The following is a 57671-nucleotide window of genomic DNA, read 5'->3' on the forward strand; positions in this document are numbered from 1 at the left end:
CTGCTTCTGCTTCTGCTTCTGCTTCTGCTTCTGCTTCTGCTTCTGCTTCTGCTTCTGCTTCTGCTTCTGCTTCTGCTTCTGCTTCTGCTTCTGCTGGCAATTGTGCCTCACACTCTATTTCCACTCAACCCTTATTTTCACTGATCCGCACTATCGCATCCTACCAGCAACGAATTAGTTTTTATTGTTATTTCACTTCTACTTCAATCTATTTCCCCTATTTCCTAATCCCGCTTCAAACCCTTCTGTCCTCATCTGTCCCAGTTCGTCTCCCTACTTACGCGGTGACACTTCACCACGTTCTTCCCGCTCCTTCATCTCCTTGCGTACCACAACTTCGAGCTTCTGGCGATTGGCAAGCAACCCGGGATCGTTGGGCAAATAATCACGGGCTTTGGTGTTATGCATGAGTGCCTGCTCCCAGTTGCCCAGATGGGCATAACAAAGGGATAAACGGGCATGTGGCAGCCATGTACGGCAAGCCATAGGCACCGGGCGCAGACCCGGATCGCGGCTGCTCACGTCCACCGCCTGCATATACCAGTAGATCGCCGAGACGGGTTCCTGCCGTTCATGAAAACAGGCCGCAATGGCACAGCAGAAATCGGCATGTGGCAGATCATACTGGAACGACTGCAGCAATGCTCCGAGCTTACGGCCCGGCTCACCCAGTCGTTCATAACATTCCGCTAACCGCGCGCAGGCAATCAGGCGATCCTCGCGGTAACCGCTTGGCTGCTCCAGCAGCTTCGCGTACCCGCGTGCCGCCGCCGCATAACGCTGGCGGTCATAACATTCGCCTGCATAATAAAACAGTAGGCGACCTTGGGCTACGCCCTCTTCGGCGATCCATTTGCGCAGAATGCGCACGTTTCGCGCCGAATGATGTCCCGCTTCGCGGCGATGCGTGACGGCAATGTCTGCCGTAATAACCTCGCCCCGCGGGAAGCTGAGCTGCTCGTGCAGCCGGCCATGCCAGCGGCACCCGGCATCCCGCTTGACCAGGCGAAGGCGTCGGTCCGTCACAAGTGGACTTCCCTCCGCTCCCTCGGCCAGCGTGTAGTTCAAGATCACAGCTTCCGTCTTCCCCCCGGACGGAAACTGCTGCTTCAACACCTCCAGCTTCGCCCGTTCCGCGGGCAGCAGCACATCATCCGCATCCAGCCACAGGATATACTCCTGCGTGGCCTTGGCGAATGACTCATTCCGCGCTGCGGCAAAGTCTTCCTTCCATTCATATGTGTAGACATGGTTGGTATACTGCGCAGCGATGTCCATCGTGCGATCCGATGAACCGGTATCCACAATGACGATCTCGTCCGCGATGCCGGCAACCGAGTCCAGACAGCGCGCCAGCGTGCGTTCCTCGTTCTTCACAATCATGCACAGACTGATGGTGATCACGTTTTGAGCCCCTTCCTGTCGTACGCGTATTGCGAAATGTCATAACGGGTTTGTTCTTTCATTGACCAGGTACTGGTACTAAGCCACTCCAATTTTCTCTTCAAACTTACGATTAACTTGTAAACCAAGAATCAGCGCTACCAGGCTGCTTTCACACTCATTCTCCCAAATCTCAAAGTTCAATAAAGAATTCATTTCATTTTCACTGTGGCTAACGAACTGAGGTGACGCTATTTGGTGTATTTCAGCCACTTGGAAAATGTAACGAATCTGAGACCCGCTATTCTCGCGTTATAGGCATCTTTTCGTCGTTTATCGCAGCTTTTAGATTAAATAGCGTCGCTGAGATTCGTTACATTTCTCATCTCTCCAAAATCATCTAAATAAGGCGTCTGCGATTCGTTAGAATCCCCCTGCCCTTTTCCCCGTCCCCACCTTCACTGCTACCCTTCCCCGCTCTCCTGACGGCGAAGCCGTTTCACCTGCTCCACGGCACTGTCCAGTGCCTTCTTGCGCTGTTTCATTACGCGGAGATGATTTTGTTCCACCTCGGCAAAATGGACATGATCCAGCTCCATCCACTCCAGCAGTTGATCCAAAGCCGGCGACATATGCAGTTGTGTACTCGGCCGTTTGCGGGCCACGCAACATAGATATTTATGATGAACTTCGAGTTTCAAGACTTCGAAATACGGCATTAGGCACATCGCCAGGCTTCCCGCATAGAACGTTTGCTTGTGATCATAAAACGGGTGATACCCATACGGCACGGTTACAACCAGCGTCCCATTTTCTTGCAACAGCCGATAAATCTGGATCAACAACTTCTCAGGATGAGCAAAATGCTCCAGCACTTCTCCAAGCAGCACAGTATCAAAGATAGTCCTTACTTTCCATTGCGTAATATCCAGCATCCGAAAATCCACATTGTTTCGAACCGGCCGGGATTCTTTCGCAAGCTCGCCTTGGGCATACCGGATACTCTCTTCCTCCAGATCAATGCCAGTGACACGAAATCCTTCACGTGCCAGCAGAATGGACGTAATGCCCTGACTGCACCCAACATCCAGGATGCGTTTGCCTGTCGCCTCACGGCACATCCAGTGGATACGCGTTCTCGTCGCTTCATGAGAATCTTCCGAATTAATCTCGCCGTAATAGCGTTCACTCACTCGATCATGATTCGCCATAGGTTTCTCCCGTTTTCACTCGGCGCATGGGCTGACCCAGTACCACAATATTTCCCCCGTGGCATCCGGCCGTTGCATTGCGTGTATCAAAAATCAGCTTTGCATGATCCGCCATGTCCTGATAATTGAATCCCGAATGATCCGTGGTGATGATCACCAGATCAGCTCCTGTCCACAATTCCGGCACAGCAGGCCGAGACTGGAGCATCGTACCGTCATCCTTACGGAAGACAGGCACCATTGGATCGGTGAAAACCACATCTGCGCCCGCTACGCTCAGCAGCCGAAAAACGTCCAGCGCTGGTGATTCACGCAGGTCATCAATGTCTTTTTTGTAAGCCATACCCGCGAGTACAACACGAGCTCCCCGCACAGATACACCCTTCTGCTCCAGCAGCTCCGCGGCACGCTTCACTACTCTCTCTGGCATTTGCCGATTGGTTGCATCCGCCAGCTGAATGAATTGCAGCTCCGATCCATGACGGTTTGCAGCCCAGGACAGATAGATCGGATCGATTGGGATACAGTGTCCACCGATGCCGGGACCGGGATAGAATGGCATATAACCAAACGGCTTGGTTGCCGCCGCATTCAGTACTTCCCAGATGTTTACCCCCATCTGTTCACAGGCCGGGGTCAGCTCATTCACAAGTGCAATGTTGACACTGCGAAATGTATTTTCGAACAGCTTTGCCGTCTCCGCTACCGTTGTTGAACTAACCGGAACAACTTCGTTGAGGAACGAGCCGTAGAACTGTTTACCATAATTCAGACAGGCGGGTGTGGAGCCGCCAATAATCTTCGGGGTATTTTTCACACCATAATGCACACTGCCCGGATCTACCCGCTCTGGAGAATAACAAACGTAGAACTGTTCTCCAGCTCGCCAGCCGTTTGCCGCTTCAATCGGTTGTTTTACGCGTTCCTCTGTTGTGCCCGGATAGGTCGTGCTTTCCAATATAACAAGACTGCCTTCCTGTAAATACGGAGTCATGCCATCCACCGCAGCCGAGATATACGAGATATCCGGTTGATGCTCGGCAGTCAGCGGAGTGGGCACACAGATCACAATGACATTAGAATGCGCAACTGCTGCATAATCAGTGCTTGACGTGAATAACCCAGCCTGCATAAGCGACTGCACAACATCATCTTCTATACCTATGACATACGAATTCCCGGCGTTCAGCTTGGCTACCTTGGAAGTATCGATGTCAATCCCGTGGACTTGATAACCTGCCTGTGCCATCTCTACGGCCATGGGTAAACCCACATAACCTAGACCAATGACAACAGCTTTCAGGGAGCGATCATTAATATGTTGTATTAGGCTACTTTGCTTTAACTCTTCATTTCCTTCGTGCTGCTCATGCTGATGATTCTCTTCCATTCCTTCCACCTCCAAACGCTCCGCCTCCCTTCGGTGGGCGTGTCTGTAAACTCCGAACGAGTTTTGAGACACACCCTAATCGATATAGCCGCCTGCACGCAAAAACCGGGCAATCGCTGGTTTGTTCATCATGGCACTGTCCGAGCGATACTCGGAGAAGTTTACACGAAGCAGACTGCTGTACTGATCCGTCAGGCTCTTGTCCTTGTGCTCCGGCAGGATCACATAATACTGCGCATCGTATTGGTACGTGCGCGGCGCTTCAAAGGGCGAGATTAATACTTCATGCAATTTCTCGCCTGGACGTATTCCCGTCACCTTATAATCGAAGGATGGACGACCTGCCTGCTCCAACATGACGGATGCAAGTTCCGTCATCTTGCAAGCTTTCATTTTCATCACAAAAGTCTCTCCGCCCACGGCCGCCTCAGCCGCCTTAAGCAGTAGATGTATGGCTTCGGTACGTGTCAGGAAAAAACGGGTCATGCCTTTGTCCGTAATGGTCGGGCTTTTGCCCTCATCGATCTGACGACGGAACAGGGGCACGACACTGCCGCTGGTTCCAAGCACATTGCCCCCACGGATACAGACAAACCGAGTACCTTCACTCAGCCAATTGGCACGAATCATCATTTTTTCACCCAAAGCCTTTGTCATGCCATATACGTTAATCGGATCTACCGCCTTATCCGTGGACACATCGATGACTTTGGCAACCTGCATGCGTATCGCAGCCCGAATAATATTCTGGGTACCGATCACATTGGTCTTGAACGCTTCATCAGGTTGGTCCTCGCAGACCGGAACGTGCTTCAGCGCAGCCAGATGGAAGAGCACATCCACACCTCTGCATGCATCTTCCACTGCCCGATAATCCCGGATATCCCCAATGATGAATCGCAGACGCGGATCATGGTTGAACTCTCGCTGCATCGCAATCTGGGCGTATTCATTACGTGACAGAAGGCGAATCTCAGCCGGGTCCTGCTCCAGCAGCACCTCAGTCAGCTTTTGACCCCAGGAGCCCGTTCCTCCGGTGATCAGAATCGTTTGTCCTTGAATCATGGATGAATCCCTCCCTGCTCAGATCATGAATTCGCGTAGTACCTGTGCCATCTCATCCCGGCTTAGCCGGTCTTTGGGCGGTACTTTTTTGACTGAAGTATTATTGGAGTGCACGATATTAACGTAATTGCGCGGAGCCAGCAGCTCATGCGGCAGATCAATGACATTGCCATGCGTACCTCGGCCCGGCAGCTTCACCCGGTATCCTGTTGCGTATTCGGCTGTCTTATATAAGTAGACATAGAATTGCGGAGAACGGTGAAACGCTGGGGCCATCTCGTTATTCACACTGTCCCACAGATATCCGTTCTGGTTAATCAGTGCCATCGTCTGCGGCTGTGGTTGTACGTCATATAGCTGCTGTACAAAGGTCCGGTGATACAGATCATCCGAATCCAGACGGGCAATATAGAGTTGCTCCGAACCATTGGCAAACGCCAAAATGGCACGCACACTCTCGATATTGGTTCCAAAACGAATATTGGAAGGAAGCGGCTCCTGATCTGCCAGAATCTCCTGCATTAATTCCCCGGATTCCTTGGACAACTTCACCACTGTGAGGAAATCCTGATTCGTCTGCGCCTTCAGGCAATGCAATGTGAACGTGCGGAAGATGCTCATCCGACGCTCCAGCCATTCCCGCGTTAATCGCTGCGGGTCCATCCCATAATTGTTAAAGTTAATCTCAATCACAACTTTCCTGGACATAACATTCCTCCTCATGAACGCTGCAAGTTCCGTTTGTCGGATACAGACTGTTTTCATAGTTTTGATGCCGTCTTCCTACCAAGACCAACTTCTATCTATCTGATCGCTTACAAGCCACATCTCGCTTGTGAATCCAGCACTCTATAACGTATGAAACGTTGATAGAAGCGGTACCGACAGATGTACTAACTTTCATATAAATAGATTGATATACAACCAAAGATGGCGCCCTTCGGGTCGAACGTACATATCGTTACGGTAGTCGCAACATAGAATAGAACAGTTCAATTTTCAAAGGAGGCCACCCATCGAATGAATTCGATCTATCTTGAAATGGAAGGTGTGCTTGATCAGCTCGAAGCGGCACTTCTGGAACACCGACCGCTGTCTCTTGTAAGAGTCGGTGATGGCGAGAATATCGTCATGTCTCAAGAAACCGTATGGCCCACGGAACAGGTCCTTCAGGAGCGTTGGGCCAAGAAAGCCAACTTAGGGCAAAAGGGACTTCGTCTGCCCAACCCGAAACTACGGGATGAAGTTGCCGCTTCCTTGCAACGTGCCGATATCGTCGGTATTCTTCCTCGTGGTGACAGCACCATTAATGCTCCGGATTATCTCAAAAGACCCCTGACCGACATGGTATTTGCACACTTTGGCATCTCTCCTCCACTGACTTGTCACGCCTGTGTCAATCGGGAACTGGCGCAGAACCCGCGTTTCTGGCAGATGCTTGCAGACAAGCGTGTGCTACTCGTTACCCGTGAGATTGAGGCTCTGCATGTCATGCTTGAACGTGAGCCGTACAATCTGAACATTGTGACTGCCCTGCCCTTCGACAGCTATGACCAAATGGATGAAACGCTACACTGGATTCAGAATAATCAAACTACCTTCGATGTCGCTCTCTTCTCCTGTGGCGTCAATGCGGTTATCCTTGCGGAGCGAACAGCTGCACTCGCAGGCAAAGTTGCCATCGACTTTGGCAAAGCCAACAACATCATTCTGAAAGGCCGTGCCAACTGATCTTGGACAGCTCCAAACTTTAGATTCGTGAGTTGTATTGAGATGTACAGATGCTTGTACGGCAAAAACCCCCGACTTCTTGAGCCGGGGGTTTCTTGCTGAGCGCTAGTCGAAACCTATCGCTGCAATGTCTTGTATTTCTGGGATATGAAGCGAAATCTGCCGTCAACAGAAGCGATGATGAAGCACTCTGCTTATTCACATTTACGTCCTTCATAACTAGCTGGTAGCTGCAATACCGTATAACATCTCCGGTCCGGTTCTTACTGCTGTGGACACGCCCGAGATGAACGAAGTATACACACTTTCCAATGCTGGTGGTGCAGACATATCCTGGGCAGTGAACGAATGAAATTCGGCACCGCCATTCTGTCCAATCGTACCTTCAGCACGGTAGATGACATAGAAAGGATCATATAGGAATCCCCGTACTAGCTCCACAACAAAGGTATCTCCCAGTTCTCCCGTAACACCTACTGTCCCGTTCAACGTAATAATAGGATTCGCCACACCCTGGGTCTGAAGACCAATTGCGCCGAATGCTTCCGGGGATGGACCTAGAGATAAACCAGGCTGTCCTACGGTTGCCGAGTTCATCGAAGTTCTCATATCGAGAAACACGCCCATGAGTAACACCTCCAATGCTATGGGATAACATATCCTATGAATCTCACAATTCATCGGATTGGATGTATAGCAGATTCCATGAACCTATTTTTATTTGTCGACTGTTAGTGGTATATTGAACTGCATAACGAAATGAACGGATCGTATGCACACTAGCGGTACAGGCTGTTCAGAAGGAGATTACTATTCATGAATAAACGCAAACGTCCAACAGGCAAAACATCGGCATCGGCCAAGGGAAAAACATACGCAGGTTCATCTACAGCACGTTCCGGCAAGTCTAACTTCTCATCTGCAAAATCATCAGGAGCTTCCGCATCACGCAATACGGAGGAGAATAAAAAACCACTAGCTGCCAAATCCTCGGCCGCACCGAAGAAAGCTGGAGGCAACAAACCCAAAAATGCCAGCGCATCCAAACGACCAGGCAATTCCTACTATCGCAAGCAGGAACCACCACGCCAGTACAAAGTAACTGAACCGGATGAACTGTTGAACTTCCTGTTGCAGCATTTGAAATCAGGACGGAACGCAGTGAAGTCCATTCTGGGTCGTGGACAGGTATCTGTGGATCAGAAGGTTGTAACTAAGTTTAATGAAGCGCTGACGCCAGGTCAGATTGTCTACATTCGAAAAGAAGGTGCAGTCGCTGCTCCATCCTTGACGGGTATTAACATTTTGCATGAAGACGATGATATCATTGTGATCCGCAAGGAAGCCGGACTATTGTCCATTGCCGCTGACAAGACAGATGACCTGACGGCTTATCGTCAACTGACAGAGCATGTGCGCCGCACCAATCCGCTCAACCGGATCTTTGTTGTACATCGTCTGGATCGGGATACGTCAGGTGTGATGATGTTTGCCAAAAGTGAAGAGGTACAGCAGAAGCTGCAAAACAACTGGAAAGAAAATGTGCAGGACCGCGTCTATGTTGCCCTTGTTGAAGGTTCGGTAGCCAAAGAAGAAGGCACCATCTCTTCCTGGCTGAAGGAAACCAAAACGCTGAAAATGTACTCCAGCTCTCGTCCGAATGATGGACAACATGCCATTACACATTACAAACGTCTGAAGTCGAACCGCGAGTTCTCCCTGCTGGAAGTGCGTCTGGAGACAGGGCGTAAAAATCAGATTCGTGTGCATATGGAAGATCTCGGACATCCGATTGCCGGTGACAGGAAATATGGCGCACGCACAAGAGACCTTGGCCGTCTCGGACTTCATGCACGTATACTCTCGTTTATCCATCCCACGACGGATGAGTTAATGTCATTCGAAACGGATATTCCGAAGCCATTCCTGTATCCGTTCCGTGCAGAAACTCCACCTGCGAAATAACTGCATCGTTATATAGAATCGACTGATCGATTGATCATGCCTGAAAGGAGGAACGGACACTGAAAAACCTGTTGATCACCGGTTACCGGGCACATGAATTGCAGATTTTTGGACAGAAACATGAAGGTATTCCTTTTATCAAAAAAGCCATCTCCTCCCGTCTCACTCCCCTTGTCGAGGATGGTCTGGAATGGGTGCTGACCCCGGGACAGTACGGTGTGGACCTGTGGGCCTGCGAAGTGGTGATTGATCTGAAGAAGACGTATCCACATCTGAAACTGTCGATCATCACCGCCTTTCAGAACCCGGAGGAGCAATGGAAAGAAGACAAGCAGGAGTATTACCGTTCCATCCTCTCGGGTGTGGACTATTACGGTGCGATTAGCAATCAACCTTATATCGGGCCGTGGCAGTTCACTGCACGGGATGACCTGTTGCTGCGTAAAAGCGACGGTCTTCTGCTCGTCTATGACGAAGATGCTGGAGAAGGCAGTCCCCGTTTTGTGAAGGAAAAAGCCGTGAAGAAACAGCAGAACGAGGACTATACAATCATCAGTGTCACTTCGGAGGATATCCAATCAGTAGCTGAGGATGAGCGCATGAATGATATTGCAGATTTCGACGATTCTTCATTCTGAAAAAATGTAGATCATCTGAAGTCCATTCATGCATAGCTGTCATCAGAGGGGAATCGTATTTTGAATGACGTACATATGTTTTTTTTCGAGGCAGGTTGGGTATAAGTAGTATTATAACTGCGATGATATGTCGTATGGGATAAGGGGAACTGCAGCCATGACAATTACGCCAGAGCAGCGCATTCAACTGCATGGATTCAACAACCTGACCAAGTCGCTCAGCTTTAATATGTACGATATCTGTTATACCAAAACCAAAGATGAACGCGAAGCTTACATTGAATATATTGATGAACAGTATAACGCCGACCGGTTGAGTAAAATTCTGAACAACGTCTCCGATATCATCGGAGCCCACGTTCTTAATGTTGCGCAGCAGGATTACGTGCCTCAAGGTGCGAGTGTGACGATGCTTGTCTCCGAAGGTCCAATCGTGGAGATCCCCGAAGAATCACTCGATGAATCTCCCGGCCCTCTGCCCGATAACGTTGTCATGCAGCTGGATAAAAGCCATATCACTGTGCACACCTACCCTGAATTTCATCCTAGTGAAGGTATCAGTACCTTCCGTGCGGACATTGATGTCTCCACCTGTGGTGAGATCTCACCGCTTAAGGCGCTGAATTATCTGATCCACTCATTTGATACGGACATTATGACGATGGATTACAGGGTGCGTGGTTTTACGCGGGATACGAGCGGACGCAAGCTGTTCATTGACCATGAGATTGGCTCGATTCAGAATTATATTCCGGATGAGATCAAGAGCAGCTTTGACATGATTGACGTGAACGTCTATCAGGAGAATATTTTTCACACCAAATGTAAACTGAGGGAATTTGATCTCGACAATTATCTGTTTGGGTACACCAAGGATAAGCTCAGCAAAAAGGAACAACAGGAGATTACGGAGTGGCTGAAGCTGGAGATGGACGAGATCTATTACGGCAAAAATATTAATCGTCCCTCTTAAAGAGGTTGTTCAACGCTGATCCATTAGGGCAAAATCTAAGACATGATTTCATGAAGGCAGGGTTCTTCTATTCAGGAGACCTCCGGCATGTGCTTGTCTTTTTCTTTGTTTTGTTGACAGTGTGCAACTTTATTTCTTATTATAGAAGTAACTGTACAATCTACAGTGAAGGAGACTGAGCCCGTGATCGAAACGAATACGACAAGACGTAACGAATCACTGTTACAAGCGCTTACTGCACAACACAATGCCATTACCAACAACATAGCCAATGCAGACACGCCCAACTACAAAAAGAAAACGGTAGAGTTTCAGGAAGAGTTGAGACGTATCGTTGAAAATGGCAAAACAGATCAGCTCACCATGAAGCGGACTCATGACAAACACTTTCCTATCAGTGATCCCAATTCTTCCATCGTACAGTACCGAATTGTCGAGAACAACGAAACAGCCATGAACAATAACAACAATAACGTTGACATTGACAAGGAAATGGCGAATCTTTCGGAGAATCAGCTCATGTATAACTACATGGTTGATCGGGTCAGTGGACATTACAAAAAAATGAAGAATTTATTGAATGATCTGAAATAATGAATGTACAAGCAGCCCGAAACGGCTGCTTTTTTTTATGATCTTTTTCCCTGAGTGTAGCTCGTTTGGTGCCATTTTTCGGTATCCTCTCCTGTTCGTAGTATAATGGGAAGAAACGAATGATTTCATATCGTATAAAAGAGGTGCAACATGTCTCCACGTCATTTAATTGGTTTTCTAGGTTCCAAAGTCAGATTAGCGGCCCCATGCCCGGAAGATTGCATGCGTCTCTCCCGCTTCACAGACGATTATGAATATTTACGCAACATGGATACCGATATCGCGATCCCGTTAACGCCGGATGAAACAGGGTCCTCCTCTGTCCGCCGAGACAACGGATTTGAATTTGCATTACGTACACTGGAGGGTAACCGATTCATTGGTTTCACAGCCCTCTACCGAATTGAATGGAACAATCGGTCTGCTCGTCTGGCTATTGGCATCGGCGAAGAGAATGATCGGGGTAAAGGATACGGCAGTGATGCCCTTACCCTGATCCTTCGGTATGGATTCCACGAATTGAACCTGAACCGGATTGCGCTCGAAGTCATCGAATACAATGAAGCTGCTAGACGCGCGTACCTAAAAGCCGGATTCCGGGAAGAGGGTCGCCAGCGTTCTGCAGTTTTGCGGGATGGCATGCATTATGACCTGATCTCAATGAGTATTCTTGCCGAAGAATGGTCGGCGCAGTCTGGGCTTCCATTGTCATTCCAATCTACTCACACTCCTCAATCTGGGGATATGGTAGCCGGTGGTTTTTCACAACGTAATGGGAACGAACAAGCTGCGCTGTCCCTGTCGGAATTAAGTTCTGTTCCAAAAGGTGAATCTGAAATTTCACCTCGCATCGGCGTAGGTGCGGTCATCCTGAATGAACGGGGCGAAGTGCTTCTCGCTTGGCGGAATCGTCAGCCTGAGCAGCACACTTGGAGTATTCCCGGCGGGAAAGTAGATCCCTATGAATCATTGGAAACTGCCGTCATCCGTGAAATCAAGGAGGAAGTGAATCTGGATATCGCTATCGACAGTCTGCTCTGCACGGCGGAGACGATCCAGCCACAACAGAAGGAACATTGGATATCCGTGCTCTATTCCACCAAGGTGATTGGCGGTCATGCTCGTAATCTGGAAGAAGGCGGAGCCATCGGTGAGATCGGCTGGTTCCCATTGAATGATCTGCCCTCTCCACTCGCCTGCTTTGCGGTACCGGGGCTGGAAGCTGTGAAGAAGATGTATAACCAGAATTAAGCTTGGAGGTGCTTGCAAGTGTTGGAGATTCCTCTTCCTCGACCTGTACCCTTCATTCTGCATGAATCGAGTTCTCAATTCGATTGGAAAGGCAGCGGCTCGCTATCACTGAAAACATTCCGTAACGGAAAAACGCTCTATGAAGCGGGACGCGGTCACTTCGCAGTCAATAATGAGAACTATCTGCTTCTGAATGAGGGCCAGGAATATAGTCTTCACATTGATTCACCTACTCCAGTTGAATCCTTCTGTATCTTCTTCCCTCCCGGTTATGTGGAAGAGATCGGTCGGAATCTAATTACCAGTGATCTTCGGCTACTTGATGAGCCGTATAGTTATTCACCCTCAAGCAAGATGGAATGGGTAGAACGTACATACGCGATGGATAATCGGCTTGGCGCAGCCCTGAATCATTTGCGTAATTTCTACAGTCAAGACAGGCTGGATTCCTGGGCAATAGCGGAGCAGCTTCATCAGCTTGCTGTTCACATGCTGGATCTACACCGTAACGTTCAGCAAGAGATCAACGAACTGGATATGATCAGACGTTCAACCCGAGAAGAGTTGTACCGAAGAGTCTATATCGGGCATGAGTATATCTCCGCCTATTATGATCAGCCGTTAACGCTAGAACAGACAGCATCGGCTGCACAACTATCCGTGAATCATTTTCTACGCAGTTATAAAAAGTTGTTTGGTACTTCACCCCATCGTTATCTGACTGAATGTAGACTATTGGCTGCGAAGCGGCTTTTGCTATATTCGGACAGGTCTGTCACCACTATCTGTTATGAAGTGGGCTTCGAAAGCCTCGGTTCGTTCAGTTCATTATTCACTAGACGCTTCCATAGCTCTCCTTCCCAGCTGCGGGCAAAAAGGTGATTATGAAGAAGAACCTCTGAAGAGGAACATCTATAATTACATTATCTCATCAGATGGAGGTATTCCTTTATGAATCATGCAGAACAGATTAATCAATTATTTCAGGCTGCACAGTCTGGAGATTTGGCCAACCTGCAATTATTGCTCGCTTCTCACCCGGAACTCACCAATACTGAAAATCAGGATGGGTTAACCCCGCTGGGATATGCCTCTCATTATGGACAAGCAGGAGCAGTTCGTCTTCTTCTGGAGCATGGAGCGGATATTAACGCCCTTTCTCATTCCAAGATTTCCTTTATCCCTTCCAATACTGCACTGCATGCCGCACTTGCCGGAGAACGTTCGTCAGAAGTTATCCAACTTTTACTCGAATATGGGGCATCCACAAGTATTCTGGACAGCGATGGACAATATGCGTTGCACTCCGCAGCATTTCATACGGATCAGATCGAACTTATCGAGATGTTACTTCAGCATGGAGCTGATCCAAACGTGCTAAATTCAGCGGGCCAGACCGCACTGGATATTTCACTTGAACGTGGTAACACGTCTACAGCTTCATGTCTGCGAGCAGCAGTTACAGCGCATCAGCAATAATGATTAGATAACGTGAGTAATACGCGAATAACCGTCAGGACTCTTTTTGGAGTACAAAGAGAAGGTCTGACGGTTATTTGTTGTCCTCTACGTTCTCGTATACATACGTAGTTCAACTATTATAGAAATCAGGTACATACATATTTTTCTAAGAAAATAAGAACCGTTTGACGCCTTACACGGTCTAATATTCAACATATCCATGAAAGGAGGAGCCATGTGACCCCTATTCAGCTCACCATCGCCGCACAAAAAGGGGATGCCGAGGCTTTTGCAGCCTTAATGGAATTACATCAGAGCCAACTGTACCGTATCGCCTATGCCTACCTGCATAACGAAGGTGATGCGCTCGAAGCGATTCAGGAATCAACGTTCAGGGCATTCCGTAAACTCAAAAAATTAAAAGAACCATCCTACTTCGGCACTTGGCTCATCCGCATTCTGCTCAACTACTGTGCGGACGAACGCAAACGCAAAAGTCGGTTCAGTCCCGTCACCGAGATTCATGAATCCAGCAGCTGGGATCGTCCTGCGGACCCCGATCTTGCCGCCGCTGTATCCACCCTTGACCGGGATTGCAAACAGATTATTATTCTGAGTTATTTCGAAGGTTTCTCCTTAACTGAAGTTGCCGATATTCTCGAAATCCCGACCGGAACCGTAAAATCCCGATTACATCGGGCACTCGGACAGCTCCGTGATCAACTTGAAACGAAGGGAGATGTATCCTCATGACGGATGAACAAAACTCATTCGACACATTGGAAGAACGTCTGAATGCTCGAAAGACGGAGTACGAAACAATGCCTGTGCCCGATTCCGCCGCCTATCAGGCTGTGCAGTCCGGAATCCGCCAGGCTGCCCGTAAGCGAAAGTCCCGGCTGCGCTGGTACATGAGTTCAATCTCGGCAGCGGCCCTCATCCTGCTGTTTACCGGATGTATCCGTGTCTCTCCCGCTTTTGCATCCTTCGTGGAGCAATTGCCCGGAATGGAAGGCATTGTGAGCATGATTCGCCAGGACAAAGGATTAATGATGGCGATTGATCAGTCCCTCTTACAGAAGGTCGGTGTCACCGACGAGCATGATGGTACTTCCTTGACCGTTGAAGGCATTATCACAGACGAGTCACGTATGGTCATTTTTTACACGATGAAAGGCATGAAAGATCCCGAGAAATTCAACTATGACATTGATCTGCTCGATGAGAACGGTAAAGATCTTCCAGTTGCGTTTACTCACGCTTATCCAACACCTTCACCAGACGAGAATGTGAATGAGAATATGATAGACGTGATCTTCACGGATGGAACCTCTCCTCCTGAAGAGCTGAGCGTCGTGTTTAAGGCCAGAGATACAACGCATGCAGAAAAGTGGAAAATAACGTTCCCGGTAGACAAGAATCTTACCAAAGGCATGAAAAAGGTCATTCCTGTGAATCAGACGTTAACGGTGGATGGACAGCGTATTGATGTGAAACAGGCTACTATGTATCCAACACGTCTTGTGCTTGATGTGAATTTTGATCCTAAAAATACCAAGAAGGTATTTGGCCTCAGCGATCTTCAACTGGTTGATGAGCAAGGCCGCGCGTGGAGAACAGATACCTCAACCGGTGAGGATGAACGTTCCATTTACTTCGAAAGCATGTACTTCTCCATACCGAAAAAGCTGACGTTACAGGGATCTGGCTTCTCCGGATTGGATAAAGATGAGTTGGATCTTACCCTTGATCTGAAGTCACACCGGATTACAGGTGGACCACCTGGATTGAAGATGGTAGGCAGCAAGGTCGAAGGCAAAGATCTAATTATTGACTTCTCCGTTGCTGGCAGGATGGACGGTGGGTTCGTTCTAACTTTCAGGAAAGTTACAGACAGTACAGGGAAGTCATATGAAGTCCCTGGCTCCAGTTGGAGTAGTGGAGAGGGAACGGATGACAGTCATACGATTGTTTCTTCTACTATTGGAAATGGAGCCAAGTTAAAAGGTGAAGTGAAGATGAACATCTCCACCTATCCGATGAAAATCAAGTCACCATTCTCATTGGAGATTCCTGTGAATCCTTAATCTAAACTCAACAAGCTTTCAATAATCGGATTAATCTATATAATGGAAATATTCATGAAGATGAGCAATGTTCACAGGAAAGGGTGTTTCCACAATGAATAATCGTTCTATCCGTTATCCGCAACCCCTCGCGCAAGGGGACATGATCGGTGTGGCAGCCCCCTCCAGCGGTGTAGGCGAATCCCTGTACCATTATCTTGAGGAGAGCAAACGTAATATGGAGCGCCTTGGTTTTGACGTGCTGGAAAGCCCATCGCTCCGCCACAATATCAAATGTGTGAGTGCCTCCAAAGAGGAACGCGCCGAAGAGATGAATGAGTTTTTCCGCAATCCAAATATTCAAGCCATTATCCCTCCATGGGGCGGGGAATTTCTGATGGATATCCTCCCCCTGTTGGATTGGGAAGCTTTGAAAACATTACCGCCCAAATGGGTCATGGGATATTCGGATATCAGTACGTTCCTCTTCGCCTATACCCTGATCACCGGAACAGCATCAGCACATGGCACCAACTATGTTGATCTAAGATCAAACGCCCTCGATCCCGTGACTGCGCGCTGGATTGATGTGTTACAGACCAAATACGGCGGACAGATCACACAATCGTCTTCCACACATTATCAATCGGCATGGAAACCGGAATCTCCTGGATTTAACCTGGATACACCTTCGCGCTGGAAACAGCTCGGCCACTCGGAAGATGCAGACACCGCTGTGTCGTTCTCCGGTCGGCTGATCGGTGGCTGTATGGATACGATCTCCAGTCTGATTGGTACGCCGTATGCACCCGTCCAATCGTATTTGGATCAGTACTGTGCAGACGAAGGAACGATCTGGTATCTGGAAAGCTGTGAGATGAATGCGGGGGATATCTACCGTCATCTGTGGCAGATGAAACAGGCTGGCTGGTTTGCAGGTGTGAAAGGCTTCATGTTCGGTCGACCTGCGGGTTATTCCGATACAGCGGATTTTAATTTCACCGATGCCCTATCCTCTGCACTTGGGGATTTGGATGTCCCTGTACTGTACGATGTGGATCTCGGCCATGTTCCACCCCAGCTCACCTTTGTGAATGGAGCATTGGGCAAAGTCGCCTATGAAAACGGACGCGGGAGCCTTGAGATGGCGTTTGTGTAATCACCTTTTATAGGCAGATGCATACCTTGAAGTAAGAACTTATTTTGAGGAAGGGTTGTGCATCATGTCTGAATCCACATCCACGCCATCCACGCGTGTCGTGTATCAAGCCAATCAACCGACGCTTCAATCCGTGCAAAGTGTGCGGAATATGCTTCATCATACAGCCCGGCAGCATGTAGGCAAGAAGGTACAAGTCCAGAATATCGATGGGCAAGTGTGGGAAGGTGTCATCATCAGTGCAGACCGGGGGATTTTGTATCTCCAGGTTACCCCGATGCATGGATATCCTGAACCGCGCGCTTTGTTTGGACCAACGATTTTGCCGCTTGTGCTGTATGAATTGTTGGTTATCACACTGTTGATGTAGTGGTATTGTACTGCTATATCCGAACCTGTTCCAAGAAGCTTCGCTCCTGAGATCTTCAAGTCTTGGGAACGAAGCTTTTTTTTATCGTCTTGGCGATGGTGCGGTATGATTCCTTGCGAGCGTGTGAAATATGATACAATGGTGTCGCACCATCCCATATCTCATATGAAACGGAGCTTGATCCGGTTGGATTACATACGTCATGATTCATCACCCGTATCACAAGCGGATACGGGTATGATTGGCAGCAACCCTACTGAACAATCCCGCGTGATTGCAATCTGTCTGCTCGCAGGCAAAATCATGCTGCAAAGCGGTGGTGAAACCTACCGTGTGGAAGATACAATGAAACGTATGGCGGCTGCGCTAGGTTTACCCCATTCGCACAGTTACGTTGTTCCGACAGGCATCTTCTTCTCTGTTGATGCAACCGAACCTGCCAAGCTGATTCGTATCTCCGAACGTACGACGGATCTGGACAAGGTGTCTGAGGTGAATGCGGTCTCCCGCCGCATCGGACAAGGTGAGCTATCCGCTCAGGAAGCCCATGATCTGTTGGTACAGATCGAAGGCAAGCCCTCCTCCTATTCAACGGCTGTGCAGCTTACGGCCGCAGCGTTATCCAGTGGTTGTTTTACCATTATGTTTGGCGGGGGCTGGAGCGACTTTCTTCCAGCGCTGATCTGCGGGGGAATAGGTTATGCAGCCGTTATTGCCTTTCACCGGTTGGTGCGGGTCAAATTCTTTGCCGAGCTTACGGCATCCTTCGTTATTGGCTTACTCGCTTTTCTCCTGATCTATATGGGAGTAGGTCATGAACGGGACAAAATCATCATTGGTTCGGTTATGCCGCTGGTTCCGGGGCTGCTGATTACCAATGCTGTACGCGACCTGATGGCCGGACATCTCGTATCCGGATTATCCAAGGGAGCCGAGGCATTTCTGACTGCTTTTGCTATAGGTACAGGCATTGCAGTTGTATTTTCACTTTTTATGTAAGACGGAGGAATGCAGGATATGCTCCATTTTATTGAACAAGCCTTGACCAGTTTTGTCGCCTCAGCCGCGTTTGGGATCATCTTCAACGCACCACGGCGCATGCTGCTCCACGGTGGATTTGTCGGCATGATCGGCTGGATTATCTATATCGTGCTTGAATATGCAGCGGATGCGGTTCCTGCTACACTTGCAGCGACCATAGCCGTAGGTGTGATCAGCCAGCTATTCTCTCGCATGTTTCGCGCACCCGTTATCATCTTTAGCGTCGCAGGCATCATCCCTCTGGTTCCTGGTGGACTGGCGTATAATGCGATGCGAAGTTTTGTGCAAAATGACTACAGTGCCGCTATGGAGATGGCCGCCAAGGCACTCATGTTATCCGGCGCTATTGCCGTAGGCCTGGTGTTATCCGAGGTATTAAACCAGATGATACGCCGAATTCCCACCTCACTGCGGACAAAATCATCATCGAAATGATTATTCTTTTCACATATTCAGCATACGTAAGGCCCGTTGGCATACAGGATAAAATCTTGTATGCCAACGGGCCTTACGTATCGCTTTTTATAGAGCACTATAGTGCAGTGAGACAATCAAAGAAGTCTATTTACTTCACAAACGTATTTTTCACACGTACCGACCTTAGGAAATACGGGATAAAGATACAACATGTCAGAAGCGATCGGATTGTTAAGTTAAATGCTGATGTTGGATCGAGCACATGTTGCTCTCTCGGAATCTCAATTCGTGCGATCATGATCCATGTCATGACTCCAATCAATACATTTGCAATGTAAAGAATAATCATCATGCGCGGAAATTGCCTTTTTTTCTTATACAAGAATACGAGATTCACGATAACAATTGTTAGTAAAATGACGCTGCTTATGACCCCGAACCAAAGGAGCGGGCGTATCCCTTCAGTATAAAGTTCCGGATCAACACCACGGACACCCTCCCATCTTACCGGATCCATAATGACATTTACCTGCGACATATCCGCGATCAGAAGCACCAGTGAGACCCATAGGCCAATCTGAATTAAAATAAGCCATCCGCCCAATCCGGAAATGCCAGGCCGTTCCGGTCTGATACCACTTTTAGGCTGCAGCGAGCTTGTATCCAGTTCCGAGTTCCTATATTTATAGTTCATTTCATCCTCCTTTTACGATAGATAAGACACATATTATACATTAGAAGCTATATTCTGTGTTATCCAAGAGAAGGAAAGAACCGTCTGGACTATGGTCTCTCTCTTGCATTCTATTGGGTAGCACTTCTCATAACTGTTGCAAACAACTCCGCTGCAACACCACTTCCCGACTTCATATAATGTTCGGCATCCGTATGATCAAATCCCATCCAAACCGCCGCAGTCCAGTTACTCGTATAGCCCACAAACCACAGATCCCGATTGGCCTCTCTACTCACACCAGGTATTGCAGCCTGTGTTGTTCCCGTTTTCCCTGCTACCTTGTGCTGACCTAACTGTGCACGGCTTCCTGTTCCCTGACTGACTACATTTTGCAGCATTCTGGTCATGGCATTCGCCGTGCTAGAGGAGATTACCTGCTTGTTTTCCGACTTATGAGCATATATTGTTCGTCCACGGGAATCTGTAATCTTGCGTATCAGATGGGCTGTATTCAATTTGCCATGATTCGCAAACACCGTGTAGGCCTGGGCCATCTTCATTGGCGATACCCCCTGATGCACACCGCCCAAGGCAATTGAGAGGTTTAGATCTTCTTTCCCCAGTTCAATACCGAGCCGTGCCGCAAATTGATGTGCATACTTCAGTCCGGTCTCATGAAGCAGCCATACGGCTGGGGCATTGATAGACTTTTGCAAGGCTTGGGACATGGCAATTGAACCACTGTAACGCCCACCGAGATTGGAAGGCTGATAGCTGCCATATTGCATGCGTTTATCCGGTAGTATACTCTCTGGCTTGAACTTCCCCGACTCCAACGCAGGACCATATGCAATAATCGGTTTAAAAGAAGAGCCTGGCTGCCGTGCATCCATAATCGCCCGGTTGATGCCCCCTTTTAAAGGATTACGTCCACCCATCATCGCTTTCACTTCACCGTTGTGCTGGTCGATAATAACCATACTTGCCTGGACCTGCTCGTCTTGGCGATCATCGGGGAATCGGGTAGCGTCTGCAAATGTTTCTGCCATCGCCAGTTGTGCCTGTTCGTCTAGCCCAGTTTGAATAACCCAACCTGCCGATTGAGTCTCTGCTTCACTTTTACCTGTGAGCCGAGAAGCCTCCTGAATCACAGCATCCACGGCAGATACATATGCGGGCTCGCTCAAGCCCGGTGTAGTTGTTGCATTCAATACGGTTTCAGGCGGCGTGTAATCGACGCCACGGGCTTGGAGCATTTGCTTTCGTGTAATGAGTCCCTGTTCATGCATTAGTCCAAGGATAACGGCACGTCTTTGTTTGGAAAGTTCAGGATGATCTACTGGATTGTATATGGATGGACCTTTGGGCATTCCAGCTAATGTAGCAATCTGCCATAGTTTCAATTGGTGCATATCCTTCATTCCGAAATACCGCCAGGCTGCAGCTTTTACACCATACTCCTGGCGTCCCATGTAGATCTGATTCAGATACATTTCCAGAATTTCATCCTTGCTATACTTCTTCTCCAGGGCCATCGCAATCGATATCTCATTCATCTTTCGACTCAACGTTTTATCCCCATTCAAATACAGATTTCTTGCCAGTTGCTGCGTAATGGAGCTTCCTCCCTGACTCAGATTCATATGTAAGATGTCTTGCATAATGGCTCTGCCAAGTCCGATGAAATCCAGTCCATCATGGTTGTAGAAACGTCGATCTTCTGTAGCCAAAAAAGCCATCTTTAATAAATCTGGCATAGCGTTCAGTTCAGCATATTCGGAATACCCTTTGGTCTGCGTATGCAACCTCGAAATTTCGGTCCCCTCTGCATTCGTAATAATGGTTGAAGAGGCCACCTGCATGGCCTCTGGACGATTGCGAAGCATTCCTTCGCCATAAGTAATTAGATAGAGATAGAAAAGGGTCAATATCAAAACTACAACCACTGCAACATCAAAAACGTAATACATCCATCGCTTGCTCCCGTGTTTCAACATTCAGGCTCCTTGTGTACCCGTTCAATTGAAACTTCGTGTTCCTGTCTATCTCGTTGTGTAATCTCCAGAGCATGATGAAGCAGCAATGTCTGTTCATACGCCAACTTGACCCAATGCTGAACTTCCACCTCGTCCTGGCACCGCCCTTGGATAATCTCATCCAGAGAAGATTGAATACCGTAGAGAGTAAGTTTTATCGGTAGGCCAACCTGTATAGAAATAGTTTGAGTATTCTCCTTGTCTTCTTCATTATGTTGCTGAAGGCCGGGTTGCTCATGCTGAATAGACGCTCCCTCTGCCTCTCTGCTCTCATGTTTCGGTTCTGATCTGCTCAGTCCTTCCTCATGCTGGAGAATAGCAATCCTATTCAGATTTGCAGCAATTTGTCGTAGTTCACCACCACTTAGAACATCAATTCTTCCAGGATTGTGGCCCAATGCAAGTTCGGCTGTTCCGCGTGCAAGTTGACTGAGATCTTCCGCAATCTTCTGGGATCGAATCCAGAAAAAGATAGCAAACACGGCTCCTCCAATGAAGATAAAGAGCGGCTTTGTTCCGATATGGTTGATTCCCCAGTTCATCATACGCGTTATCCATGCTGCATCTGGAAGGATGTGATTGTGGGCAAACCGTAGCACGTGATAAACGACAAAAAGGAGCGCTGCGCTCAGTAACGCGCTTGCTCCTCCAATGTATATGTATCTTAGTCTTACTGTACTAAATTGAGACTTCATATTCGGTATCCTCCTCTATACAATAATATGGTAATAGAGGTAGAATACCGAATATTTCTTAATGAGATAGTGGCTAACTTCTTACCAAATTCTTAATTTTTATTCCTCTGAGTAATTACTTGGTGAAGCAGCGGTTACAGGGAAACGGGTAACAAAATCCGTTCTGCCATTTTCACTGTAAGCAACGATACTTCCTCGATGTAATTCAATCATCGATTTGGCAATCGCCAGGCCGAGACCGGTACCTCCCGTATCGCGGGAACGGGATTTATCTACCCGATAGAATCGATCAAATAGATGTGGCAGATCTTGTGCCGGAATCGGATCACCATAATTACTGATGCGGACTACAGCCTCTTTACCTTCAAGGGCCAGCCCAATCTCCATTAGTTTACCTTGCGAACCATACCGAATGGCATTGCTGAACAGATTCTCATATGCTCTTACAAGCTCCCCCGGAGCAGCCTGTATCCATAGTGGGTCTTGCCCGCCGATGATCTTGTAGGTCATGCCAGCATCCTCCAGCATGGGAGCAAACTCTTCAGCCAGCTGCATCAGAAACGAATTCAGGTTCAACGCTTGCAGAGATAACGGAAGGCTCCCGCCACTCACACGCGTATATTCGAACAAGTCATCGATTAACTTACGAAGGGTCAAGGATTTCTCATAGGCAATGCTAACGTAATAGCGCATCTCAATCTCATCCTGGTAGCGATCCTTCTCGATGTACTCCAGAAATCCCAGAATAGAAGTGAGTGGTGTTCTCAGATCATGTGATATCCCCGTAATCAGATCGTTTTTGGCAGCAACTGCATTACGCTCTTCCTGAAGCGATAACTGCAATTGTTCAGCCATCTGATTAATGCTTGCAGCAACCACTCCGAATTCATCCGAGGTTTTCACTTCGATACGATGGGATAACTCTCCTTTGGCAACCTCCTGAATCCCCGCCGTAATTTCATCCAGGACCCGCATCACCTTGCGTGAGAACAGGAAAAAAAACAGCACAAAACCAAGCACGCCTACCACAATCATCAAAGGCACCGAACCGATATTATTCACCAACCACCTGATCCCTTGGGCTGGAATGGAATAATCCGGATACGCCTGAGCTTCCAGGATGGTCTGCCCCACCTTACTACCCCCGTACAAAATAACTGCAGTTAATATACCGCTCAGCAGAAATGCATAGATAAATTTCCATCGGACTGTATTAATCAACTTTGAATTCATAGTAGGAACTCCCTGAATGTGTTCATGTTACACGACATCCTGTGAATGTACATGTTTATTGCGGTTTGATCATCTTATAACCAACACCCCATACGGTCTGAATAAACTTGGGGTGTTTGCTGTCGAGTTCAATCTTCTCACGAATCTTGCGAATATGTACCATGACTGTATTATTCGACTCCATGAATTCTTCTTTCCAGACTTGACGATAGATCTGTTCCATACTAAGTACTGAACCTTGGTGACGAGCCAGTAATTCAAGAACAGCAAATTCACGCGGAGTCAGACGAACCGGCTGCTCATCCACCCAAACTTCATGTGTATCGGTATTAATGACCAGATCATCAATAACCCACTCGTGCTCTTTGTTCTCCCGACCTTCATTGAAGGTATGATACCTGCGCAGCTGGGATTTCGCCCGTGCGACAAGTTCAAGCGGGTTAAACGGCTTGGTCACATAATCATCGGCACCGATGCTTAACCCTGTGATTTTATCCATATCCATACTTTTGGCGGACAGCATAATAATCGGCATTTTCTGCTCTTCCCGAATTTTCATACAAGCTTCGATTCCGTCCATATTCGGCATCATGACATCCAGAATAATGAGATCGATCGACTCTTTTTTCAATTGTTCCAGCGCTTCAAGCCCATCATTCGCGGTGAGAATCCGATAACCCTCGTTGCCAAAATAGATTTCCATCAGTTTAATAATCTCCTGCTCATCATCCACAAGCAGAATGGTTGCTGGCTGTGCCACGGCATTATTCCTTTCCCTTCCATAATTCCTTACCTGTTCAAAGTATACCACCGAGGGATGAAACTGCGAAAATCATCGTGATCTTCACGGACACGCTCGATCTTGGCCATCATTTCAAGCGTCTCTTCCGGCTTCACCTGCCGGATCCACACCACACCCGAATCCTCCGTTATTTCACGTATAGCGTGTAGTATCGTCGGTCTATTCCTACTTTAACCCATGATGTTTCCTATAACATGCTTATATGTATTCTATCCGTTTCTATTTAAAAAGTACTGACTCGGGTTCTTTGCCCGTCAGGGTCAGCATCGTATACAATTGTCCTCTGTGATGGTATACATGCCCCATAATCTCAAGTAACCACTCCAGCCGACTATAGGAAGCACCCCAGTAAGAATCCGTCACATGCAGTAACTCTTCCGTGTTAAACTGCCTGTACCGTTGGTATAGATACATCTGGTTATCAATCAGAGCCTGCTTGATCTCACCGAGCGAATGCACCTGATTCTCTGCATAGAATTGAGCCATCTCTTCCTCCGAGGCACCTTCGGAAATATAAACATCCGCTCGGCAGATCACAGACAGATGGGCTAGTAATTCTCCAACAGGCCGTTTACCTTCAATTGGAGTCAAAGCCAAATCTTCTTCCGACAACTGATCACATATATCAATCAACGATGTTACGGCCACGTCAATATGTTTAAACGCAGATTGAATCAACAGGTACACTTCCTTTTTATCCCATTATACAGAACATATGATCTGTTATCAACCAAGATATCCCTCCTTAATATATACCCCAAATCTATATAAATTGAACAAAACATTTACACAAAACGGAGAAGACAGAAAGGACCTGAAGAAGCGGAGCGTTCGCCTTTATCCCCGGATTTCCCCTTTATAAAAGGAATCAAAAAAATCTGGGGATAACAGCGATCGGAAGGTTGTTCTGTCATCGGAGTGTGCAGTGTAAATATTCTTTAGTTCAATTTATATAACAATCTACGAACAAAAAAAGTCCTTCCTCCTTCTTATAGACGGGATTCAGGACATTTTGTTGCCTATATGAGTTCAAATCTTTGCTCAACTTGAGTATAACGAACAATACGTTTGCTCGAATCGTCCAGCCTCCAAGTCAGACTTGCGAATGAAAAATTGCAGTTCCCCGCAATCCCACCATTGGAAACCAATAGCATCATGCGTATCTATCTTCAACAGCAGCAGCGTATCGGATAGTTCCTGCCATGTCCGATCCTCATCACCGCCGTAATATTGGGTCAGTTTCTTCTCACACTCCTGCTCATTATAATCGTACCCTTCTCCCAGTGCGATCTGTAACAAGGCACGATGCTCGGCATCCGGATGCTGCCCGTCAGGATATCCAAACATACCACCCCAATTCAGCGTACTTGGATGATTCCAACTCGACTCGAATTCAAGGTAACGGTCATACAGACTCACGTCCGCTTCGGCCTCATCGTTCTCAAGCCTCGGCGGCGAGAGCTCATTCAGCGCGTTGGCGTCAATATATGCATATGTAGGAAACTCAAGATTAGGCAGCACGGTCACCGAATGTGCAACAAACGGGGCTCCATCCAGTGCGGTATCACCTTCAGGCTCTCGCCTTATCAGGTTATGAGAACTCGGCTCAAAGATCACACGATGTTCAATGGGACAAGCAGATTCATCCGTGCCAACGAAAAAGTATAACATTCCACGTTCAGGCAAAGTTCCGCGCCCATCATTCGGCGTATACGGCGACAAATCCACCAGGTTCAACTGGGCCAGGAAAGTCATCGGAACCCCTTCTTGTGTTACGGGCCATTCCATGCGACTTGGCAAATCCGGATGTCCACCCACACGTGAGTTTCCTGTTCTGCGATATTCGTCCAGTGTGGATACATCGAGGCGAATTCCCCAACGGCTTGAAGATAACAACAGATCTGCAGCAACTCCCAAACCATATTCCTCAAGTGTTTTGCGGGCTTTTCTGGTCAGACGTTCACATTGTTCTGGCTTAATCATATAGATCCTCCCCTTTTGACAATACACCTATGCTGAGACATATTCAGGTTCACACCTGTATATTCTTCCGCCCGGACGTCTTTCCCTGCTTCTATATAAATTGAACTTAAGAATATTTTACACTTACCACTCCGATGACAGAACAACCTTCCGATCGCTGTTATCCCCAGAATTTTTTAGATTCACCTTTGCAAAGGTAAAAATCCGGGGATAAAGGCGAAGTGTATGCTTCCGAAGTAGCTTTCTTGCAGAAAGCTTTAGCTTCGCTTCTTCAGGTTCTTTCTGTCCTCTACGTTCTCGTGTAAATATGTAGTTCAATTTATATAGAAAAAAGAGACTGACACTCCACTGTCAGTCTACTTCTTTATCCTATATTCCATTTAACGATTTGGATCAGAAGACTTTTCCTGGTAAGCACGCATATGCTCCTCACCGTCCAGGAATTCATGGGCCTGATGGGCTGCCATCACACCATGATAGCTGATATCCAGACCCAGATCTTCCTCTTCTTCTGTCGAACGTACAGGCACTATTTTGCCAATCAACTTTAACCCGATCCAGGTCATGGCGAATCCCCAGATGACCAGCGCTGTAAGGCCAAGTGCCTGAACACCCAGCAACCTCCAGCCGCCGCCCATGAATAGTCCACCATCCGTGGCAAACAGACCTACAGCAATCGTGCCCCACATCCCTGATGCGGCATGCACCGGGAAAGCACCAACTGGATCATCAATCTGCCGACGGTCCAGCCAGTTGGTGGCAGCCATCATCAACAAGCCGGATACTGCCCCAATGAATATTGCTGCTACATCGCCAACAAAAGCACAGCCTGCCGTAATACCGACCAGTCCAGCAAGCGAACCGTTAATGACCGATGGTGCATCTGAACGATTGAAGCGGAATAACGTATACAGCAACGTAACCGCACCACCCGAAGCCGCAGATAACATCGTGACAATCGCAATGTGACCAATTCTTACATCCGTCGCGCTGAGTGTACTCCCAGCATTGAAGCCAAACCAGCCGAACCATAACAGAAATGCACCTACAGATGCCAGTGGCAGATTGCTCGGGAGTGCAATGGCACTTACGCCAAGTGGCGTGTATTTGCCTTTACGCGGGCCAATGATAATCGCAGCCGCCAGTGCCGAGAATCCGCCGAGTGCATGGATGACAGCCGAACCGGCAAAGTCCTGCATCCCCAGCTGACTAAGCCAGCCGCCGCCCCATGCCCAGTGTCCACCAATTGGATAGATGATCGCCGTCATCAATATGATATACAGAAGATAAGCACGGAAGTTGATCCTCTCGGCTACCGCTCCTGAAACGATGGAAATAACGGCAATGGTAAAGGCAGCCTGGAACAACCAGAATGTCTCCAGGGATACCGGTACGTCCAGGTGAGACAAATCCCCATTCAGGAAAAATCCCGTTACTCCCACAAAACCGCCAACGTCCGAACCATACATCAGTCCAAAACCGATGGCATAGAACAGCAACGTCCCAATCGTAATGTCAGCAAAAACCTTCATAATAATGTTTACACTATTTTTATAACGCACAAAGCCAGCCTCGAGCAGGGCGAATCCACCCTCCATCAATAAAATCATCGCTGCACTCAGTACGACCCAGACCGTATCAATCCCGGTGCTTAACGTCTCCAAAGTCATGCTTGTACATCCTCCGTTTCACTAAGCTGTCTGAGCTCACGGATTGTATCGGGCGCAAGCTCAATCTCGTCCCGCTCAATGCTGTCCGGATGCTTAATTCGTTCTGCGATCTGATCCAATTCACGTATGCGCCTGCGAATCTGTTCCATCTTGCGAAAACGTTCCTTTACCTGAACCATATATTCCACCGCCTGATGATGGGATGCGGGGCGTCCCGCAAACCACTTGCGTACGGGCGACAACGATTGATAAGCAACCTCTTCCGCTCGACGCTTCTGTTCGAACTGTTCAATCTTCTTCTTGAGCGTTTCGATCTCGTTTTCTTTTTTGACCTTCAGCCGTTCGATAAGGTACAATAAATCGGACGATGATATTTGCAATGCTGTATGGTGATACACCTCGTCGATTACTAACATATCATGTCAGGACTCCTTACATATCAAGTTACTTGTACCGATTATAGTTTGCTGGGGTCTGCCCGTCAATCTTTTTTTGGACTTGGTATGGATGGAAATGAACCCGTTCACAGAGAACGGCTTTTTTTATTTGGCACAGATTACATCTAACAAGGCTAATCTTGCCTAGGATTCGCATTCAATCTTTCCATTCTTTATGCTTATAGAATAAGCATCCACATTTGGGGTAATGAACATACACAGGCTACCCGCATCACAGAACCCGTATATAAGGAGAGGATTACACGATGTTTACTCGTAATGACGATATACGCAACCAAATCTGGGAAACCGTCTCGGGACTCGAAGAAGAACAATTGAACCGAAAACCTTCACCCGAGCAATGGAGTATTATGCAAGTACTACGTCATCTGAATCTGATGGAAAATGTAATTGGAAAACAAGCCAGCCTGGCCCTCGAGAAGGAACAGACCGTGTCTGTGGACAAAAAACCATATGAATTATCGTTGGACCGCAGCCGCTCCGTCGAGGCACCACCCCATCTTCAGCCTCCAGCAGCGCCTGAAGCACTCGCAGACGTACGCAGTGATCTGGACGAATCTCACCAAGCGTTAAACAACTTTGCATTGGATCATGATCCTGACCTGCTGCGCAGCAAGTCCTTTCCTCATCCCGTATTCGGAGAGATGGATCTTACCCAATGGATTGACTTTGCAAGTTATCATGAGGAACGTCATCTGGGACAGATTCAAGATATTAAACATCAGCTTGGCGTATAAGCACAACTCCCACTTTCACATAGCAAAGAATATACATGTACGACAAAAAACCTCCAATCCTATTAATTTAGGTTGGAGGTTTTCAGTGTTCTTATGTTACGAACAAGAACGACACTTATATTTTTTTGCCCAAAATCGCCAGATCTCTATTCACACCATCCAACACGGCCACTTCAGGATAATATCCCCACTGTTCAAAACCATGCTTGCGTAATAACCCCAGACTCGGTTCGTTATGCCCAAAGACAAATCCAAGAATGGTCTTAATTCCAAGTGCAGGACATGCCGCAAATACCGTTTCGAGCAAACGTCCACCAGCCCCAATTCCGCGACATTGCTGATCCACGTATACACTGACTTCCACCGTTCCATTATACGCAGGGCGTCCATAGAACGAGCTGAGACTCGCCCAAGCTACCACCTGTCCTGCCTGCTTCATCACCCAAAGAGGACGATGATCCGGTGAATGTTCCTCGAACCACGGAACACGTTGCTCCACCGTCACTGGCTCCAAATCCGCTGTTGCCATACGGCCCTCAATGGTAGAATTATAAATTTCCACAATCCTCGGCAAGTCCTCCAGGCGCGCATATTCAATCTGCACATCTTCCAGTTTCATCCCTATTCCTCCATCATTTCAGATCGTTCTCTTATCATAGAGGATATTATAATGGAAAATAGAAGCCTTCGTCATCCCTAACATTGTGACAGAGAGTTACTCTGGAAGTCCCTGAATTGTGTTACCACGAGTTAACTGCTGACTCTGGTCTGCCCAACGAATGTTAATTGAGCGAGATGTGAACAGATCCTGGCCGTCCGATACCTGGAAATGCAGATGAGCTTCACTGGAGTTCCCCGAATTACCAAGCTCACCGATAGGGTCTCCCTGCTTGAGCTTATCTCCTTTTTTGACCGAAACACTGCCTTCCTTGATGTGTCCTGTGATGCTGTATTCACTGTTGCCATGGTCGATCACCACATAGTTACCGGCTGGTTCTTCCGGATTCATGACACCCGGTACATTGTCCGGAATATCATTTTTGATCTCGACAACGGTTCCATCCGCAGCTGCATAAAGTGGTTCACCAAAAGCATAGTAGTTTTCGTTTGCCGTTGCATCACCTTGATAACTGGATTGTTCTTTGGTCCGAACGATATCCAGTGCATAACGCTGCGTTTCGTGCTCATAATGATAGTTTGACAAGGCATCATTGCCTCCCCAGAATACGTACCATTCCCCCTTCATCGGCAATTGAAACTCCGTTTTGGTGAATTTGGCATCCGTGTCCTCATGAGCTTGCAGCGGTTGGATCGAGAGACCTTCAATTTGATTTTCTTCGGAAAAATAGGCTCGAATTCCTTTCGTCCCAGTCTGATCCTTCCAGGCCACCTCAGATATTTGATTCATTTTGGCGTCTACCACTTGCTCCCATGATTCAACACCCTCCAAAAAAGGATCGGCCGTCGTTTTGAACTGTTCAAGCGTTAACGTCCCCTTCAATTCGGGAGAGAATTGATTATAGATTGCATCCTTTGAACCGTTCATCAGCGTATCTATGAAATTGTCCGGTGTAACCACCGCGCTCACCCCTGAACTTGAGTTTTGCTCCTCATTGGAGTTCTCGTTCGCTTCATTATTGGACGCCTGTTCGGCTGACTGCTGCTCCGCCTGGTCGGAAGTAATGGAGTTACTGTTGCCGCAAGCAGACAATATCACGCAAGCTCCAAGGGTAATCGCAAGCACCTTCCAGCCTTTTCTATTCTGTGATTTCGAATGTGTATTTTGTTCTGATTTCAGATGACCTTCTCTGTTCATTCTCAACATCCCTTCAGTTAATCGTTATACTTTCCAGTTAAGTGTACAGAATGAGTCTTACCCTTCGTCTAACCCCATCTTACATGTAGTTAAACTTGCAACGCCCTCTAACGCTGCATAATTAAGATTCCGTTAAGATAGCTTGTAAGCTATACAGCCCTCTTGGATGGTATGATTAGCAATACACACAACGGAAGGATCAGGAGGTCATTTTTAAACTATGGATAACGTCTCATTACTGCTTGTGGATGATGAACAGGCTATTCTGCATATGCTCAAAACCGTTCTGCTCAAAGAGCAGTTTCTCGATATTGATACCGTTACAACAGGCGAAGCTGCCATTGAGGCATGCAACAACAAGACGTATCATTGCATCGTGCTCGACATCATGCTTCCTGGCAAAAGCGGACTGGAAATCTGTCCTTTTCTACGGCAGGTCACCGATGCGCCCATCCTGTTTCTGACGGCCAAAACAACCGATTACGACAAATTAACCGGATTCGCCGTCGGTGGCGACGATTATGTCGCCAAACCCTTTAATCCGCTGGAAGTCGTTGCTCGAATTAAATCATTACTCAAGCGTTATTTACCTTCTAAAACCGCAGCGATCTCGGATCACGTCCCATCTAACGTAAATACGTCATCTCCCAGCACATCGGAAGGCGTGTACGACTTTGGAAGGTTTCAAGTGCTGGAGTGGGCTGGTGAGCTTCGGGTTGAAGGAGAATCCGTATCCTGTCCGGCACTTGTGTTTCAACTGTTACTCTTTTTCTGCAAACATCCCAATCGAATCTTCACCAAATCAGATCTATATGAGCGAGTCTGGGGCTCTGAAGCCATTAGTGATGACAATACCGTGATGGTTCATATTCATCGCATTCGGGAGCGCATTGAAGCCGATCCTTCCAATCCGGTGTTTCTCGTCAACGTCCGGGGTCTGGGTTACAAACTGATTCAGCCGGAACATGTGTCACGCCCATGAGTATTCGTCGCAGGTTAATGACCCGGTTTATCGGGATGCTTGCCGGTGCAGTCGTTCTTATCATCCTGCTTGGGTCTGTAGCCACCTACTGGGTCGTGCAAAAGGTGAATGAAGTGAATCTGGTAGATGATTTTGCTGCCAACGGTCTGGACCAATTAATTAATACAGCAGAGATCATGCCGAATGATACGATCCGATATGACCCCGAATTGCTAAAGCAAGTGGATAAATATCAAGGCTGGCTCCAAGTTTTGGATGAACAAGGTTACGCCATTGATGAATACCACACACCCGCCGATGTTCCTACTCACTATAAACCGGGGGAATTGATTGCATACTGGGAAGGCCAGAAGCCTTTTCCTTATCAGATCGTCATGCTGATCCGGGAGAAAAACGGGAAGAACTTCACCTTGTTATATGGCGAGAGTAACCCGGCCAAGTCCTTAATGAATAACATTCGTTCAGACCTTGCTTTCACCAACGGGAAGCTTGATCTTCAGCCCGACCAACAGGAGGCCCTCCGTGCCGCCAATGCTTATCTTCAAGTATTGGACGCATCAGGAAGCGAACTCTCCTCCTATAACAAACCAGCCATAGGCGTACCAAGCGAATACACCATGCAAATTCGCTATCCGAGTCGATCAGGTATGTCTGTTGCAACGTGGTACGACGAACAGAATGAAACCACCTGGCTGATTAGTATACCTGGTGATCCATTGGCAACGGGAACTCAAAACCCCTACAGTTTTATTCTGGAACCGGCATTGGTTATATTGATCGTGTCTATCATCATGCTGCTCATTTTGCTTGCCTTCTGGTATGCCAACCGATTTGGCTCACCCATGCTGCATATGCTCCAATGGTTACAGCGTCTGGAGAGGGGGCACTACGAGGAACCTACTGGAGCCTTCGGAATCCCTCGCAGTCAGCGTCGTAACGGAAAGTGGAAGCGAAAATACAAGGTATATGCTGAAGTGCTTCACTCCATGCAGGCCCTGTCTCACACATTGAAGCAAGATGAAGAACTTCGGAAACAGACCGAGTCTCTACGGGAGGAATGGATCGCTGGCATAACACATGACCTGAAGACGCCCCTCTCCTCCATTCAGGGTTATGCGCATATGCTTGAGGCAGATAAATATAGCTGGACCACGGAGGAAGTCAGGGAATTCGCAGGCATAATGCTCGATAAGTCCATGTATATGGACAGGCTTGTCAACGACCTTGCCATGACCTATCGATTACGCAGTGGAGGATATCAACCTGTGGCGGAAGAGACTGACGTAAATACGTTACTTCGTGATCTGATCCAGCGCGCTGAACGGAACCCGGCATATGGGGAAGGACGCATCCTATTCCAACCTTCCGAAGTACCAGTGTATGGACTTGTCCATATTCCGTCGTTTGAACGAATTGTGGATAATCTGACTGCCAATGCCCTTCTTCATAATCCGCCCGAGTCCATCCTGGTTGTCAGTGTGCATTCTGGTGAACACGCAGATGCATTCAGCATTCAGTTTGCCGATAATGGACGCGGCATGGACTCCGAGACGGTATGGAAGTTATTTGAACGATACTATCGCGGTACAGATACAGGTACATCGGACGTTGGATCAGGGCTGGGCATGGCGGTAACCAAAGGTTTGATCGAAGCCATGAATGGTCGTATTGAGGTACAGTCCACCCCTGGTGAAGGAACGATCATTCGCTTAATATGGGATGGGCCGTCCGAAACCAATTAAAATGTTCCGCTTGACCTTTCCATTTTCAGTCTATATAATCGACACTCAATAACACCTGTTCCAATATATTAATATTAAATGCAACACATTTCAGAATAATTTGAATGAGTTGATCTAACATATTTGGCGATGACCAGAGACAAGATTTCGTTTGCGTGCTGCCCAGAGAGAGAGGGGATTGGTGAAACCTTCTTCAGCGAACGGACCGGAATTACCCCTCTGCAGCCGTGACCTCGAACCTCAGCATTTTGGACCTCCTTCGGATGTTCGACATGCTGCCAGTAGAGTTCACCGCCTGATCCCCGATAACGGATTCCAATGAGGGTTATGATGTTTTCTGTTCCGGCGGCTGGCCGAGAGCAGGGTGCACCATAACCAAAATTAGGGTGGAACCACGAGCCAAGCGCACTCGTCCCTTTTCCGGGACGGGTGTTTTTTGCGCTTTCATTTTAAGAAATGGAGAGTGGTTCACATGAGCAAACAAGAAAACAGTAACTTAGCAAGCAACAAAAAAGGTAACGAAATAAACAGCCAAGCAAATGATCTGCAACCATCTAGTCATTCCATTGAGGTCCGTCTGCAAGGTGGCTCGATACGTTCTTACGAAGCAGGCATCACTGTAGGTGCGGTTGCCTCATCTATCAGCACAAGTCTTGGGAAACAGGCTATCGGCGGTATTGTAGATGGTCAAAATGTCGATCTCGATTGGGTGCTCCAGCAAGATTGCGAACTTTTTATCGTTACTTTAGAAAGTGCGGAAGGTCTGTATCGTTATCGTCACAGCGCAGCACATGTGCTCGCACAAGCACTCAAACGCATCTACGGTGCAGAACAAGTGAAACTGGGTATCGGCCCAGTCATTGAAGATGGATTCTATTACGATGTTGATCTGGAGCATGCCTTGTCCATCAGTGATTTGGCTGCCATTGAACGGGAAATGAACAAAATTATTCAGGAAAATGAAAAGATCAGTCGGCGGGTCGTTAGCCGGGAAGAAGCCCTCCGTATCTTCGGAGAAATCCAGGACCCTTACAAGCTTGAACTCATTCAGGATTTGCCAGAGGACGCCGAGCTTTCGATCTATGATCAAGGAGAGTTCTTCGATCTGTGTCGCGGCCCCCATCTTCCATCCACTGGTCGGATCAAAGCGTTCAAGCTGTTGAATGTAGCTGGTGCGTACTGGCGGGGTAACTCGGATAATAAGATGCTGCAACGCATCTACGGTACTGCTTTCCCGAACAAAGCCCAACTGGATGAACATCTGCACATGCTCGAAGAAGCGAAGAAACGAGATCACCGTAAACTTGGCAAAGAGCTTGAACTGTTCATGTTCTCCGAAGAAGCTCCCGGCATGCCCTTCTATCTGCCCAAAGGCATGACTGTTCGCACTGAACTGGAGCAATTCTCCCGTGAGCTGCAATTACAGGAAGGTTATCAGGAAGTTCGGACTCCTCTCATGATGAACAACCGGCTGTGGGAGCAATCCGGCCACTGGGAGCATTACAAGGACAACATGTATTTCTCCGAAGTGGACGATGCCACTTTTGCACTGAAACCGATGAACTGTCCTGGGCACATGCTGATCTTCAAAAACACACTCCATTCCTATCGCGAATTACCGATTCGCATGATGGAATTTGGTCAGGTTCACCGTCATGAATTCTCAGGTGCCCTGAACGGCATGATGCGTGTGCGGACATTCTGCCAGGATGATGCCCATCTCTACGTCATGCCAGAGCAGATCGAGGACGAGATCAATCAGGCGATCTCACTGATCGGACGTATGTACGATATCTTTGGGTTCGAATATAAGATTGAATTGTCCACTCGTCCGGAAGATTCCATGGGATCGGAAGAGCTGTGGGATCAAGCGGAACGCGCATTGCAAAATGTACTAGATCGTCGGGGCGTGGAGTATCGCATTAACGAAGGGGACGGTGCCTTTTATGGACCGAAAATTGACTTTCATATCCTTGATGCGCTGAAGCGAAGCTGGCAGTGCGGAACAATCCAGCTTGATTTTCAAATGCCGGAGAAGTTCGACCTCACTTACATTGGCGAGGATAGCCTGAAACACCGTCCGGTCGTGATCCATCGTGCCATCTATGGTTCCATCGATCGTTTCATCGGCATCCTGACTGAGCACTATGCAGGAGCGTTCCCACTCTGGCTCGCACCTGTACAAGTGAAGCTCCTACCTGTATCAGATCATTACGCAGACTATGCACTCCAAGTACAGAGCGAGCTCCGAGCTGCGGGCATTCGGGTAGAAACAGATCTGCGCAGCGAGAAGCTCGGGTACAAGATCCGTGAAGCCCAGATGGAAAAAGTGCCTTATTCGCTCGTACTTGGTGAGAATGAGAAAAATGCCTCATCTGCCTCTGTCCGTGCATACGGTCAGGGAGATCAAGGCATTCAACGTATTGAAGCTGTTATTGAAATGATCCAACAAGCTGTAAAAGCAAAAGTATAAAAGATGTAACGACTCTATTCATGGGTCACTCATCAGCTTGTGCTGAATTACAACTTCTCGTCATCTCTTAGCCCCACCTGTTCTTCGCTCCACGTCCAGAAACGCTCAGCTGAAGCATCGTCAACGGCATGTGCCTTCAGCTGCTGCTCTTTCTGTTGATAGAAGTAACGACCGGTGAGCCCGACAACTTCAGGGCTTGTGGCCAGATAAACAGCCGTTCGCGCCCCTTCTTCAGGGGACAGAAAGAATGGAAGTTTACCTGCAAACGCCATAATACGTGTGCCAAATCCGGTATTACGATCTACGCCAATACTCGTTCCCACCGCACCAGGGTGTAGACAGTTCACTGTGACAGACGTACCTGACAGTTTGCTAGCCAGTGCACGAGTGAACAGCACGTTCGCCAGTTTGGATTGAGCATAACTTTTGATCGGATTATAACCTTTGTGCAGATGTGGATCTTCGAAGTGGATTTTGCCGGCCTTGTAGGCACCTGACGAAACGTTCACAACCCGTCCCTGCTTCGCAGCTTTCAGAGGTTCTATCAAAAGTAAGGTCAGCAGGAAATGTCCCAGATGGTTAATACCGATACTTTGTTCGAACCCGTCTGAGGTTTCCTTCCGCTTAACCATCACTACCCCCGCATTATTAACCAGAACGTCAAGGCGATCATGACGCTCGCGGAATGTGCGGGCAAACTGGCGTATACTTTCGAGTGAACCCAGGTCACACAGCATCAATTCAATCGCAGAAGAGCCGGACTGACGCACAGCTTCCTGAAGAGCCTCCTGTCCGCGCTTCTCACTGCGGCATGCCATGATTACGCGATATCCTTGTCTTGCAAGTTCAATGGTGGTTGCCAACCCCATACCTGAGTTAGCTCCTGTTACAATTGCTGTCTGATTGGACATGAGGTACTTCCCTTCTGAACCTGAGGTTCCGAAATTAGAGGCGCGACGACGGACAATATGAGATAATGATAGGATCACATCTCGGTTTCCATGGGAGGACAAGTATGCTGACCAAAGAAGATTTTAAAAAAGTTAAACGACAAGCCAAACTTGAAATCGCACTACTCGAACAGGAATATCAGGAAATCTTGCAGAACGTTGATTCTACGCTGTATGAAAAATACGGTATTTGGGATAAAGAAGAAACATGTGAGCTCACCCGAAAACGTAAAAACCGAAGATATGCTTCACTAGTCATCGAATTATGCGCCATTATTGAACAAATGTTACATCAACTGTACAGAGACGTATATCAGAAAAAGTTTAATTCGACCCAGCTGATGAAAACTCCTGCCTACCGTGCACGCTCCAATATGGAGATTATTCAGGCCGAACTCAGTAAAGAGTTCATTGCTCTGGAATCCGAAAAAGAACACTTTGCTGAAGCCCTTAGTCTGGTGTTTCAGACGAGGAACAAACTTGTTCATGAACACTTCTCGTTTGTCACCATCGTTAAGGACGGCAGTAATGAAGAAGAAACGTTCGAAGCACTGCTCCATACGGTAAAAAAATATAGAAAACACTTGAAATATAATCGCCCTGAATAACAACAATCATCGCTAAAAAATATAAGGAGGTGTACCGGACTACGGTCCGGATCATCATGAGCCATCCAACAACTTCGATTACTGTGCTAAATCTCCAGATTCCCACACCTTCCGGGAACAGCCCCATATTCCCCGTCATGCTTAGTGATGTAGATGGCGTTACCTTGGTGGATACAGGCATGATTGGACAATTCGCTGAACTTCAATCCGCATTGGAACAAGAGGGCGTACAGCTCTCGGACGTCAAACGTGTGATTATTACTCATCAGGACATCGATCATATCGGTAACGTGGGTGCTCTGCTGGATGCCATCCCTGATCTGGAAATCTGGGCACATGCCGATGAGATTCCATATCTAACCGGTGAGAAGCCTTTGATCAAATTCACACCTGAACGTCGTGCTCTGCTGCCCGCGCCCGTTTTGGCACTGGCAGATCAACTGCTCTTGCAGCTACCTGAAGTGAACATTAGCAGAACGCTGGCAGACGGGGACATATTACCCCTTCAAGGTGGTACACAGGTCATTCATACACCGGGACATACACCAGGTCATATCTGCCTGTATTTCGGGGAGCAACAGTTCCTGCTCGCTGCCGATGAACTTCGTGTGGTCGATGATGAACTGGTTGGCCCTGCACCACAAGCGACACCGGACATGCCTGAAGCGTTGCGAAGCCTGAAGAAACTGACCGACCTTAAGCTCAATAAGGTTCTCTGTTATCACGGTGGAGAGTACATGAATGATCCGGCTCAGCGTATTGCCACACTTGCGGAGAGCGCAGAGTAAGTAAAGAACGCGGACTTGTGAGTATTTTTGGAATGACACAAGCATCCTGTTAACGTTGTTTCTCTTCGTGCAGCATTGTGCGTTGTAGCTCATTCAAGATTAGGATGACACATACATTACAATCAAGGAGCTGTCCCATAAGTCATGAATTTGACGGGGACAGCTCCTTTAATTAATTAACAACGCACTTCTACTACTCTACTGCACTGGTGTTGACCGTATGGTAGCACCTATTGCGCACGCTATTCATACAGTATGCACGCAGTATCTTATATTGAACTACGACATGTGCACAGTATCTTTCCCCTGCCCGTTTGGCAAAACAATTCACCGGAAAACCGTAACGTAAGTGTCTACTTATTGACTGAGGTCCGTCTCTAACGAATTGGGCACAGTCTAAACGTTATACTTGTTTTGTAACGAGTCTCAGACACCCTATACGCAGTAATTTGAGTATCAAGATTTTCTAACGAACTCCAGACACCTTAGTTACTCATTTCGTTGGTTTTTCTGCAGGTTTCGAGTGAATTTTGGCTATATAAACGTGGCTGAGGTTCGTTAAATTCTACGAACGCCACCAAACCTCTATTTAAGGTGCGTCAGGTTCTTTAGAAAAATTTTATTTAGAGCGATTCAGATTCAGGGCACTTCAGGGCTTTGGCTTACGTTAAGCGGCAACCGTTCATTTTAAACTCACTCCATCCACTACCTTACGGGGAGACGAGTTCGGTTCGACGTTGTCCTACAACACTGATTTTCTTTCCCCTGACCCCGACTCAACTCTCCGGAGTAAGTACAATCAGCTTGTCATCCCCATCTCGTGGTGATCCCCGTCCATCCCGATTGTTCGTAAGCACATACAACTTCCCGTCCTCACCAGCACTCACATTGCGAATCCGGCCCCATTCATCTTCGAAGATGGGTTCCACCTTCTCCACCTGTGTGCCATCTTCCGAAAAAGTGACCTTCAGCAGCTGCTCTCCACGCAGATTTGCAGCAATCAGTGATCCAGCCCAAGGTCCTTCTTCTACAAAAGCTACACCAGACGGCGCCCATGTATCGTTCCCACTATGTGCAAGCGGAGCCTGATATGCGCCATTGTCATCGTCGTCTCCCTCCACCTCAGGCCAGCCATAATTCTCACCGGCCACAATCCGGTTAATCTCATCATGATTACGCTGACCATGTTCGGTAGAATAGAGGTAACCGTTGTCCGGATTCCATGCCAGTCCCTGTGCGTTGCGGTGTCCCATACTGTATACAGGTGAATTCGGCCATGGGTTGTCTGCCGGGATCGATCCGTCGAGACCTATCCGCAATATTTTACCTCCAAGGCTATCTTTGTTCTGTGACAGTTCCGGTTCATAACGCTCACCTGTCGTGATATAGAGCAACTTGTCCGGGCCAATTTTAATCCGCCCACCGTTATGATTCGTTCCGCCTGGAATGTTACCAAGCAACTCTTGATCTATGACCGCTTTACCATCATTCACCTTGAGACGTAACACTCGATTGGCAATGTCGTCGCCTTCCAGATAGGAGTGATATGCATACAAGTAACCGTTATCCTCGAAGTCCGGATCAGCTGCAAGACCCAACAGACCTCCTTCACCTTCTTCATTAAACGGGGCTGAGAATTCAATCAGTGGTTCAGGGGCTAGTTTTCCATCCTCAATGACCCGAATCGCACCAGGGCGTTCCGTTACAAACATCCGACCATCAGGCACACTCACAATCTCCCATGGTGCATTCAGTCCTTCAACCAGAACAGATGGCTGATACGGAATAACCGTCTCTCCCTGCGCTCCACTCTCATTTCCACTTGCACCGGTATTGCCTCCGTTGGCCGTCTGTCCCTGACCTGTTCCCTGTCCCTGAGACGTCTGCTCTGTTCCTCCCGTAGAAGGTTCGCCTGAAGAACATGACGTGGTTAACAGTGCCACACTTAATAATGAAGCATACAGCGGAACGGTTACTCGATTATTCATGATTACATCTCCCTTCGTATTTTGTTCTTCTGTATAAAATAAATAAGTCAAGCTTCAACGTATTATTAATGGATTGCTCTCTATTGTTGTGGTGTTATTATTCATCTGTTAAGCGGTTTCGCCCTGTATTACCCTTCATACCAGCCGCTTAAACCGAGAATTCAAGGTATTCCGAGGATATGAAATCACCGCAGTTTGGAATTCCATCATAATCTTTTATAATAGAAGGATAGTATGAATGGAAAGGTGGACAACTACACTTATGAATCAAAACCCTTTATCTCGTCTTGAAGCCGATCTGTCCGGGCAAGGATTGGACGCCATGCTGATCACAGATCCAAAACATATCTACTATTTAACTGGATTTGCGAGCAATCCGCATGAACGCTTCCTCGGTCTGGTTCTCGCACGTGGCGAAGAGCCCCTGTTGATTGTACCTGCGCTTGATGCTGAAGCTGCCGCAGCCGCTTCCTCGGTATCCAATATTGCCGCTCACACGGATACGGATAATCCATACGCTTTGTTTGATCGTTATCAGGGGCGCTTGGGCCGGGTTGGTCTCGAAAAAGAATACGTAACGGTCGCACGTTATGAACAACTGACGGCCGCTCTTGGTGCTACCAGCTTTGAAGATGTTGGCCCCCTGCTTCGCACATTACGTGTAAAAAAAACACCGGATGAGGTAGCCCGCATTCGCCACGCCATTTATCTGATTGAAGAAACATTGCGTCAAGGCCTCTCTCATGTTCGCACAGGTGTAACCGAGATCGAGCTTGTCGCCGAGATGGAGTATCAGATGAAAAAGCTGGGTGCCGATGGTCCTTCCTTTGACACCATGGTGCTCACGGGACCCAAAACAGGTCTGCCACACGGTACACCGGGTGAACGGAAACTGCAACATGGTGACCTGTTGATGTTTGACATGGGTGTGTATGCTGGAGGATATGCCTCGGATATCACACGTACATTCGCCTTTGGTGACATCTCTCCTGAACTCAAAACCATCTATAACACTGTGCTCGCAGCGAACGAAGCTGCTATCCAAATCGTGAAACCAGGCATTACCTGCGCCGAAGTGGATCGTGCAGCACGCCAGGTCACGGAAGAAGCGGGATACGGCGAGCGCTTTATGCATAGAGTAGGCCATGGATTGGGTATCGACGTACATGAGTATCCTTCTCTCCATGGAGAGAATATGGACATCCTGAATGAAGGTACCGTATTCACGATTGAACCGGGCATCTATACCGCAGCAGGCGGCGTCCGTATCGAAGATGATGTAATTGTGACCGAGACGGGTATCGAAGTTCTGACGACATATCCAAAAGAACTGCAAATCCTTAGCGACTAATTCAATTGGATCTATGTCAAAAATAGCCCAGATACATCAATGCTCAGCTGATATTATGCATCATGAACTTAACTGCACGAAACTGCGCTGAACTGTTTTCAAAATAATATACTCTTTTCGCGTACGCCTCAGGCCTGTATACAGAAAAAGTAGCAAGTACACACGCGAACGCAAAAATCCCGCAAATCCATGAATATCATGGGTTGCGGGATTTTAATTAATACAAAGCATATCCTAAATTACTCCGTCTGCATTCTACGTAATTTTATTCCTGCTCACTCATTTACCGTTAGTCAAACTCATGTGTGATATCCTGCCAAGACTCCAGCTGTGGCAGCTGTTGCTTCCCCCAGTAATCCAGAAACCATTGAATAATCCCAGTCGTATCTGTTGTGCTGCAGCTGTAATGCCGGAAACCGTCCTCGCCTTCCTGCAAACGAATCTCCGCCACCACCTGCCCTGGTTCCTCAAGCGCAGCAGCCTGCATATACATACTTCCCTCCACCAGCTCCGAAGGTACAAGTACTACGAATTCCTGCAATTCCAGATTGGAGATCAACTCCACCAATAACGAGGCATTAATGCTATCATTCTCGTAGGTTGTGCCATTGCTTTCCAGTGTATAACGCAGTGTAGAGTACATGTGCGATTCCCCTTTGTATGAAAATCATCGTTCCTAATGATACACGCTTATAACGACAGGTCGTTTATATTATAACTTTTTCATAAAAATGTAAAAAGGATTTTTCTTGTTTCGGGTCTTTTCTATGAAAAAAACCCTTGCAGAGTCCGAATTACAATTGACTGCGCAGAGGGGTTTTTTAAGTGATACTCTTTGAATATTGTCTAAGCCTCATCCTTAAACTTAAAGCTGCGTGCAGCATACAGAAACGGCGTTCCGACCGCAGTTAATACAAATTTGATAATATACGTCGTCAGGAAGATTTCCAGCCAAACATCCCAAGGGTAGATGAACGCAAACGCGATCGTACAGAACACCAGTGTATCCACAAATGAACTGATGATCGAACTACCGTTGGTGCGAATCCACAACTGATTGCGCCCTGGAGCCACCTTGCGTAGCCAAGAGTACAATCGAACATCCAGGAACTGACTGATGAAGTACGCCGTCAGACTTCCGAGAGCCAGGCGTGGCAGCAGACCAAACAGCTTCGCCATAGATTCCTGTGCAAAGTCCGTGGGTGCCGGGTCAAAGTACAACACCATCTGCATCAGAACCGTTGTCATGATGAGCGTGAAAAACCCGAACCATACGGCTTTGCGTGCCTCACCTGGTCCATACTTCTCATTGAGCAGATCACTGGTCAGGTACATGCTGACATACATCGTGTTGCCTAACGTCAGTACAATTCCCATAATATCTATCGTTTTGGTCACCTGAATGTTGGCTATAACCGTAGCCACACCAATCCAGGCATAGAGACCTTTTTTACCGAACAAGCGGTAACACAACAGGAAAAATCCATAAGTTACGAGAACAAAAACTGCTCCCCACCCTAAGTTAAACATAAATACATACACTGCCTTCCTAGTTTTGATTACGCGGGATGGTTACGAACCGCGGTTTGGCTCAGGGCCAAAACATGAATACTCTATCACATTTCTCGTTCCATGAACAGAACTAAATAACTCCAAGCGTGCCCGAGTGACTACGACCCCTTCTATATTCCTCCCGCTTCCCTCTCGACCATACTAGATTTTCCTACCTCTATTCCCCTTGCACCGTGTATAGAAAAAGAAGACTGCTTCACCACCGTGCACAGCATAGTTTGATTGCCGCAAAAAAACCGCCCTCCGGATTCCTCCGAAGGACGGCTTTTCTCACTTGATTTGTAGACGGCTCTAGCTATCTTAATGTGAGCTTCTATCTAATCCATTCTGTATTAAGCCTGAGCCGCAGAATCCAGCTCGCGGCTCTGATCGTTAAACGTGTCCCGATCGTTTTCCTTCAAAATTCTGCTCGTCACGAGTCCTGATGTCATCGACCCGTTCACGTTAAGCGCTGTACGACCCATGTCGATCAGCGGCTCCACGGAAATGAGCAGTCCAACCAGAGCCACAGGCAGATTCATGGTGGACAATACGATCAGGGAAGCGAAGGTTGCCCCGCCGCCAACGCCAGCCACACCAAACGAACTGATCATGACTACGAGGATCAAAGTCACAATGAAGTCCCAGCTCAGCGGGTCGATGCCGACCGTCGGAGCAATCATCACCGCCAGCATGGCCGGATAGATCCCGGCGCAGCCGTTTTGCCCAATCGTAGCCCCAAAGCTTGCAGACAGGTTCGCAATGCCGTCCGATACGCCGAGTTTCTTCGTCTGTGTCTCCACATTCAGCGGGATTGCCGCTGCACTTGAACGGGACGTAAAGGCAAATACCAGTGTTGGCAGCACCTTCTTCAAATACGTAACCGGGTTGAAGCCGGACAGAGAGATAATGATCAGATGAATAATAAACATGATCGCCAGCGCGATATAAGATGCAATCACGAATTTGATGAGCTTTAATATCTCTTCCGCATTGGTTGTCGCCGTTACCTTTGTAATCAGTGCTAGAATCCCGTAAGGCGTAAGCCTCAGCACCAGCGTAACAATTCGCATAACCACCGCATATACCGCATTAACCATACCGCGGAACGTCTCCGCCTGCTGAGGTTTTTTGCGATCCAGTCCAAGTACGGCTACACCGATGAACGCGGAGAAGATAACCACCGCCAGTGTGGATGTACGACGTTCTCCTGTCATATCTGCAAATGGATTCGAAGGAATGAATTCCAGCACTTGTTGCGGGATGGTCTGATCCTTCACATCAACAAGCCGTTCCTCCACCTTCTGAATCTGCGCATTCTCCCGGTCTCCTCCTTGTATCTCAATGGAAGTCAGGTTGAAGCCCAGACTGGTCACAATGCTGACCCCTGCGGCAATCGCTGTGGTGATCAACAGAATGGCAATAATGGAAACACTCATCTTGCCAAGATTTTGCTTGCCCTTCAGATTCATAATGGCCGAGATGATGGACACCATGATCAATGGGATCACGACCATTTGTAACAAACGAACATATCCTGAACCGACCAGATTGAACCAATCGACTGATTTCGTAACTACATCAGAACCTGATGTGTACACCAATTGGAGAATAACCCCGTAAACAACTCCCAGTCCCAGACCCGCAAATACGCGTTTTGTAAAGGAGATATGCTTTTTCTGCATCCAGTAGAGGATGCCAAGTAAGGCAAGCATGACCACTACATTCAATATGACTAGAAAAGTATCCATTTCTTTAAATCCTCCTCAGGCATGTGTGTAACCGGAAAATATCCGGTTTTCTCTTCTATCTTTTGTACTTCCGACAAAGACATTTTACAATATAACATATAACAAACTATTCTGGTAGGTATTAATTGATATTATGTAATATGCATGTAACAGATTCATCTATTTCTGAAAAAAATACACCAAATCGTGAAAATTGTTCTATTCAACCTCCGGTTAATTTTGTAATATAGGTATATCCGCTTATTCCCAACTTTTCTCAATGTTCAATTTAGGTCTTTCTTCATTGGTAGATAGGTCTTAGGATTACGGAAAAGCGACAATGTTAATGAACTTGACGTGAAAGGATGATCATATGTTTCGTAATCGCACCGTCGCCGGTAAAATCAGAGGCACCTTGTTCCTCGTTCTGCTGGTTGCTTCCCTGTTGTTCAGTATTAGTTTTTATGCCGTATCGATGAATATTATTCAAAGCTACGTGCTTCCGCAGTTTGACAAAGTCCTAAACACGTCCATTCAGGATATATACAAGAATACTTCAGCATCCAAAATCCTACAGGTACAGAGTGGCGGAGCCGGTTCTGAAGGTGCTGCCATGACCGTGGAATCGTACCTGGCAGATAAAGCAAAAGAACATAATTTGGATGCGGCTTACGTTGTTGCTATTCAAGATGGCTCAGCCAAAGTCGTTGTGGCCAACCCTTCTTCAAACATGAAAGCCCAGGATGAGATTAGTGTAGAACCCGCAATGAATGCAGCTATTGAGAACAAAGAAATGGTAATCAGCGAGGTCTACTCCGATTCCTTTGGTGTACATAAAGCAGCCTTCATCCCCATTGCAGGAAGTAACATGATTATGGCTGTGAGCATGGATGCCCAGTTTATTCAAGACAAGATTACCCAGATTTTCTGGTTGTGTCTTGGAATTACAGCATTAGTGTTTGTGCTCGGCTGGCTTATCTCCACTAGTATGATCAAAAGAGTGACCAAACCGATCATCAAGCTTGTCCAACATAGTAAACAAATTTCCCAAGGCGATCTGACCGCTGAGCTAGAGATCAAAGGCAAAGATGAAATTGCCCAGCTTGCCGCAAGCTTCCAGACGATGACGCATAACCTGAAAGAAATGATTAGCCGTGCCTTGTCTACATCCAATGAAGTTGTGTCAGGTTCCAATGACCTGCTTCAGCGAGTTGAATCGATGTCCGGTATGGTTCGAAACTCCAGCCGCTCCGCAGAAGATGCAGAAAAAGGTAGTATCAGCATTGCGTCAAGCGCATCCGAGAACGCGAGAGCTATGGAAGAAATTACGCAAGGTATCATGCATATTGCTTCTTCTTCCGCTGAAGTGTCTGACCAGATTGGTGAAGCAGCCAACGAGGCAGTTAACGGTAACCGACTGGCTCAGAATGCCATTGAGCAGATGGAGCGTGTAGGCCAGACAGCAAGCGAATCGTTGCGTTATGTCGAAACTATGAATGAACGTTCGGTAGCTATCGGCACCATTGTTGCTTCCATTTTTGAAATCACCAAACAGATTAACATGCTGTCACTCAACGCCTCCATTGAAGCAGCACGTGCCGGAGAACATGGCCGCGGATTCGCTGTTGTTGCTGGAGAAGTTCGCAAACTTGCCGAGCAATCCAAGACAGCCACCGAAGAAATTTCGGATTATCTGGGTACCATTCGTGAAGACGCTGAACGCTCGGTTGACGCCATGAACCGTGTAACCCAGGAGATTGGTTCAGGTACAACTGTTGTTCAACAAGCAGGCTCAGCCTTCCAGCAGCTGAATGAATTGATCCAGAACGTGAATCTGACCATTCAGACCGTCTCTGCTTCTACACAACAAGTATCTGCTGGTGCTGAAGAAGTGAGTGCGTCCGTTGAAGAAACGGCACAGATTACGACCAAATCCCGTGAAAGTATGCTACAGATTGCTTCAACAGCAGATCTTCAGCTCAGCGAGATGGATTCACATTCGAATACGGTTCGTCATCTGCATGAACAAGCTGTAGAGCTGCAATCCGCTATGAAGAATTTCAAAATAAACTAACAGGTTAACCATTAACCTATCATCACCTGTTTTAAACCTCATTTAATCATAGGATATACAATACCCCCATGCCGCTAACATTCCGTTTCTAGAGAACGGTTTGCCGGACATGGGGGTATTGTTGTTTCACTCAGGTGCCTGAACACCCATAATCTCGTACACACGCTTCATATCCAATGCCGAACGCAACGATTCAGCTACCCGATCGAACTCCATCTCCTTACGCTCATGCGTACTATATGTCTCCTGAAGTGGAGCCAGTCCCTTTCCTGCACGCAAGGCATTCAGCCAAGAACGTCGGAATTGATCACTTTCAAACAAACCATGCAGGTAGGTTCCCCACACCCTGCCATCTACTGAGCCCCAGCCTTCTTGGAAAGGTTGACCACCTGGATGCGAGATTTCAAACAACGCGGTTACACGTTCAGGCTCGTGGCACTCCGTAACGCCCATATGAATCTCATATCCGTTAATGGGTAATGAAGCATCTGCTACATCTTGCTCACCATACAGACGAAGCGGGTGATCAGGCTGCACCCGTCCGGAAGCTCTGACGGTCTGCTTTTCCTGAAGAAATGTTGTCGATAGCGGGAGCCAGCCAAGTCCTTTTGCTTCCTGGATCTGATTCGCCTCCACAGCAAACGGGTCCTTCAGATGACGTCCCAGCATCTGGTATCCGCCACATATTCCTACGAGCTGAACATGCTCACGCTCGGTCTGGCTCGCAATCGCCTGTTCTAGTCCAGACTCACGCAGAAATGCCAGGTCACCTATGGTATCCTTCGTACCCGGTAGAAGAATGGCATCCGGACTGCCCAATTCCTCTGGCGAGGTCACGTAACGCACATTCACATCCGGTTCACGGGAAAGTGCGTCAAAGTCTGTAAAGTTGGAAATTCGCGGATATCGGATCACCGCCAGATCCAGCTCTGTTTTGCCGGATTTACCATGACGCATGGAGTCCAGCACCACCGAATCCTCTGCTTCAATCTGAATATCTCTTATGTAAGGCAAAACACCTAATACTGGAATGCCTGTCCGTTCTTCGAGCCAGTCGAGTCCTGGTTGCAACAGGGACAGATCACCGCGGAACTTGTTGATAATGAACCCTTTGACTCGCGCCACCTCATGGGGTTCCAGCAGCTCCAGCGTACCTACAATGGAAGCAAACACTCCGCCCCGATCAATATCGGAGATCAGAATCACCGGCGCATCGGCCCAGCCTGCCAGATTCATGTTGACGATATCCCGATCCTTCAGATTGATCTCGGCCGGACTGCCCGCTCCTTCCATCAGCACAATATCATAGGTATCCCGTAGCCGATTCAACGCATCCATCACCGTCTGCTTTGCTTCAGGCAGGAAATGCTGACGGTAGTCCGATGCACTCATCTGGGCAAATGGTACACCATGTACCACGATCTGCGAATGCATGTCCCGCACCGGCTTGATCAGGATTGGATTCATGTCGGTTGTCGCCTCAATACCGCAGGCTTCAGCTTGTGCCCCCTGAGCCCGACCAATCTCCTTGCCATCTTCCGTCACATAGGAATTCAGTGCCATATTCTGTGACTTGAACGGAGCAGGCTTGAAGCCATCCTGCTTAAAAATCCGGCACAATGCCGTTGTGATGACACTTTTGCCTACATCGGAAGCCGTTCCTTGCAGCATCAGTACCGCCGCTGGTTGTGATGGCCTATCTTCCACGCTCTCTCCCCCTGTCTCCGTGTTATATCCAGATCACCTTGCTCCCAACCTCATGCGTAACACTTTCCATACTGCTTCTTACTTCAAAAGTTACAGCCAGAACAGTCCTTGAAGCGCGCTCAGCACGGTCAACAAAGCCGCCTCCAGCAGCTCATTCATGGCACCATACGTATCCCCGGTTAAACCACCGAGCCGTTCACTGATCCGGGCAGCCACGAATCGTCCGATATAATAACACGCCACAGGCAGTATAATAACTGCCGTCACCGGGTATAGCCACCATGGCAGTGTTCCCAGACCACTCACCATCGCATCTGCAATCCCCATATCCGGCTTGAAAAGCCACACCGCGGCAAACGTAATTGCCCCTGCGATTAAGGTCAGGCCCACAGCTGAACTTCGTGCACGCTGGACCTCCTTCCGCTCCCCGAGACCTTTAAACAATACAGCAAGTCCATCATCTTCGCGCGCATTCGGCCAGGCCGACATCGCATACACCATGAACCAGCGGCTCCAGATCATGGGCAGGATCAGCAACGCACCGTACACCCAGTGGCCCCGGGCAATAAAATCAGCGATCAGCGCAGCCTTCATCATCAGAAGCAACACGCAGGCGATCACGCCCATTGCCCCGACACGGCTGTCCTTCATAATCTCCAGCATCCGTTCACGGGTACGATAACTGAGCAAGCCATCCGCCGTATCCATCCATCCGTCAAGATGGAGCCCTCCGGTAAGCCATACCCATAACGTCAAGGTCAGGACGGCAGCCGGAAAGGCCGGAAGCACTGCACCGCTTAAGGCTCCCGCGAGCCAGACACACAGACCGATTGCAGCACCGACCAGCGGATAAAAGACAACACTTTCCCGCAGCAACGGCGGGACAAAATCGATTTGCATTTTGACAGGGAAACGGGACAAAAATTGAAAAGCGGCTGCCGCCGCATGTTTACGCTGAGGAGCAGGCGTGCCATCCTTCATAAGCGGTACTCCTTGCTTTTTAGTTCAATCGCAATGCCTACGGTCACCAGAAACACTTCACCGCATATCGCCGCAATACGCTGATTCAGTACACCGGCCAAATCCCGATATTTCCTGCCAAGGGCATATTCCGGTACGATCCCATCTCCCACTTCATTTGTAACCAGAACAAGCAAACCGGGATAGGTTCGAATCGCTTCAACCAACGCGTCCAAATGTCCCTGTAACACCTGTTTCTCGTCATGCTCATGTGCTAACAAAACATTTGTCAGCCACAGCGTCAGGCAATCCACCAGAATGGTGGGTGCAGAAGTCCCTGTATGCCCTTCACCCATGCGGCTTATCAAAGCAGGCAGATGTATCGGCTCTTCCATCGTGTGCCACAGATACCCTGATGCCTCGCGCTGATGCTGATGCATGGTGATACGCTCACGCATTTCATCATCGTACGCCTGAGCTGTCGCCACATACCAAGCCTCCGAGGAACGCTGCATGCAGAGACGCTCGGCAAAGGAGCTTTTGCCACTGCGTGCGCCACCTGTCACCAGTACGCTCATCGGGAACTCTCTCCTTGCACGGATGAATCACCCGACGGAGCGGAGTCCGAAGCAGGGCTTGTCCCGTCCGAGACACCTGCGCTTGCAAAGGTCGCCATCTCGTTCAGAATGAGACATGCTGCGTCAATCAGATGAAGACTAAGCACGCCGCCTGTGCCTTCACCCAGACGCATGTCCAGATCCAGCATCGCTTTCAGGTCCAGTTCACGCAACAGCGCTTCATGTCCATTTTCGTGTGAGGTATGAGAAGCGATCATATAAGCTGTACTCCGAGGTGCAAGTTGTCTCGCCACCAGCGCTGCGGCGGTAGAGATGAACCCGTCTACAACGACCGGGCAATGATGAGCAGCTGCTGCTAGGATAACCCCTGTGAGTCCGGCAATCTCCAGTCCACCCACCTTGCACAGAACATCCAGTGCATCTTCCGGGTTAGGTGCGTTTACGCTAAGCGCCCGGCTGACTACAGCAGCCTTGCGCTGCAAGCCTGCATCATCAATGCCGGTGCCTCGCCCCACGGCGGCAGCTGGTGCAACTCCGGTTAACGCGCTCATTACCGCAGCACTTGCGGTAGTGTTGCCAATTCCCATCTCCCCGGTGACAAACAGTTGTGTTCCCTTCGCCACCTCTGCCGATACAACTTCGGCTCCTGCAAGGATAGCGCTGACTGCCTCATCCCGGGTCATCGCTGCACCTCGGGCCATGTTGGCCGTGCCTTTGCGAATTTTACGGGAAAGCAGGTCCGGATGTTCAAGATCGGCATTCACACCGATATCCACACAGATCACACCAGCTCCGGCGTGCCGGGCAAGCACATTCACCGCAGCGCCTCCAGCGAGGAAATTCAGGACCATCTGCGGGGTCACTTCGGCAGGAAAAGCACTGATGCCTTCTTCCACTACGCCGTGATCCGCGGCCATGACAATGACCGACCTGTGATCAAAACGCGGACGTGCATTGCCCGTCATGCCTGCCAGGCGGATCACCAGCTCTTCCAATTTGCCCAAACTCCCCGGCGGCTTCGTCAACGAATCCACATGTGCAGAGGTTTCTGCCGCCACTTTCTGGTCAGGAGCGACAATCTTTTTCGTTAATTGCTCCAACACCTGTTCATTATTCATACAACCAGCACTTCCTTCATCAAAATATGGGTTGCCCCGCTTCATTTAATCGATGTCCCGCCGCAGCAGCAGTTGAGGTATGGCATGGTCGGGATGGGAGACAATCGCGGGTTTGACGCGGAATATATCCTGAATATTCTCATCGTTGATTAACGTATGAGGCGTGCCCTTTCGAACCGCCATGCCCTCACGCAGCGCGAGAATGTGATCGCAAAATAACGCGGCCAGATTCAGATCATGCAACACAGCCACAATTGTAATGTTAGTCCTCTGTCGCCATGCCGATAACAATTCCATGAATTGCAATTGATATTTAATATCCAGAAACGTGGTTGGTTCGTCCAGCAGCAGCAACCGCGGCTCCTGAGCCATAACTTTGGCTAGTGCGACCCGTTGCCGTTGCCCGCCGCTGAGTGCATCCAGCGGTCTGTCCGCCAGCTCTGTCAATCCCAGGTCTTCGAGCACCCTGTCCACTACAAGTGCCCCATCGCCCACTTCCCGCCCCAACCAGTTCTGGTATGGATATCGCCCCATCTCCACCACGTCTCGCACAGGATAGGAGATGGCTGGCAAGCCATCCTGCTGCAATACAGCGATCATGCGCGACAGGTCCTTACGGCTGTAAGAGCCGATGTCTCGACCATCGATACGAATCTGACCTTCGTTTAACTGTTCCGTTCCGGCAATAAGCTGGATCAGGGTGGACTTGCCACTGCCGTTTGGTCCGACAACTCCCCACCAGTCACCTTCGCCAACATGCCAGTCTACATTGTGCAGTGCCTGATGATTGCCATATGACTTCCCTGCTCCCTTAATGGAGATAAGTGAAGTCGAGTTGGAACGGGTACTGGAATTCATGGCATCATCCCCTTCTGCAACTTTTTGTTCCGGTTCAGCAGGTAAGCAAAGAACGGCGCACCAACAAAGGCGGTGACAACACCGAGCGGAATTTCAGTTGGCGCCAGCAACGACCTTGCGATGGTATCGGCCCATACCATGAAGATCGCTCCACCAATGGCAGACAAAGGTACCAGCAGTCGGTAATCTGGTCCCACCAGCAGCCGCAACATATGCGGGATCACTAATCCAACGAATCCGATGACACCCGATACCGAGACAGCACCTGCGGTCAGCAGTGTGCCAACTGCCAGCACGGACAGCTTAAGCCTGTCCACTCCGATCCCGATATGTGCCGCTTGACGTTCTCCCAGTGCAAGCACATTCAACGAGCGTGCGCGGCTCCAGAGAAAGACCAGTCCTAATAGAAAATACGGGAAAAGGATGGCCGTATACGACCACCCACGCAGAGCCAGACTTCCCATCGTCCAGTATATAATTTCATTAATCGTCTGTTTCGACATGGTCGACAGGAAGGAAACAACTGCGCCCAGGAAACTTTGCATGACCACACCAGCCAGGATGAGGCTGTGTGTAGGTATTTTACGTCCTTCACGAGCCAGTGCCATAACAAACCATAACGTGATTACACCCGTCAAAAACGCCACCAGTGGCAACGTCCAGATTCCGATAAGTGCATACTGCAATCCGAAGAAAATCAGAAAGGCTGCACCCACCGAAGCACCGGATGATACGCCCAGGGTGAACGGGTCTGCCAGCGGGTTCCGAAGAACCCCCTGGAATCCCGTACCGGCAATCGCCAACGATGCGCCCACGAGCACGGCAAGCAGTACACGTGGAAAACGGACTTTCCAGATAATCTGTTCGGCTGCCTTATTCCAATCCGGTGTAATCCAATCGCCCACCCAAGGAATTTTGTGAATCAGGATGCCTGCAATATCCCGGATCGGCAAAGTTACTGAACCAATGCCCGTGCAGATGAGCACGGTGAGCACCAGCAGCACCATGCCCGTCGTTCCGAACAGGATCAGCTTTTTACTCATTGGAACAAGTCAGGGTAGATCGCTTTGGCTACTTCTTTCAACCCTTGAGTTACCCGTGGACCCGGACGGCTCAGCAGGTTGGCATCCAGGCCAATAACCGCGTCATTTTTCACAGCCGTAATTTGATCCCAGCCGCTGCGCGCCTTGATGATCTGATCCAGTGTTTTGGAGTTTTCGTCAATTACATCGTTGGCATACAGGATCACATCCGGGTTGGAGGCAATCACGTTCTCTTCATTAATTTCGTACCAGCCCTCTTTGTCGGAAGCAATATTGCTACCACCGGCTACAGTGATGAGTTCATCCATGAATTCGCCTTTACCCACAGTCCAGCCTGGGGAGAATTCAACGTATACTTTTTTCTTCTCTTCCGGTTTAACTGCCTTCACCGCTTCGGTTACATCCGTCACGTCCTGTTTCATCTGGGTGATGATTTCTTGTGCTTTTTCCTGATGATCGGTGATTTTACCGAAGGTTTCGATATTGTTCATCACATCGTCAATGGATTTAGGATCCGTTTTGAAAATGGTAATGCCCAGTTCACGCAGTTTCTTCACTGCATCTTCGCTCATGGAGATACCTGTGAAGACAATGTCGGCTTCAGCTGCAATAATAGACTCTTCATTGGGCTTGGTGATACCGCCCATTTTAGCTTTGGTTGTTGCTGCTTCCGGATAATCATCATAGTCGGATACACCAACGATTTGATCGTCCAATCCAAGGGCAAACAGGGATTCTGTCTCAGCTGGAGACACGGATACGATTTTGGCTGGTGCCTTTTCAAAGGTGAATGATTCACCCGTTGCATCCGTAACGGTAAGTGGATATTGTGTTTTGAGGTCAGTCTGCGCCTGGCCTTGGGACTGCTCCTGTGCCGGTTGCTGTGAAGTACCTGTGCCCTCGTTTGTTGCTGCATTGCCACATCCGGCCAAAGCCAGTGCGAGTGCCGCTGCACTTAGCAGGGACGCTACGTTTTTCCAATTTTTGAAATTCATTCTGTTATTCTCCCCTTCTCTATTTGTGCTATTTTCTTGCATCGTGCTCAAACTCCTACTCCCATGCCTTGGTGTTCCTGTACAAGGTTTGAACTGCAACATTTACACGTTAACGGAGAGTGCAGAACCGATCTGAAGAAACGAAGTGTTCACTTAAAGCTTTCTACAAGAAAGCTACATCGGAAGCATACGCTTATCACCGGATTTTCCCTTTCAAAAAAGGGCATCAAAAAATCTGGGGATAACAGCGATCGGAAGATGGTACTGCAATCGTAGTGACCTCGTGTAAAATTGGTCTCGTTCAGCTTACATGAACAATAAAAAATCCCTAATCCTTACGTCTAGGATCAGGGATGACGTCTCGCATATGGCGATCTGTACATGTTCAACCAAGGGTTGTCCATGCGCATAGAATAGCCCGAAACGCTGTCCTTTCCTCGAAGGAACACCGGTTTGTACGTCCAGGGCAGGTAACCTGACTTACAGGAATCATCCTGTTTTACAGTGGCGGGACCGTGCCGGATTTGCACCGGCTTCCCCATTTCACCCTTGTGTGTTTTCAGGACTCGTACTAATTGCCGTGAAAAACAGCCTTCACACGCGGGACCCTTGGTCGCTGATATGGTAAACCATTGCCGTGTAATTTCTGCATGCTACATACTCGTTCAGGCTTCACACCTGCAGCGTATCTGTATCCATGCTGAAGTCACACTTCTGTTGTGATTATAGGGTATATTGTACATCCTTACAACCCGATCGGCGGAAAAGTCACTCTGCTGCCAAACCACTGATTCCCCTGTTGATCAAGCTGAACCTGGATCACCTGTCCCGGTACGACATGTGTATCCCAGAACCCAAGCCCGGCTATCAGACGGGACAAGGCATACCGGATGACACCACCATGCGTAACCACAACTATGGTTGACTCGCGCCCCTCATCAACGTGCATCGAAGGACGACCCTCCAACAACATCTCTTGGAGAAAGGAATCCAACCGTCCGGTAAACTCCTGCCACGATTCCCCTCCGGGCGGAGTGACCTCCTGCGGCGCATCAATCCAGCTTCGGTACACAGGGTTATCCTTGAGCTGATCATACGTCAGCCCTTCCCACTGTCCAAAATCATTCTCGCGCAGGCGCGAGTCGAACTTCACCTTTCCGCTGGCATCAGGAAGAATCTGTTCCAGCGTCTGTCGGCAGCGAAGCAGATCACTGCAATATACCTCGTGCCACGAAACACCGCTCAATTGTTCATGAAGCGGAGCCAGTTCTTCTTTGGCATTTGGCAGCAGACCGATGTCGGTATGCCCCAGATATTTTTTTTCCACATTCCACAACGTTGTCCCATGACGGACCCACAGAATGTTTCGTTTCAGCGGCCCAGGCTGATTCGTATGTACTTCATTGCCTGCTTTTATGACCATAACAGCGTCCCTCCTGCCAGCCACACACCCAGCGTTATGAACACGCATAGTACCACAAAAGCACCTGCCGACCAGAACATCAGACGTGACGTTTGCACAATATCCTCGGCTTCCATCGGCCGTGTGGCTTCACCCATGTAGGCACGAAATGAAGCAACGCCGTGATACACGTTATGTCCGCCAAGCCGGATGCCCAGTGCTCCAGCCACCGCTGATTCGGGAAAACCGCTATTCGGACTTGGATGTAGTCTTGCATCCCGTGCAACCATGCGTGCTGCTCCTTTGGCGTCCAGCTTCATGACCCAGGCACCCACAATTAACAGAATCGCGGTCAGCCGGGCAGGTATCCAGTTCGCCACATCATCCAGACGGGCCGAGGCCCAGCCAAGATGCAGATACTTGTCATTTTTATATCCGACCATGGAATCCAGCGTGTTGACGGCGCGATAAGCCATGGCAAGCGGAGCGCCTCCAATGAGCGCATAGAATAACGGCGAGACAATGGCATCCACGATATTTTCAGCAACCGTCTCTACCGTTCCCCGCACAACCTCGGGTTCATCCAGATGCGCCGTATCACGTCCAACAATCATGCCCAGTGAACGTCTGGCCGCCGGCCAATCCTGCTGCTTCAGATGACGATACACTTCCATACCTGCATTCTTCAGCCCTTTTGAAGCAATGGTTGTTGCAATGAGCACCACTTCAGCTACCGCTGCAATGACAGGGTGGATTAGCCCAAGCAGATATACGAGTCCCCACGTGATGGAAAAAGAACCCCCTGCGATCACCATCGGGAGCAACAGCCCGGCTCTCTTCAGCCCCGAATCTGTGCGCACACGCGAGCGAATGACACGCTCCAACGCCGAGATGCCTTTTCCCATGCCAATCACCGGGTGGGGAATCCAGCGCGGATCTCCGATACATCGGTCCAACAGGTACGCCAGTATAATAATCCAGGCTCCCGCCATGCCTGTCCAGAACGGCCAGGTCCATAGATGCTCCACCTCAAAAGTCATTTGTCCCTGACCCTCTCTTTCCATAACAGTCCGGCCCGAAGGCTTTCCGTCACCGTGTCGTATACCAATCTGCCAATCGCCGCCCCTGCCGTAGTCGCAGTCCCGGCATAAGTGATCATCGGATGAGGTTCCTCCACTGCCTGACGTACCGCCAACACAATGGCATCGGTTGTGGTACCGGTGGCGGGCAACCCGTTCTCCGAATCCAGAACACCCGCATCCGCCAGCGCGGCCGCTTTGGCTTCCACCGCCGTCTGTACTGCATTCACCATCGCCCCGCTGGTCATGCGTCCATTCAACCAGAGCATGATGTTAATTGTACCCGGGACATAGGGTGACTTCGTCAGATTCCGTGCTGAAGGAGCAGAGCGATCCCTGCCGGAAGACATCGTCTTATTTCCCGCCGTATCAAATACCGTTCTCTCCGACCCCGCTCGTGCGGCATTTGATACACCCGCAGTGGTGCAGCACAGAAGGCCAAATTCATCACTTGTATATTCCTGAATGGAGGTATGCTCCAGCCTTACGGCCGTCAATAATCCGGCACATTGATCGCGTGGCTCATGCCATTCATTCAGCGCTTGTTCGATATCACGCGGCGGATCATCACAGCGGTAATGCCTGTCCACATAGATGTTAAATATGCGATCCAGTTCAAGCATCCCGCCGCCATATACCGCACTCGACAGCGCTTGGGCAGACCTTGGGCTCTGAGCTTTGATATGTCGTTCATGTGCGGATATCTTCAGTCCCGGCCAGGAAGAGGAAGCATATTCATTCTCTTCTGTTTCTCCATTTGTAAAGTAGTTATAAAACGGGAGTGTCATTGCCGCTTCCCTCCCTGTTCCTCATCTTTCGTCTGATCGACATTCGGATATCCCCTGGTTTCCAGCACGCTGCCCAGTACTTCCA

General features: G+C 48.6%; 56 protein-coding genes, 1 pseudogene and 1 riboswitch (1 of these 58 running past the window's edge). Of the genes and pseudogenes, 23 read left to right on the forward strand and 34 right to left on the reverse strand.

Features of this window, described 5'->3' with window-relative positions; genetic code table 11:
* Nucleotides 1-273: 273 nt before the first annotated feature.
* The 5 genes from J2Z28_RS20385 to J2Z28_RS20405 all read right to left on the reverse strand — a co-directional run bounded on the left by J2Z28_RS20385 (nucleotide 274) and on the right by J2Z28_RS20405 (nucleotide 5757).
* Nucleotides 274-1404 (reverse strand): glycosyltransferase, encoded by a 1131-nt coding sequence (locus J2Z28_RS20385; protein ID WP_211084070.1) that lies wholly within the window; start codon nucleotides 1402-1404, stop codon nucleotides 274-276.
* A 443-nt stretch (nucleotides 1405-1847) separates the two neighbouring features.
* Entirely contained in the window at nucleotides 1848-2594 is a 747-nt protein-coding gene (locus tag J2Z28_RS20390) for a class I SAM-dependent methyltransferase (RefSeq protein ID WP_211084071.1), read from the reverse strand.
* Nucleotides 2581-3993 (reverse strand): nucleotide sugar dehydrogenase, encoded by a 1413-nt coding sequence (locus J2Z28_RS20395; protein ID WP_342357531.1) that lies wholly within the window; start codon nucleotides 3991-3993, stop codon nucleotides 2581-2583. The genes J2Z28_RS20390 and J2Z28_RS20395 overlap by 14 nt, the downstream gene beginning before the upstream one ends.
* A gap of 66 nt (nucleotides 3994-4059) precedes the next feature.
* The gene (locus J2Z28_RS20400) at nucleotides 4060-5049 is read right to left on the reverse strand and encodes an SDR family NAD(P)-dependent oxidoreductase (RefSeq protein ID WP_211084072.1); all 990 of its coding nucleotides are present in this window, start codon (nucleotides 5047-5049) and stop codon (nucleotides 4060-4062) included.
* Between the two features lie 18 nt (nucleotides 5050-5067).
* On the reverse strand, nucleotides 5068-5757 hold the full coding sequence (locus J2Z28_RS20405) for a glycosyltransferase (protein ID WP_211084073.1): 690 nt from the start codon (nucleotides 5755-5757) through the stop codon (nucleotides 5068-5070).
* A gap of 312 nt (nucleotides 5758-6069) precedes the next feature.
* Between J2Z28_RS20405 and J2Z28_RS20410 the strand changes: the two genes are divergently transcribed.
* Nucleotides 6070-6780: a GT-D fold domain-containing glycosyltransferase gene (locus J2Z28_RS20410; RefSeq protein WP_211084074.1), complete on the forward strand. Its 711-nt coding sequence runs from the start codon at nucleotides 6070-6072 to the stop codon at nucleotides 6778-6780.
* A 219-nt stretch (nucleotides 6781-6999) separates the two neighbouring features.
* Here the strand turns inward: J2Z28_RS20410 and J2Z28_RS20415 are convergent, their stop codons facing one another.
* On the reverse strand, nucleotides 7000-7407 hold the full coding sequence (locus J2Z28_RS20415) for a hypothetical protein (RefSeq protein ID WP_211084075.1): 408 nt from the start codon (nucleotides 7405-7407) through the stop codon (nucleotides 7000-7002).
* Between the two features lie 189 nt (nucleotides 7408-7596).
* Between J2Z28_RS20415 and J2Z28_RS20420 the strand changes: the two genes are divergently transcribed.
* The 14 genes and pseudogenes from J2Z28_RS20420 to J2Z28_RS20485 all read left to right on the forward strand — a co-directional run bounded on the left by J2Z28_RS20420 (nucleotide 7597) and on the right by J2Z28_RS20485 (nucleotide 18733).
* Nucleotides 7597-8745: an RluA family pseudouridine synthase gene (locus J2Z28_RS20420; RefSeq protein WP_211084076.1), complete on the forward strand. Its 1149-nt coding sequence runs from the start codon at nucleotides 7597-7599 to the stop codon at nucleotides 8743-8745.
* 59 nt (nucleotides 8746-8804) lie between these two features.
* Nucleotides 8805-9383: an SLOG family protein gene (locus J2Z28_RS20425; protein ID WP_026081201.1), complete on the forward strand. Its 579-nt coding sequence runs from the start codon at nucleotides 8805-8807 to the stop codon at nucleotides 9381-9383.
* Nucleotides 9384-9540: 157 nt separating this feature from the next.
* Entirely contained in the window at nucleotides 9541-10356 is an 816-nt protein-coding gene (speD, locus tag J2Z28_RS20430) for an adenosylmethionine decarboxylase (protein WP_017689918.1), read from the forward strand.
* Nucleotides 10357-10539: 183 nt separating this feature from the next.
* On the forward strand, nucleotides 10540-10950 hold the full coding sequence (gene flgB / locus J2Z28_RS20435; protein ID WP_017689919.1) for a flagellar basal body rod protein FlgB: 411 nt from the start codon (nucleotides 10540-10542) through the stop codon (nucleotides 10948-10950).
* 150 nt (nucleotides 10951-11100) lie between these two features.
* A pseudogene (locus J2Z28_RS20440) lies at nucleotides 11101-11589 on the forward strand (GNAT family N-acetyltransferase); the annotation flags it as partial.
* Between the two features lie 210 nt (nucleotides 11590-11799).
* Entirely contained in the window at nucleotides 11800-12201 is a 402-nt protein-coding gene (locus J2Z28_RS20445; RefSeq protein ID WP_342357532.1) for an NUDIX domain-containing protein, read from the forward strand.
* Nucleotides 12202-12219: 18 nt separating this feature from the next.
* Nucleotides 12220-13083, forward strand: coding sequence for a helix-turn-helix transcriptional regulator (locus tag J2Z28_RS20450; RefSeq protein WP_211084077.1), 864 nt, complete (start codon nucleotides 12220-12222; stop codon nucleotides 13081-13083).
* A 69-nt stretch (nucleotides 13084-13152) separates the two neighbouring features.
* Nucleotides 13153-13680, forward strand: a complete 528-nt coding sequence (locus tag J2Z28_RS20455; RefSeq protein ID WP_211084078.1) for an ankyrin repeat domain-containing protein — start codon at nucleotides 13153-13155, stop codon at nucleotides 13678-13680.
* A gap of 219 nt (nucleotides 13681-13899) precedes the next feature.
* Nucleotides 13900-14415, forward strand: coding sequence for a sigma-70 family RNA polymerase sigma factor (locus J2Z28_RS20460; protein ID WP_036669291.1), 516 nt, complete (start codon nucleotides 13900-13902; stop codon nucleotides 14413-14415).
* Nucleotides 14412-15749, forward strand: a complete 1338-nt coding sequence (locus J2Z28_RS20465) for a DUF4179 domain-containing protein (protein ID WP_211084079.1) — start codon at nucleotides 14412-14414, stop codon at nucleotides 15747-15749. Before J2Z28_RS20460 ends, J2Z28_RS20465 begins: the two co-directional genes overlap by 4 nt.
* 94 nt (nucleotides 15750-15843) lie before the next feature.
* The gene (locus J2Z28_RS20470) at nucleotides 15844-16887 is read left to right on the forward strand and encodes a S66 family peptidase (RefSeq protein WP_211084080.1); all 1044 of its coding nucleotides are present in this window, start codon (nucleotides 15844-15846) and stop codon (nucleotides 16885-16887) included.
* A 64-nt stretch (nucleotides 16888-16951) separates the two neighbouring features.
* Complete coding sequence (locus J2Z28_RS20475; RefSeq protein WP_211084081.1) at nucleotides 16952-17257, forward strand: acetyl-CoA acetyltransferase; 306 nt, start codon at nucleotides 16952-16954, stop codon at nucleotides 17255-17257.
* Nucleotides 17258-17494: 237 nt separating this feature from the next.
* On the forward strand, nucleotides 17495-18256 hold the full coding sequence (locus J2Z28_RS20480) for a threonine/serine exporter family protein (protein WP_036611092.1): 762 nt from the start codon (nucleotides 17495-17497) through the stop codon (nucleotides 18254-18256).
* A gap of 18 nt (nucleotides 18257-18274) precedes the next feature.
* Complete coding sequence (locus J2Z28_RS20485; protein WP_211084082.1) at nucleotides 18275-18733, forward strand: threonine/serine exporter family protein; 459 nt, start codon at nucleotides 18275-18277, stop codon at nucleotides 18731-18733.
* A gap of 130 nt (nucleotides 18734-18863) precedes the next feature.
* On the opposite strand, the gene J2Z28_RS20490 is transcribed toward J2Z28_RS20485, so the two are convergent.
* The 10 genes from J2Z28_RS20490 to J2Z28_RS20530 form a co-directional block, all read right to left on the reverse strand.
* Nucleotides 18864-19409, reverse strand: a complete 546-nt coding sequence (locus J2Z28_RS20490) for a DUF2569 domain-containing protein (RefSeq protein WP_211084083.1) — start codon at nucleotides 19407-19409, stop codon at nucleotides 18864-18866.
* Nucleotides 19410-19519: 110 nt separating this feature from the next.
* Nucleotides 19520-21361: a transglycosylase domain-containing protein gene (locus tag J2Z28_RS20495; RefSeq protein WP_244988437.1), complete on the reverse strand. Its 1842-nt coding sequence runs from the start codon at nucleotides 21359-21361 to the stop codon at nucleotides 19520-19522.
* Nucleotides 21362-21381: 20 nt separating this feature from the next.
* Complete coding sequence (locus tag J2Z28_RS20500) at nucleotides 21382-22122, reverse strand: HAMP domain-containing protein (protein ID WP_211084085.1); 741 nt, start codon at nucleotides 22120-22122, stop codon at nucleotides 21382-21384.
* A gap of 99 nt (nucleotides 22123-22221) precedes the next feature.
* Nucleotides 22222-23355 carry a sensor histidine kinase gene (locus tag J2Z28_RS20505; protein ID WP_211084086.1) on the reverse strand — a complete coding sequence of 378 codons (1134 nt, stop codon included), beginning with the start codon at nucleotides 23353-23355 and terminating at the stop codon, nucleotides 22222-22224.
* A 55-nt stretch (nucleotides 23356-23410) separates the two neighbouring features.
* A complete protein-coding gene (locus tag J2Z28_RS20510; protein ID WP_026081203.1) occupies nucleotides 23411-24115 on the reverse strand; it encodes a response regulator transcription factor in 705 nt (234 codons plus the stop codon).
* A gap of 29 nt (nucleotides 24116-24144) precedes the next feature.
* Nucleotides 24145-24270, reverse strand: a complete 126-nt coding sequence (locus J2Z28_RS31540) for a hypothetical protein (protein WP_280530844.1) — start codon at nucleotides 24268-24270, stop codon at nucleotides 24145-24147.
* A gap of 106 nt (nucleotides 24271-24376) precedes the next feature.
* The gene (locus J2Z28_RS20515; RefSeq protein WP_051449640.1) at nucleotides 24377-24835 is read right to left on the reverse strand and encodes a DinB family protein; all 459 of its coding nucleotides are present in this window, start codon (nucleotides 24833-24835) and stop codon (nucleotides 24377-24379) included.
* Between the two features lie 363 nt (nucleotides 24836-25198).
* Nucleotides 25199-26140 carry a DUF1963 domain-containing protein gene (locus J2Z28_RS20520; protein WP_211084087.1) on the reverse strand — a complete coding sequence of 314 codons (942 nt, stop codon included), beginning with the start codon at nucleotides 26138-26140 and terminating at the stop codon, nucleotides 25199-25201.
* A 380-nt stretch (nucleotides 26141-26520) separates the two neighbouring features.
* Nucleotides 26521-27810: an ammonium transporter gene (locus J2Z28_RS20525; protein WP_211084088.1), complete on the reverse strand. Its 1290-nt coding sequence runs from the start codon at nucleotides 27808-27810 to the stop codon at nucleotides 26521-26523.
* Nucleotides 27807-28226 carry a hypothetical protein gene (locus tag J2Z28_RS20530; protein ID WP_047842065.1) on the reverse strand — a complete coding sequence of 140 codons (420 nt, stop codon included), beginning with the start codon at nucleotides 28224-28226 and terminating at the stop codon, nucleotides 27807-27809. The genes J2Z28_RS20525 and J2Z28_RS20530 overlap by 4 nt, the downstream gene beginning before the upstream one ends.
* A gap of 287 nt (nucleotides 28227-28513) precedes the next feature.
* On the opposite strand from J2Z28_RS20530, the gene J2Z28_RS20535 reads away from it, so the two are divergent.
* Complete coding sequence (locus tag J2Z28_RS20535; RefSeq protein WP_211084089.1) at nucleotides 28514-29005, forward strand: DinB family protein; 492 nt, start codon at nucleotides 28514-28516, stop codon at nucleotides 29003-29005.
* A gap of 115 nt (nucleotides 29006-29120) precedes the next feature.
* Here J2Z28_RS20535 and J2Z28_RS20540 read toward each other — a convergent pair whose 3' ends face one another.
* Nucleotides 29121-29624 (reverse strand): GNAT family N-acetyltransferase, encoded by a 504-nt coding sequence (locus tag J2Z28_RS20540; protein ID WP_211084090.1) that lies wholly within the window; start codon nucleotides 29622-29624, stop codon nucleotides 29121-29123.
* Between the two features lie 96 nt (nucleotides 29625-29720).
* A complete protein-coding gene (locus J2Z28_RS20545) occupies nucleotides 29721-30821 on the reverse strand; it encodes a peptidoglycan DD-metalloendopeptidase family protein (RefSeq protein WP_211084091.1) in 1101 nt (366 codons plus the stop codon).
* Between the two features lie 220 nt (nucleotides 30822-31041).
* Here J2Z28_RS20545 and J2Z28_RS20550 point away from each other — a divergent pair, with 220 nt between their 5' ends.
* The 3 genes from J2Z28_RS20550 to thrS all read left to right on the forward strand — a co-directional run bounded on the left by J2Z28_RS20550 (nucleotide 31042) and on the right by thrS (nucleotide 36018).
* Complete coding sequence (locus J2Z28_RS20550) at nucleotides 31042-31803, forward strand: response regulator transcription factor (RefSeq protein WP_091015214.1); 762 nt, start codon at nucleotides 31042-31044, stop codon at nucleotides 31801-31803.
* Complete coding sequence (locus J2Z28_RS20555; protein WP_211084092.1) at nucleotides 31800-33545, forward strand: sensor histidine kinase; 1746 nt, start codon at nucleotides 31800-31802, stop codon at nucleotides 33543-33545. Before J2Z28_RS20550 ends, J2Z28_RS20555 begins: the two co-directional genes overlap by 4 nt.
* Nucleotides 33546-34017: 472 nt before the next feature.
* The gene (gene thrS / locus J2Z28_RS20560; RefSeq protein WP_244988438.1) at nucleotides 34018-36018 is read left to right on the forward strand and encodes a threonine--tRNA ligase; all 2001 of its coding nucleotides are present in this window, start codon (nucleotides 34018-34020) and stop codon (nucleotides 36016-36018) included.
* Between the two features lie 47 nt (nucleotides 36019-36065).
* On the opposite strand, the gene J2Z28_RS20565 is transcribed toward thrS, so the two are convergent.
* Nucleotides 36066-36929: an SDR family oxidoreductase gene (locus tag J2Z28_RS20565; RefSeq protein WP_211084093.1), complete on the reverse strand. Its 864-nt coding sequence runs from the start codon at nucleotides 36927-36929 to the stop codon at nucleotides 36066-36068.
* A gap of 104 nt (nucleotides 36930-37033) precedes the next feature.
* On the opposite strand from J2Z28_RS20565, the gene J2Z28_RS20570 reads away from it, so the two are divergent.
* Nucleotides 37034-37576, forward strand: a complete 543-nt coding sequence (locus tag J2Z28_RS20570) for a hypothetical protein (protein ID WP_211084094.1) — start codon at nucleotides 37034-37036, stop codon at nucleotides 37574-37576.
* 56 nt (nucleotides 37577-37632) lie between these two features.
* The gene (locus J2Z28_RS20575) at nucleotides 37633-38364 is read left to right on the forward strand and encodes an MBL fold metallo-hydrolase (RefSeq protein WP_211084095.1); all 732 of its coding nucleotides are present in this window, start codon (nucleotides 37633-37635) and stop codon (nucleotides 38362-38364) included.
* A gap of 776 nt (nucleotides 38365-39140) precedes the next feature.
* Here the strand turns inward: J2Z28_RS20575 and J2Z28_RS20580 are convergent.
* Entirely contained in the window at nucleotides 39141-40352 is a 1212-nt protein-coding gene (locus tag J2Z28_RS20580) for a PQQ-dependent sugar dehydrogenase (RefSeq protein ID WP_211084096.1), read from the reverse strand.
* A 262-nt stretch (nucleotides 40353-40614) separates the two neighbouring features.
* On the opposite strand from J2Z28_RS20580, the gene J2Z28_RS20585 reads away from it, so the two are divergent.
* Nucleotides 40615-41703: a M24 family metallopeptidase gene (locus J2Z28_RS20585; protein WP_211084097.1), complete on the forward strand. Its 1089-nt coding sequence runs from the start codon at nucleotides 40615-40617 to the stop codon at nucleotides 41701-41703.
* A 289-nt stretch (nucleotides 41704-41992) separates the two neighbouring features.
* Here the strand turns inward: J2Z28_RS20585 and J2Z28_RS20590 are convergent, their stop codons facing one another.
* From J2Z28_RS20590 to J2Z28_RS20600, 3 genes are all read right to left on the reverse strand, one after another.
* Nucleotides 41993-42346: a hypothetical protein gene (locus tag J2Z28_RS20590; protein WP_211084098.1), complete on the reverse strand. Its 354-nt coding sequence runs from the start codon at nucleotides 42344-42346 to the stop codon at nucleotides 41993-41995.
* Between the two features lie 203 nt (nucleotides 42347-42549).
* Nucleotides 42550-43233, reverse strand: a complete 684-nt coding sequence (locus tag J2Z28_RS20595; RefSeq protein ID WP_036610716.1) for a queuosine precursor transporter — start codon at nucleotides 43231-43233, stop codon at nucleotides 42550-42552.
* A gap of 374 nt (nucleotides 43234-43607) precedes the next feature.
* Complete coding sequence (locus J2Z28_RS20600; protein WP_091033512.1) at nucleotides 43608-45005, reverse strand: L-cystine transporter; 1398 nt, start codon at nucleotides 45003-45005, stop codon at nucleotides 43608-43610.
* A gap of 352 nt (nucleotides 45006-45357) precedes the next feature.
* Between J2Z28_RS20600 and J2Z28_RS20605 the strand changes: the two genes are divergently transcribed.
* On the forward strand, nucleotides 45358-47058 hold the full coding sequence (locus J2Z28_RS20605; RefSeq protein WP_047842054.1) for a methyl-accepting chemotaxis protein: 1701 nt from the start codon (nucleotides 45358-45360) through the stop codon (nucleotides 47056-47058).
* A gap of 126 nt (nucleotides 47059-47184) precedes the next feature.
* On the opposite strand, the gene J2Z28_RS20610 is transcribed toward J2Z28_RS20605, so the two are convergent.
* The 11 genes from J2Z28_RS20610 to cobD all read right to left on the reverse strand — a co-directional run.
* Nucleotides 47185-48729: a cobyric acid synthase gene (locus tag J2Z28_RS20610; protein WP_211084167.1), complete on the reverse strand. Its 1545-nt coding sequence runs from the start codon at nucleotides 48727-48729 to the stop codon at nucleotides 47185-47187.
* Nucleotides 48730-48855: 126 nt separating this feature from the next.
* On the reverse strand, nucleotides 48856-49746 hold the full coding sequence (cobS, locus tag J2Z28_RS20615; protein ID WP_211084099.1) for an adenosylcobinamide-GDP ribazoletransferase: 891 nt from the start codon (nucleotides 49744-49746) through the stop codon (nucleotides 48856-48858).
* Nucleotides 49743-50303: a bifunctional adenosylcobinamide kinase/adenosylcobinamide-phosphate guanylyltransferase gene (gene cobU, locus J2Z28_RS20620; RefSeq protein WP_211084100.1), complete on the reverse strand. Its 561-nt coding sequence runs from the start codon at nucleotides 50301-50303 to the stop codon at nucleotides 49743-49745. Before cobU ends, cobS begins: the two co-directional genes overlap by 4 nt.
* Nucleotides 50300-51421: a nicotinate-nucleotide--dimethylbenzimidazole phosphoribosyltransferase gene (cobT, locus tag J2Z28_RS20625; protein WP_211084101.1), complete on the reverse strand. Its 1122-nt coding sequence runs from the start codon at nucleotides 51419-51421 to the stop codon at nucleotides 50300-50302. Before cobT ends, cobU begins: the two co-directional genes overlap by 4 nt.
* 45 nt (nucleotides 51422-51466) lie before the next feature.
* Nucleotides 51467-52279 carry an ABC transporter ATP-binding protein gene (locus J2Z28_RS20630; RefSeq protein ID WP_211084102.1) on the reverse strand — a complete coding sequence of 271 codons (813 nt, stop codon included), beginning with the start codon at nucleotides 52277-52279 and terminating at the stop codon, nucleotides 51467-51469.
* Complete coding sequence (locus tag J2Z28_RS20635; RefSeq protein WP_211084103.1) at nucleotides 52276-53322, reverse strand: FecCD family ABC transporter permease; 1047 nt, start codon at nucleotides 53320-53322, stop codon at nucleotides 52276-52278. The genes J2Z28_RS20630 and J2Z28_RS20635 overlap by 4 nt, the downstream gene beginning before the upstream one ends.
* The gene (locus J2Z28_RS20640) at nucleotides 53319-54317 is read right to left on the reverse strand and encodes an ABC transporter substrate-binding protein (protein WP_211084104.1); all 999 of its coding nucleotides are present in this window, start codon (nucleotides 54315-54317) and stop codon (nucleotides 53319-53321) included. Before J2Z28_RS20640 ends, J2Z28_RS20635 begins: the two co-directional genes overlap by 4 nt.
* A 448-nt stretch (nucleotides 54318-54765) precedes the next feature.
* A riboswitch (cobalamin riboswitch) is annotated at nucleotides 54766-54897 on the reverse strand.
* Nucleotides 54898-55062: 165 nt separating this feature from the next.
* Nucleotides 55063-55740, reverse strand: a complete 678-nt coding sequence (locus tag J2Z28_RS20645) for a histidine phosphatase family protein (RefSeq protein ID WP_244988439.1) — start codon at nucleotides 55738-55740, stop codon at nucleotides 55063-55065.
* The gene (gene cbiB / locus J2Z28_RS20650; protein WP_211084168.1) at nucleotides 55731-56711 is read right to left on the reverse strand and encodes an adenosylcobinamide-phosphate synthase CbiB; all 981 of its coding nucleotides are present in this window, start codon (nucleotides 56709-56711) and stop codon (nucleotides 55731-55733) included. Before cbiB ends, J2Z28_RS20645 begins: the two co-directional genes overlap by 10 nt.
* A 44-nt stretch (nucleotides 56712-56755) precedes the next feature.
* The gene (locus J2Z28_RS20655; protein ID WP_211084106.1) at nucleotides 56756-57586 is read right to left on the reverse strand and encodes an adenosylcobinamide amidohydrolase; all 831 of its coding nucleotides are present in this window, start codon (nucleotides 57584-57586) and stop codon (nucleotides 56756-56758) included.
* Nucleotides 57583-57671: the 3' end of a threonine-phosphate decarboxylase CobD gene (gene cobD / locus J2Z28_RS20660; protein ID WP_211084107.1), read on the reverse strand. Its footprint extends 1063 nt past the window's final position; 89 of the gene's 1152 nt are visible here — the last part of the coding sequence; its start codon lies beyond the right edge, outside the window; the stop codon is at nucleotides 57583-57585. Before cobD ends, J2Z28_RS20655 begins: the two co-directional genes overlap by 4 nt.

The organism is Paenibacillus xylanexedens (genome assembly GCF_017874615.1).
Taxonomy (GTDB): Bacteria; Bacillota; Bacilli; order Paenibacillales; family Paenibacillaceae; genus Paenibacillus; species Paenibacillus xylanexedens.

Excerpts from the sequence above, each read along its gene's own strand:
- J2Z28_RS20390 (WP_211084071.1), bottom strand. The coding sequence starts at position 2,594 with ATGGCGAATCATGATCGAGTGAGTGAACGCTATTACGGCGAGATTAAT.
- J2Z28_RS20400 (WP_211084072.1), bottom strand. The coding sequence starts at position 5,049 with ATGATTCAAGGACAAACGATTCTGATCACCGGAGGAACGGGCTCCTGG.
- J2Z28_RS20405 (WP_211084073.1), bottom strand. The coding sequence starts at position 5,757 with ATGTCCAGGAAAGTTGTGATTGAGATTAACTTTAACAATTATGGGATG.
- J2Z28_RS20410 (WP_211084074.1), top strand. The coding sequence starts at position 6,070 with ATGAATTCGATCTATCTTGAAATGGAAGGTGTGCTTGATCAGCTCGAA.
- J2Z28_RS20415 (WP_211084075.1), bottom strand. The coding sequence starts at position 7,407 with ATGGGCGTGTTTCTCGATATGAGAACTTCGATGAACTCGGCAACCGTA.
- J2Z28_RS20420 (WP_211084076.1), top strand. The coding sequence starts at position 7,597 with ATGAATAAACGCAAACGTCCAACAGGCAAAACATCGGCATCGGCCAAG.
- speD (WP_017689918.1), top strand. The coding sequence starts at position 9,541 with ATGACAATTACGCCAGAGCAGCGCATTCAACTGCATGGATTCAACAAC.
- J2Z28_RS20455 (WP_211084078.1), top strand. The coding sequence starts at position 13,153 with ATGAATCATGCAGAACAGATTAATCAATTATTTCAGGCTGCACAGTCT.
- J2Z28_RS20465 (WP_211084079.1), top strand. The coding sequence starts at position 14,412 with ATGACGGATGAACAAAACTCATTCGACACATTGGAAGAACGTCTGAAT.
- J2Z28_RS20470 (WP_211084080.1), top strand. The coding sequence starts at position 15,844 with ATGAATAATCGTTCTATCCGTTATCCGCAACCCCTCGCGCAAGGGGAC.
- J2Z28_RS20475 (WP_211084081.1), top strand. The coding sequence starts at position 16,952 with ATGTCTGAATCCACATCCACGCCATCCACGCGTGTCGTGTATCAAGCC.
- J2Z28_RS20480 (WP_036611092.1), top strand. The coding sequence starts at position 17,495 with ATGATTGGCAGCAACCCTACTGAACAATCCCGCGTGATTGCAATCTGT.
- J2Z28_RS20485 (WP_211084082.1), top strand. The coding sequence starts at position 18,275 with ATGCTCCATTTTATTGAACAAGCCTTGACCAGTTTTGTCGCCTCAGCC.
- J2Z28_RS20490 (WP_211084083.1), bottom strand. The coding sequence starts at position 19,409 with ATGAACTATAAATATAGGAACTCGGAACTGGATACAAGCTCGCTGCAG.
- J2Z28_RS20495 (WP_244988437.1), bottom strand. The coding sequence starts at position 21,361 with ATGTATTACGTTTTTGATGTTGCAGTGGTTGTAGTTTTGATATTGACC.
- J2Z28_RS20500 (WP_211084085.1), bottom strand. The coding sequence starts at position 22,122 with ATGAAGTCTCAATTTAGTACAGTAAGACTAAGATACATATACATTGGA.
- J2Z28_RS20505 (WP_211084086.1), bottom strand. The coding sequence starts at position 23,355 with ATGAATTCAAAGTTGATTAATACAGTCCGATGGAAATTTATCTATGCA.
- J2Z28_RS20520 (WP_211084087.1), bottom strand. The coding sequence starts at position 26,140 with ATGATTAAGCCAGAACAATGTGAACGTCTGACCAGAAAAGCCCGCAAA.
- J2Z28_RS20525 (WP_211084088.1), bottom strand. The coding sequence starts at position 27,810 with ATGACTTTGGAGACGTTAAGCACCGGGATTGATACGGTCTGGGTCGTA.
- J2Z28_RS20530 (WP_047842065.1), bottom strand. The coding sequence starts at position 28,226 with ATGTTAGTAATCGACGAGGTGTATCACCATACAGCATTGCAAATATCA.
- J2Z28_RS20535 (WP_211084089.1), top strand. The coding sequence starts at position 28,514 with ATGTTTACTCGTAATGACGATATACGCAACCAAATCTGGGAAACCGTC.
- J2Z28_RS20540 (WP_211084090.1), bottom strand. The coding sequence starts at position 29,624 with ATGAAACTGGAAGATGTGCAGATTGAATATGCGCGCCTGGAGGACTTG.
- J2Z28_RS20545 (WP_211084091.1), bottom strand. The coding sequence starts at position 30,821 with ATGAACAGAGAAGGTCATCTGAAATCAGAACAAAATACACATTCGAAA.
- J2Z28_RS20550 (WP_091015214.1), top strand. The coding sequence starts at position 31,042 with ATGGATAACGTCTCATTACTGCTTGTGGATGATGAACAGGCTATTCTG.
- J2Z28_RS20555 (WP_211084092.1), top strand. The coding sequence starts at position 31,800 with ATGAGTATTCGTCGCAGGTTAATGACCCGGTTTATCGGGATGCTTGCC.
- thrS (WP_244988438.1), top strand. The coding sequence starts at position 34,018 with ATGAGCAAACAAGAAAACAGTAACTTAGCAAGCAACAAAAAAGGTAAC.
- J2Z28_RS20565 (WP_211084093.1), bottom strand. The coding sequence starts at position 36,929 with ATGTCCAATCAGACAGCAATTGTAACAGGAGCTAACTCAGGTATGGGG.
- J2Z28_RS20570 (WP_211084094.1), top strand. The coding sequence starts at position 37,034 with ATGCTGACCAAAGAAGATTTTAAAAAAGTTAAACGACAAGCCAAACTT.
- J2Z28_RS20575 (WP_211084095.1), top strand. The coding sequence starts at position 37,633 with ATGAGCCATCCAACAACTTCGATTACTGTGCTAAATCTCCAGATTCCC.
- J2Z28_RS20580 (WP_211084096.1), bottom strand. The coding sequence starts at position 40,352 with ATGAATAATCGAGTAACCGTTCCGCTGTATGCTTCATTATTAAGTGTG.
- J2Z28_RS20585 (WP_211084097.1), top strand. The coding sequence starts at position 40,615 with ATGAATCAAAACCCTTTATCTCGTCTTGAAGCCGATCTGTCCGGGCAA.
- J2Z28_RS20590 (WP_211084098.1), bottom strand. The coding sequence starts at position 42,346 with ATGTACTCTACACTGCGTTATACACTGGAAAGCAATGGCACAACCTAC.
- J2Z28_RS20595 (WP_036610716.1), bottom strand. The coding sequence starts at position 43,233 with ATGTTTAACTTAGGGTGGGGAGCAGTTTTTGTTCTCGTAACTTATGGA.
- J2Z28_RS20600 (WP_091033512.1), bottom strand. The coding sequence starts at position 45,005 with ATGGATACTTTTCTAGTCATATTGAATGTAGTGGTCATGCTTGCCTTA.
- J2Z28_RS20605 (WP_047842054.1), top strand. The coding sequence starts at position 45,358 with ATGTTTCGTAATCGCACCGTCGCCGGTAAAATCAGAGGCACCTTGTTC.
- J2Z28_RS20610 (WP_211084167.1), bottom strand. The coding sequence starts at position 48,729 with ATGCTGCAAGGAACGGCTTCCGATGTAGGCAAAAGTGTCATCACAACG.
- cobS (WP_211084099.1), bottom strand. The coding sequence starts at position 49,746 with ATGAAGGATGGCACGCCTGCTCCTCAGCGTAAACATGCGGCGGCAGCC.
- cobU (WP_211084100.1), bottom strand. The coding sequence starts at position 50,303 with ATGAGCGTACTGGTGACAGGTGGCGCACGCAGTGGCAAAAGCTCCTTT.
- cobT (WP_211084101.1), bottom strand. The coding sequence starts at position 51,421 with ATGAATAATGAACAGGTGTTGGAGCAATTAACGAAAAAGATTGTCGCT.
- J2Z28_RS20630 (WP_211084102.1), bottom strand. The coding sequence starts at position 52,279 with ATGAATTCCAGTACCCGTTCCAACTCGACTTCACTTATCTCCATTAAG.
- J2Z28_RS20635 (WP_211084103.1), bottom strand. The coding sequence starts at position 53,322 with ATGAGTAAAAAGCTGATCCTGTTCGGAACGACGGGCATGGTGCTGCTG.
- J2Z28_RS20640 (WP_211084104.1), bottom strand. The coding sequence starts at position 54,317 with ATGAATTTCAAAAATTGGAAAAACGTAGCGTCCCTGCTAAGTGCAGCG.
- J2Z28_RS20645 (WP_244988439.1), bottom strand. The coding sequence starts at position 55,740 with ATGGTCATAAAAGCAGGCAATGAAGTACATACGAATCAGCCTGGGCCG.
- cbiB (WP_211084168.1), bottom strand. The coding sequence starts at position 56,711 with ATGGCGGGAGCCTGGATTATTATACTGGCGTACCTGTTGGACCGATGT.
- J2Z28_RS20655 (WP_211084106.1), bottom strand. The coding sequence starts at position 57,586 with ATGACACTCCCGTTTTATAACTACTTTACAAATGGAGAAACAGAAGAG.